We start from the raw sequence: 57162 nt of genomic DNA, 5'->3' as shown, positions 1-57162 counted from the left end.
TGGCCGCCCGCGCCCCCGAAGGGCGCGGAGAGGTCATAGCGCTCCACCGGGCGGACCCATTCCCCGCGCGGCACAGCCGCCGGGGCGACGGTCGCCGCGGCCGAGGACACCGCATGCGGCAGCCCGCCGCAGGAACCGCTCCGGGACGCGGTGGTCGCCAGGTTCCGCAGCTCGTCGCGGGCCGCTCCCAGCCCGCGCTTGGCCTGCTCACGCGCCGTCTTGAGACGGTCGCTGCGGTCGGTGAGTGCGGCCGCGCGGGCGGTCGCCGTCGCACTCTCACCCGCCAGCACCCGGCTCTCGCGGCCTGCGGAACGCGCCCGCGCGGCCAGCGCACGCTCCCGCCTGTCCGCCTGCTCGTGCGCTCTGACCAGCGACTTTCCCGCGCCTGAGCCGGTGATGCGCAGGGTGTACGCCACGATGCTGCCGGTGCGGTACTGCGCGCCGGCGATCGCGCCCACCGTACGGCGCAACGCGGCGGCCGTGCGGCGCTCGCGGCGCAGCGCCGTCTGCAGCCGGTCGCGCTCGACGCGCTGCGCCCAGGCCGCGCTCCGCTGCTGCGCGTACAACCGGCCCGTGCGACGCGCCGCCTCGCCGAGCCGCATCACCGCGAAGCTCACATCGGCCAGTCGCTGAGCGGCGCTGCGCCGCACGCGGCGGGCAGCGCCGGGGTGCGCGACGTACCCGGCGGGGTGGGCGGCGTACGCGCCGGGCCGCCCGCGCGTTCCCGCGGGGGGCGCATCGGTCCCGGCAGAAAACGGACTGTTCCCCCAGAACGCCCCGCAGACCACCGAAAAGATCAGGACAATCGCACTCACCACGGAAAGCACAGAGGTCCCAGCGGTCGCATAGGCCACGGAGCGTGTGTCCGCCCCCTCCGCACCGGCGCGCCGGACCAGCCCCCTTCCCCGCCCCCGTTCCCTCCGACACACAGACGGGCACATGGCCAGATAATCGCGCAAACGGGCCCGGGGTCGCGGGATCTCAGGCCCCCGCCGGCGCCCCAAGCCCCGAACGGCCCAGCCCCGCCGCCCTGGGCCGGGCCCCGGCTCCCTTCACAACGGCGCCTCCCACGTCACCATCGTTCCGGCGCCCTCGTCGCCCAGCCCGGGGCCGTAGGTGCTCGAACCCCCCAGGGATTCCGCCCGCTTCGCGAGGTTCCTCAGACCGCTGCGGCGGCCGCCCTCGGGGATGCCGGTACCGTCGTCCGCGACGGTCAGCCGTACGCCGTCGGTGCCGTCCGGCAGGGTGACCGTCGAGTCGACGACGACCTCGATCCGGGATGCCCGGGCGTGCCGGAAGGCGTTCGACAGCGCCTCGCGCAGCGCGGCGATCAGGTTCTTGCCGGTCAGCTCGCCGACACGGGAGTCGACCGGGCCGACGAACTGCGCCGACGGCTGGAAGCCGAGCGGTACGGCGGCGGTGCCGATCTCGCGCAGCACCCGGGTGCGCAGCCCGGACGGCGCCTCGGCCGGCCCCTGCTGGAGCGCGAAGATCGCGGTCCGGATCTCCTGGATGGTGATGTCCAGTTCGTCGACGGCTCTGCCGATCCCCTCGTTCACCTCCGGGACGACGGCCCTGCGTTGCGCGGTCTCCAGCATCATCCCGGTCGCGAACAGCCGCTGGATGACGAGATCGTGCAGGTCACGGGCGATCCGGTCGCGGTCCTCGTACACCGCGAGCCGCTCCCGGTCGCGCTGCGCGTCGGCCAGCACCAGGGCCAGCGCGGCCTGTGCCGCGAACTGGGTGGCCATCGTCCGCTCGGCGCCGGTGAACGGGCTGGCGCCCCGCACACGTGGCGTCGCGAGGGTGCCCAGCACCCGGCCGCCGCTCTTGAGCGGCAGCATCATGCTCGGGCCGAAGCGCGGTGCGATGGCCGTGACCATGCGGGGGTCGGTGGCCGAGTCGTCGACGAACACCGGCTCCCCGGCGAGGAGTTGCTCGGACACCGGGCTGTCGGGCGGAATCCGTGTGCCCATGATCCCGGTGGGGTCGTCCGCCGACACCGCGACGATCTCCAGACCGCCCTCGTCGTCGGGCAGCAGCACGATGCCGGCCGCCGAGTCCGCCAGCTTCCGCGCCTGTTCGGCGACGACCGCGAGCGCGTCGTCGACATCGCTGCCCGCGAGGAGTTCGGTGGTCACCGCCACCGAGCCGTCGATCCAGCGCTCGCGCTGCCGGGTCGCCGCGTACAGGCGGGCGTTGCCGATCGCGATGCCCGCCTCGGTGGCGAGGATCCGCACCATGTGCAGGTCCTCCTCGCTGAACTCCCCGCCGCCGCGCTTCTCCGTCAGATAGAGATTGCCGAAGATCTCGCCCTGGACCCGGATCGGCACTCCCAGGAACGTCCGCATCGGGGGATGCCCCGGCGGGAATCCGGCCGAGCGCGGATCCTGCGTGAGGTCGGCCAGGCGCAGCGGCTTCGGGTCGTGGATGAGCGCCCCGAGCAGGCCCTTGTGGCCGTCGGGCAGGGCGCCGATCCGCTCGTGGTCCCGCCCGGTGACGCCGTACGTCACAAAGTCGGCCAGCCCCTCGCGGGCGTCGTCGATGATCCCGATCGCGGCATAGCGGGCGTCGGCGAGCTCGGCCGCGGTCTGCACGATCCGGTCGAGGGTGATGTGCAGATCCAGTCCCGCGCCGACGGACCGCATCGCCTCCAGCAGTTGCGGCACCCGGGCGGTCAACTCGGCGGACAGGCCCTGAAGGCTGCGGGTGGCCTCGGTGGCGGCGGCCATGGGGTCGCGGCGGGTGCCGTCGCTTTCCACGTCGAGGACATCGGGCCCCACGCCGGTGCGTCCCTCATCGCCGGGGTCCGAGGCGTCGACGGGGTCCGAGGCGTCGACGGGGGCTGAGGATCCTTCCGTGGCTGCCATGGCCCGAGCCTAATAAGCGACCATTTCCGGTGAAAGTTCAGTTTTGCGAGCTCCGGTTCCGCCGTACGCCGCGTCCACCGCCCGCTCGCGCTCCAGCATCCGCCGGAACGGGCCGTCGGCCGCCGCCAGCTCCGCGTATCCGCCGTGCTGCACGGCCCGCCCGCGGTCCAGGACCAGCACCTGGTCGACCGTGTCGAGACCGGTGAGCCGGTGGGTGATCAGCACCGTCGTACGGCCCTCGGTCGCGGCCAGCAGATCGGCGGTCAGCGCGTCCGCGGTGGCCAGATCGAGGTGCTCGGCGGGCTCGTCCAGGACGAGCACCGGGAAGTCCGCGAGCAGCGCACGCGCCAGTGCCAGCCGTTGGCGCTGGCCACCGGACAGCCGCGCGCCGTGTTCACCGACCATGGTGTCCAGCCTGTCGGGCAGCCCGCGCACCCAGTCCGCCAGGCGCGCCCGGTCAAGCGCGGCCCACAACGCGTCGTCGGCGGCACCAGGACGGGCGAGCCGCAGGTTCTCCCGCAGCGAGCTGTCGAAGATATGCGCGTCCTGCGCGCACAGCCCCACCAGCCGCCGGACCGCGTCTCCGTCCACCGCCTGTGCATCCGTCCCGTCCAGCGTGTACGTCCCCGCCTCCCGGTCCAGGAACCGCAGCAGCACCTGCGCGAGCGTGGTCTTGCCGGAGCCGGACGAGCCGACGACGGCAAGCCGGTGACCGGGTGTCAGGGTGAAGCCGACACCGTCCAGCGCCGGCTCGGTCTGGCCGGGGTGGCGTGCCGTCAGATCGCTTACGACCAGCGGGAACGGTGCGTCGGGAGCGGCTTCCGGCGCGTCCGGTTCGCGGACCGGCGCCGGGGAGTCCAGCACCTCGAAGATTCGCTCGGCGGCGCGCCGGGTGCGGTGGCGGTACTGGACGGCCAGCGGCAGCCCGGTCACCGCCTCGAACGCGGCGAGCGGCGTGAGGACGACGACGGCCAGCGCCACGCCGTCCAGCCGCCCGTCGTGCACCGCCTGCACACCCGCCACCGCCGCCGCGGCGACGGTCAGCCCGCACAGCAGCGCCGAGAGCCCGGCACCGATCCCGGCCGCGGCGGCCGAGCGGGAAGCGATCCGGGTCAGTTCACGGTCCGCGCGCCGCGCCGCGTCCGTACGGGCCGCGAGGGCACCGGCGACCGTCAACTCGGCCGTGCCGGTGAGCAGATCGACGACCCGGGTGGAGAGCACTCCGCGGGCCGGTGCCAACTGCCCATCCGCGCGCCGGGCCAGCGCACCCGAGAGCGCCGGCACACCCGCGCCCGCCAGCATCAGTCCGGCCGCGAGAATCGCACCGGCCTCCGGCAGCAGCCATCCGGTGAAGCCGACGGCGCCCGCGCCGACCAGCAGCGCCGCCCCGACGGGCAGCAGCCAGCGCAGGAAGTGGTCCTGCACCGCGTCGACATCCGCCACCAGCCGCGACAGCAGATCGCCACGGCTGCGCTCCTTGAGGCCGGCCGGCGCGAGCCGCTCCAGCCGCCGGAAGACGGCGACGCGTACATCGGCGAGCATCCGGAACACCGCATCGTGGGCGACGAGCCGCTCGGCGTACCGGAAGACCGCGCGCCCGATGCCGAACGCCCTGGTCGCGGTCACCGCCACCATCAGATACAGCACCGGCGGCTGTTCCGAGGCCCGTGAGATCAGCCAGCCGGACGTCGCCATCAGGCCCACCGCGCTGCCCAGCGCGAGGCTCCCGAGCAGCAGCGCCAGTGCGAACCGGGCGCGTCGGGCGCGGGCCATCCGGCGCAGCCGGGCGAGCGCCGGGCCACGGGTGGGGACGCCTTCGCCCGCATCCGCGGGTACTTCGCCGGGCATGTCCTCGGCCGCGGCGACCGGCGCTTCGCCGTCGTCGCCCCGCACCGCCTCGGCGCCCACCGCGCCCGCTCCCGAGGCCGCTCGCTCCCCCGCCGGCCCGGCCAGCCGCACCGTGCGATCGGCCACCGCCAGCAGCGCCGGCCGGTGTACGACCAGCAGAACCGTACGGCCCACCGCGAGCCGCCGGACGGCCGCCACGATGGCCTCCTCGGTCTCGCCGTCCAGGTTCGCGGTCGGCTCGTCCAGGAGCAGGACCGGGCGGTCGGCGAGGAAGGCGCGGGCGAGCGCGATCCGCTGCCGCTGCCCCGCGGAGAGCCCGGCGCCGGATTCGCCGAGCCGGGTCGCGACGCCGTCGGGGAGCGCGTCGACGAAGTCCAGCGCCCCGGCGTCTTCCAGGGCCGTCCGCACGGCCGCGTCCTCCGCGTCGGGGCGCGCCAGCCGTACGTTCTCGGCGATGGTGCCCGCGAAAAGGTACGGGTGCTGCGGCACCCAGGCGATCCGCTGCCGCCAGCTTTCGGGGGAGAGGGACGCGAGGTCGTCGCCATCGACGAGGACGCGGCCCTCGGACGGCTCGGTGAAGCCGAGCAGCACACTCAGCAGGGTGGATTTGCCGGCGCCGGACGGGCCCACCAGGGCGACCGTCTCACCGGGCCTGACCTCGAAGGACGTCGCGGGGAGCGAGTCGGCGGCGCGTCCGGGATGGCGGACCACCAGCCCGTCGACGGCCAGCGCGGTGCCCTCGGGCGCGGGTGCCGTACCGGGCGTACGCAGCGGCGTTTCCAGCACCGCGAAGATCTCCTCCGCCGCCGCGAGCCCCTCGGCCGCGGCATGGTACTGCGCGCCCACCTGCCGCAGCGGCAGATACGCCTCGGGCGCCAGGACCAGCACCATCAGGCCGGTGGAGAGATCGAGTTCGCCGTGCACCAGGCGCATACCGATACCGACCGCGACCAGGGCGACGGAGATCGTGGCGAGGAGTTCCAGCGCGAACGAGGAGAGGAAGGCGATCCGCAGGGTGCGCAGGGTGGCACGGCGGTACTCACCGGTGATGGAACGGATGGCGGTGGCCTGGGCCTTGGCCCGGCCGAAGACCTTCAGCGTCGGCAGCCCGGACACCACATCCAGGAAGTGCCCCGACAGTCGTGCCAGCAGCTTCCACTGGCGGTCCATCCGTGCCTGGGTGGCCCAGCCGATGAGGACCATGAACAGGGGGATCAGCGGCAGGGTGACGACGATCGTCGCGGCCGAGATCCAGTCGCCGGTGACGATGCGGGCCAGGACGGCGAGGGGCACCACGACCGCCAGCCCGAGCTGCGGCAGATAGCGCGCGAAGTAGTCGTCCAGGGCGTCGATACCGCGGGTGGCGAGGGTGGTGAGATGACCGGTGCGCTGGGTGGCGAGCCAACTGGGCCCCAGCCTTGTGGCCCGCTCCAGCAGCCGCAGCCGCAGCTCGGACTTCGCCGCGGCGCTCGCCCGGTGCGCAGCCAGCTCCGTGAGCCAGGAGACCAGCCCGCGGCCGAGCGAGACCAGGGCGAGCAGGAGGAGTGCGGTGCTCAGTTCACCCGGACCGCGATCGTGCTGGAAGGCACCGACCACGATCTCGGCGATCAGCATGGCCTGGCCGACGACCAGCCCCGCCCCGGCAAGCCCGAGCACCACCACCGCGGCAAGGAAGACACGGGTGGCGCGGGCGTAGCGGAGCAGGCGCGGGTCGATCGGTTTCACGTGAAACATTCCGTCCTGCTGAACCCGACGGAGCGGGCTCAGCTAGTGGGCGTCGGCGATGTGCTGGGTGCCGATCCGCTTGCGGAACACCCAGTACGTCCATCCCTGGTAGAGCAGCACGATCGGTGTGGCGATACCGGCACACCAGGTCATGATCTTCAGGGTGTAGGGGCTGGAGGAGGCGTTGGTGACCGTGAGGTTCCAGCTCTCGTTCAGCGAGGAGGGCATGACGTTCGGGAAGAGCGTGAGGAACAGCATCGCGACCGAGGCGGCGACGGTGATCCCGGAGAAGGCGAACGCCCATCCCTCGCGCCCGAGTTGATTGGCCACCAGCGCCGCGAGCAGTGCGACCACCGCGACGATCATGGCGATCAGGCTGCTGCCGTCCCCCTTGTCGGCCTGGGTCCAGCCCAGGAAGCCGAGCGCGAGCACCGCCGTGATCAGCCCGAGGACGGTCGCCGTGCGGCGCGCCCGTTCCCGGATGTCGCCCAGGGTCTTGAGCGACGCGAACACCGCGCCGTGGAAGGTGAACAGCGTCAGCGTGACCAGACCGCCGAGGACCGCGTACGGGTTCAGCAGGTCGAGCACGCCCCCGACGTATTCCTTGTGCGCGTCGATCTTCACTCCGCGCACGATGTTGCCGAACGCGACGCCCCACAGCACCGCGGGGAGCAGCGAGGTCCAGAAGATCGCCGTCTCCCAGTTCCGCTGCCAGCGCTCCTCGTTCCGCTTGGCGCGGTATTCGAAGGCGACACCGCGCACGATCAGACAGACGAGGATCAGCAGCAGGGGCAGATAGAAGCCGGAGAAGAGAGTCGCGTACCACTCGGGGAAGGCGGCGAAGGTCGCACCGCCCGCGCTGAGCAGCCAGACCTCGTTGCCGTCCCAGACCGGGCCGATGGTGTTGATCAGTACCCGCTTCTCGCGCCGGTCGCGGGCGAGGAGCTTGGTGAGGACGCCGATGCCGAAGTCGAAGCCTTCGAGGAAGAAGTAGCCGACCCAGAGGACGGCGATAAGGACGAACCAGACGTCGTGGAGTTGCACGGTCGCCTCCTAGTACGAGAAGGCCATCGGCCGGTCGGCGTCCTTGGGGTCGCCGCCGATCTTGGTGGGCGGGTTGAGGTCGGACTCGGAGAGCTCCTGGGGTCCGGCCTTGATGTACTTCACCAGCAGCTTGATCTCGACCACGGCGAGCACCGCGTAGAGCGTGGTGAACACGATCATCGAGGTGAGCACCTCGCCCTGCGAGACGCCCGGCGACACCGCGTCGGAGGTGCGCAGCACGCCGTAGACGACCCAGGGCTGACGGCCCATCTCGGTGAAGATCCAGCCCCAGGAGTTCGCGATGAGCGGGAATCCGAGGGTGACGAAGGCCAGCGACCAGTACCACTTGGTGAGTCGGGCGCCGAGCTGCTTGTTCTTGGTGAGCGCGAGCGTGGGTGGTTCCTCGTCGCCCGTCCGCAGCGCCGGCGCCAGCCAGAACTTCTTACGGGTGAGCCAGAGGCCGGCCAGCCCGATGGCGAAGGACGTCATACCGAAGCCGATCATCCAGCGGAAGCCCCAGTAGGCGACGGGGATGTTGGGCCGGTAGTCGCCGGGCCCGAACTGCTGCTGCTCGGACTTGTTGACGTCGTTGATGCCGGGGACCGGCGAGCTGAAGTCGTTGTGGGCGAGGAAGGAGAGAAGTCCGGGGATCTCGATGGCGACCTTGTTGTGGCCCTTGTCGACATCGCCGTAGGCGAAGACGGAGAACGGCGCCGGCTGTTCGGTGTCCCACAGCGCCTCGGCCGCCGCCATCTTCATCGGCTGCTGCTTGAACATGACCTTGCCGAGCTCGTCACCGCTGATCGCGGTGAGCATGCCGGCGATGACCAGGGTGACCAGCCCGAGCCGCAGCGACGTCCGCATGACCGTGACGTGCTTCCTGCGCATCAGGTGGTACGCGGAGATGCCGACCATGAACGCGGCGCCGGTCAGGAAGGCGGCGGTCAGCGTGTGGAAGACGACGACCAGGGTGGTGTCCTGGGTCAGCACCTTCCAGAAGTCGGTCAGCTCGGCACGGCCGTTGGCGGCGTTGTACTTGTAGCCGACCGGGTGCTGCATCCAGGAGTTGGCCGCGAGGATGAAGTAGGCGGACAGGATGGTGCCGATCGAGACCATCCACATGCAGAAGCAGTGGATCTTCTTGGGCAGCTTGTCCCACCCGAAGATCCACAGGCCTATGAAGGTGGACTCGAAGAAGAACGCGATCAGCGCCTCGAAGGCGAGCGGGGCGCCGAAGACGTCACCGACGAACCGCGAGTAGTCGGACCAGTTCATGCCGAACTGGAACTCCTGGACGATGCCGGTGACGACACCCATCGCGATGTTGATCAGAAACAGCTTGCCCCAGAACTTGGTGGCCTTGAGGTACTTCTGCTTGCCCGTTCGCACCCATGCGGTCTCGAGTCCGGCCACCAGAGCGGCGAGGGAGATCGTCAGGGGGACGAACAGGAAGTGGTAGACGGTCGTGATGCCGAATTGCCATCGCGCCAGAGTCTCTGGCGCCAACGCCAGTTCCACGTCGTTCTCTCCTTACGTCGCCGTTGAACTACGGCAGTCGCCCCCTTTGCACCGCACAGAGCGGTACATAGCGGGCGCGCTTGTGAACGCGTTCACATTCACAAGCAATTATCTCCCATGGCCGATCGACCTCTCCCATGGGGGGTGCGTGACCGCGGTCACGCCGGAATCCATGGCCCGCGACCCCTTCCCCCGCGCTTCAACATATTGTTGAATTCGGCGCCATGAAGATACGGATCTCATGGCCCGCAGGGCACCTGACCGCCACCCTCGACGACACCCCGACCGCCGCCGCACTCACCGCCGCACTACCGCTCGGCAGCACCGCCCACACCTGGGGCGAGGAGGTCTACTTCGACACCGGGCTGACGCCCGCGCTGGAGGCCGACGCCCGCCAGGTCGTCGAACCCGGCACGGTCGCCTTCTGGACCGAGGGCAGCGCACTCGCGCTCCCGTACGGTCCGACCCCGATCTCCCGGGGCGACGAGTGCCGCCTCGCCTCCCCGTGCAATGTGCTGGGCCGCGTCGACGGCGATCCGCGGCAGCTCACCACCGTCCGCAGCGGCGACCCCATCCGCGTCGAAAAAGCCTGAGGCCGCAGGTCAGGGACCCACGGCCTCAAGAAGACACGCTCGTCACAGCGCCTTGCGGAACTCCTCCGCGGCCTCCAGGAACAGATCCATCGCCGCGCTCTCGCCGATCGTCACCCGCACGCCCTCACCGGCGAACGGCCGCACGACCACCCCGGCCCGCTCGCACGCCGCCGCGAAGTCCGTCGTACGGTCCCCCAGCCGCAGCCACACGAAGTTGGCCTGCGACTCGGGGACCGTCCAGCCCTGGCCGACCAGGCCCTCGTACACCCGGGCCCGCTCGGTGACCAGCGAGTCGACCCGCTCCAGCAGCGCCGCCTCACTGCGCAGCGAAGCCACCGCCGCGTCCTGCGCCAGCTGGCTCACCCCGAACGGCACCGCCGTCTTGCGCAGCGCGGCGGCCACCGGCTCGTGCGCCACCGCGAAGCCGACCCGCAGCCCCGCCAGGCCGTAGGCCTTGGAGAAGGTCCGCAGCACACACACATTGGGGCGGTCCCGGTAGATCTCGATGCCGTCCGGCACCTCGGGGTCGCGGATGAACTCGCGGTACGCCTCGTCCAGAACGACGAGCACATCGCTCGGCACCCGGTCCAGGAACGACTCCAGCTCGGCACGGCGTACGACGGTGCCGGTGGGGTTGTTGGGGTTGCAGACGAAGATCAGCCGCGTCCGGTCGGTGATCGCGGCGAGCATCGCGTCCAGGTCGTGCACCTCACCCGAGGTCAGCGGCACCTTGACGGATGAGGCCCCGGAGACCTGGGTGATGATCGGGTACGCCTCGAACGACCGCCAGGCGTAGATCACTTCATCGCCGGGCCCGGCCGTCGACTGGATCAGCTGCTGCGCCACACCCACCGACCCGGTACCCGTCGCCAGATGCTCGACCGGCACCGAGAAGTGCTCGGACAGCTCCGCCATCAGACCCGTGCAGGCCATGTCGGGGTAGCGGTTGAACGATCCGGCGGCGCTGACCGCGCTCTCCAGCACACCCGGCAGCGGCGGATAGGGGTTCTCGTTGGAAGACAGCTTGTACGCGGCGGGGCCGTCGGCCGCCGCCGGCCGGCCCGGCTTGTACGTGGGGATGCCGTCCAGCGCAGCACGCAGCTTCGGGGTCTTCTCGCTCACCGCAGGTCCTCCTCGACCGTCCCGCTCGACTCCAATACTGCACACCTTATGAGGATTGCCCCGCCGGGCGTCAGCCCCCTTTCGTAGCCGGACCACGACGCACCGCGACCCCGGCGCACTCTCTCCCACTCGCTCCCGAAACCCCGCGCGCAAGGCCGGAGGGGCGCCCCGGGACCCGGCGCGCGCCGGTGGCGGGCGCCGTGGCGCGCATCCCTCGTGAAGGTGACTTGAGACCTCTTCGAGACCTGGACGGATCGCCAGGTAAGGACAACCAATCTCCCGGTAAACGATCACATCAAACCGCAACTCCCTTCAGTTCAAAGGAGATTGACGGGAGATCACCATGCAGAAACGTACCTTTTAACAAGCGGCGGCGCGCCCCCGCGAATGGCCCTGCCGAGCCCTACTATCGGCTCGCCATGACAGCAGCAGGGAAGCACCAGGTGAGCCGGTCGACGGGTCGCCGGCTGGGGCGGGCGGGCATCCGGGACGTGGCCGCCGCAGCCGGTGTATCGATCACGACTGTCTCCGACGCGCTCAACGGCAAGGGGCGGCTTCCGGATGCCACCCGTAGCCATGTCCGCGAGGTGGCCGACCGGCTGGGCTACCGCCCGTCCGCAGCCGCCCGCACGCTCCGTACCGGCAAGTCAGGACTCATCGGTCTGACCGTGACCACGTACGGGGATGAACCTTTCACCTTCACCGAATTCGCGTACTTCGCAGAGATGGCCAGAGCCGCCACCTCCGCGGCGCTGGCCCGCGGCTATGCGCTGGTCATCCTCCCCGCGACATCCCGCCACGACGTGTGGTCGAACGTCGCCCTGGACGGCACCGTCGTCATCGACCCCGCCGACGGCGATCCTGTCGTCACCGAACTCGTCCGGCACGGCATCCCCGTCGTCTCCGACGGCCGTCCGGGCGGCACCCTCCCCGTCACCGGCTGGGTCGACAACGACCACGAAGCCGCCGTCCTCGGTCTGCTCGACCACCTCGCCGACGCCGGCGCCCGCCGTATCGGCCTGCTCACCGGCACCACCACCGACACCTACACCCGGCTGTCGACCACCGCTTATCTGCGGTGGTGCGACCGGGTCGGCCAGGATCCGGTGTACGAGTCCTACCCGGCGCACGATCCGTGCGCGGGCGCCATCGCCGCCGACCGGCTGCTGGCCCGCCCGGACCGGCCGGACGCCGTCTACGGACTCTTCGACCCCAACGGCACCGATCTGCTCGCCGCCGCCCGGCGCTACGGACTGCGCGTTCCCGAGGATCTGCTGCTGGTCTGCTGCAGCGAGTCCACCGGCTACGCCACCACCGAGCCGCCCATCACCACCCTGTCCCTCAAGCCGCGCCGCATCGGCACCGCCGTCGTCCAGATCCTCATCGACGCCATCGAGGGACTCGACAACGGCCGGCCCATCGAACAGGTGATACCGACCGATCTGATCGTGCGGACCTCGTCCCAGCGACGGTCCCCACGGACGACCATCAGCCCGCCACGGAGACCCGCGGGTGAGTGATCACGCCCCTGTGGGCAGAGGCCCGGCCGTGCCGGCGGCGGCCGGGCGTCTCCTTGCCGTCAGGAAAAAACTGGGTGATCCAGGGAGAAATCATCCGTGAACGACGGGCACAGTGTGATTGACCACCCCCGGGTGCGTCACAACCCGCGAGCAGCATTCCTATGATGGGCGCACGACACCGCGGACCGCCGTCGACCAGGCAAAGGTCCGAGAGGTGCACGGCGGCGCAACGGTGGAGGGGTCGATGACTCAGGGGGCCAGTCAGGGATCCATGGTGTGGACCATGGCGGGACCAACACCGGCGAGCCCTCCTCCGCCCGGATCGTCCTCCGGCGGGCCCGCCGGACCACCCGCCATGCCGCCGCTCGGTCCGCCGCTCCACCTGCCCGCGGGTCCGCCGACCGCGCCGCCCGGCGCACCTCCCGTGGTGCCGCCGCCCGCCCCGCCGGTCGAGCTCCCCGAGGAGTACACCCCGACCGCGCGCGACCTCCCGGTCATCACCCGTACCGACACCCTCATCGACCGCCCGGCCGCCGACTTCGTGCCGGCGCCCGAGGCCGACTCCGACGCGCCCGAGGGCATGGGCCCGCTGTACGTCGTCGGCGATGTGCACGGCTATTACGACGAGCTGCGCGAGGCGCTCGCCGCCGAAGGGCTGATCGACGCGGACGGCAACTGGGCGGCCGGCAACGCCCGACTGTGGTTCCTCGGCGACTTCACCGACCGCGGCCCGGACGGCATCGGCGTCATCGACCTCGTCATGCAGCTCTCCGCGCAGGCCGCTGCGGCCGGCGGCTACTGCAAGGCCCTGATGGGCAACCACGAACTGCTGCTGCTGGGTGCCAAGCGGTTCGGCGACACCCCCGTCCAGTCCGGCGCCGGCACCGCCTCCTTCCAGGCGGCCTGGCTCCTCAACGGCGGCCAGAAGACCGACATGGACCGCCTGGAGGACCACCACCTGCAGTGGATGGCCCGCCTGGACGCCGTGATGGAAGAGGACGGGCATCTGCTCGTGCACTCCGACACCACCGCCTACCTCGACTACGGCGACTCCATCGAGGCCGTCAACGACACCGTCCACGACGTGCTGACGCGCAGCGACGCCGACGAAGTCTGGGACCTCTTCCGCAAGTTCACCAAGCGCTTCGCCTTCCGCGACGAGTCCGGCTCCCAGGCCGTGCGCGAACTCCTGGACGTCTACGGCGGCCAGCGCGTCGTGCACGGCCACAGCCCGATCCCGTATCTGCTGGGCGAGGTCGGCACGGAGGACGGCGAGGGCGATGGCATCGCCGTCGACGGTCCGCATGTCTACGCCGACGGTCTCGCCATCGCGATGGACGGCGGGATCACGATGGCCGGAAAGCTGCTGGTCGCTCAACTTCCGCTGACTGGCTGAGCGTCCGCGGGGCAGGTGTACGCCAGCCCCGCGGGCGGGCGGCGGACCGTCGGCCGGGGCGGATTCCGGTCGTGGCAGGACTCAAATTCCGCAAACTCCCTGTCACCGCCGGCCGGAGGCGCTCTACCATCGGGCTATCCGTAGCAGGCTCTCCTCCGTTTCCGCCCACCGCCCGGCCACCGCCGGCCGTACGGCCCTACGGAGCATCGGGGGATGCACATGAACAGCGCTCCGCACCTGCTGAACGAGGACCGCGCCGAGTTCGCGCGGATCCTTGATGAGGCGCTGCGTACCGCCGCCCACTGTCCGGACGAGCTCGGCCCCGGCGCGGGAAAGCACCTCAACACCGAGCAGTTGCGCACGATGGCCCTCGGCGCCACCACCGCGATCGCCGCGTGCGCGACGGCCGAATACCAACGGTATGTACAGCTCCGTGCCGAACTGCGGGCGCCGGTGTCCGCCTCGTACGGCTCCGACGCGGGCGTCGAGGTGCAGGACGAGGCGGCCGACGGAAGCCCAGGACCGGCCACGGCCGAGAACGCGGAGGCGACCGGCGCCGGACTGGCCGCCATGGTCGCCGTCCTCGCCCCGGTCCTCGCCGGCATCGCCGCCGTGCTGTTCCTGCTCATCGGCTACGTGCTGCGCACCATCAGCCCCCAACAGGCCGTCGCCCAGCCGTTGATCAGCGTCGGCTGGATCTTCGCCGCGCTGACCGCCGTGGGTGCCTTCGTCGCCATGGTCTGCCTCGTCATCACCGCCGTGCGCAACGGCTCCTCCGCCCGGTCCGGCAGAGCGGACGAACTGGCGGAGGAGCTGGACCGTGCCCACGAGGCCTGGCGGGACGCCCTCCTGGAACGCGGGCTGCTGCCGTTCCTCAGCGAGGCCCTCACCGACCCGGCCGCCGCCCCGGACGACGACTACGTTCCCCGCCGCACCCCCGCGCCCGAAAACCGCATTCCCACCCTCGGCTACACCCGCCCCGAATTCACCAGCCCCGAGAGCGGCCCCGCGGCCCCCCGCCCCCGCTACTCCAGCCCGGACTTCACCAGCCCGGATTACGGGGGGCCCGATCACGGGGCGGAGTAGGGCGGCCGCGCGGCCCTCGGCGCGGCCGCGGTGCCCCGCTACAGCCCGGCCAGGTTGTCCGTCAGATCGTCGAGGCCGAAGGATCCCTGGGCGAGCGCCTTCATATGCCAGGACTTGAGGTCGAACGCGGCGCCGTGCCTGCGCCGGGCCGCTTCGCGGCCCTGCAGCCAGGCGCGTTCGCCGAGTTTGTAGCCGATGGCCTGGCCGGGCCAGCCGAGGTAGCGGTTGATCTCGCCGTTGCGTCGCTCGGTGGGGCTGCCGTGGTGAGCGGCCATGAACGCGGTGGCCAGCTCCGGCGTCCAGCGTTCGCCGGGGTGGAAGCCGGCGTCGGCCGGGATGGCGAGGCGCAGGTGCATACCGATGTCGATGATCACCCGGATGATCCGCAGCATCTGTTTGTCCAGGTAGCCGAGCCGGCGGCCGGGGTCGGTGTGGAAGCCCAGTTCGTCCATGAGGCGTTCGGCGTACAGCGCCCAGCCTTCGGTGTTGGCGGTGACCTTGCCCAGGGTGACCCGGTAGCGGCCGAGCCGGTCGGCGGCCGCGACCCACTGGGCGAGCTGCAGATGGTGCCCCGGGACGCCCTCGTGGTACCAGGTGCTGACGATCTGCCAGGTCGGGAACGTCTGCCGGCCGAGGGTCGGGAGGTAGGTGCGGCCGGGGCGGCTGAAGTCGAGGCTGGGGCCCGAGTAGTGCGGAGCCGTGGAGCTTCCCGGCGGTGCGATACAGGATTCGACGTTGCGGAGGGGGCCGGAGATGTCGAAGTGGCGGCCGTCGAGAGCGTCGATCGCCTCGTCCATGATCTGCTGCAACCAGTCGCGGATCGCCTCCTCACCCTTGATCACGTGCCCATGGGTGTCGAGGTGGTGCATGGCTTCGAGGACGGTCGACTCCGGCAGGACGCGTTCGGCCTCGGTCCGCATCTCGGCGGCCGTCCGGTGGAATTCGTCCCAGGCCCATGCGTAGGCGTCGTTCACGTCGAGGTCGGCGCCGGTGGCGTGGCGGGCGGCGCGCAGATAGCGCTCGCGGCCGACGGCGTCCGGGATCCCCGCCCCGGCGGGAACGTACGTGTCCCGCAGCCAGTTGCGGAACTCGGCGACGGCGGCGGTGGCCTTGCGGGCCGCGGCGTCCAGTTCGGGACGCAGCCGGTCGGGGCCGCCCGCGGCGAAGTCGGCGAACCAGCCGGGGCCGCCAGTGTTCCGCGCGGTCCAGGCGTCGAGCTGGCCGATCACCGCGAGGGCCTGTCGGGGAGCGGAGAGCAGGCCACGGGAGATCCCCTCGGCGAGCGTGGCCCGGTATCCGTCCAGCGCGCCCGGCAGGTTGCGCAGTCGTCCGGCCACCGCCTCCCAGTGCTCATCGGTGTCCGTGGGCATCAGGGTGAAGATCTGGCGGAGCCGGTGAATGGGCGCGCTGACATTGCGCAGTTGGCGGAAGTTGTCACCGGCGTCGTGCACGGCGAGCTCTGCGGTGAGCCGCTCCCGCAGCAGCCTGGCCCCGGCCTGTTCCTCCGGTGTCTCGGCGGCGGGGGCGGCGTCGAGAGCGGCGAGGGTACGGCGGCCGAGTTCGGCGAGGGCCTCGAAGCCCTCGGGCGACAGGTCCGGCATCCGGTCGTCCCCGGGGTGCAACCCCAGCCGCTCCGAGGTCATCGGATCCAGAGCGGCGACCTGTGCCACGTACTCATCGGCTATACGGCGAGGTGAGAGCGGTACGGGCGGTGAGATCAGGTGATCTGACATGCGGTCATGGTGGCCCACCGCCGGCCGGTGCGGCAGTACGCCTACCGGCCAGGCGCGGGCCCCGGCGTACGCGGCGGAGCGTCCCCCGGGCCCGTGCGCCGCTGCCCCGGAAACGCGTTCCGGGACAGCGCGGCGCGGTCGGCTCAGTCGGCCATCGGCAGGTACACCCGGTTCCCGCTCGCCGCGAACTCCTTGGACTTCTCCAGCATTCCGGCCTCGATCTCCTCGTCGCTGGCCGGGCCGGCCAGGTCCGGGGCGAACTGTTCGGTGATGCTGCGGCTGATCTTCATCGAGCAGAACTTCGGGCCGCACATCGAGCAGAAATGCGCCGTCTTCGCCGGTTCGGCCGGCAGCGTCTCGTCGTGGAAGGCGCGGGCGGTGTCCGGGTCGAGGGCCAGGTTGAACTGGTCCTCCCAGCGGAACTCGAAGCGGGCGTCGGAGAGCGCGTCGTCCCACTCCTGCGCGCCCGGGTGCCCCTTGGCCAGATCCGCCGCATGGGCCGCGATCTTGTACGTGATGACGCCGGTCTTGACGTCGTCGCGGTCCGGCAGGCCCAGGTGCTCCTTGGGCGTGACGTAGCAGAGCATCGCGGTGCCCCACCAAGCGATCATCGCGGCACCGATACCCGAGGTGATGTGGTCGTAGGCGGGCGCGATGTCGGTGGTGAGCGGGCCGAGCGTGTAGAACGGGGCCTCTTCGCAGATCTCCTGCTGGAGGTCGATGTTCTCCTTGATCTTGTGCATCGGGACATGTCCCGGGCCCTCGATCATCGTCTGGACGCCGTGCCGCTTGGCGATGGTGTTCAGCTCGCCGAGCGTCCGCAGCTCCGCGAACTGCGCCTCGTCGTTGGCGTCCGCGATGGAGCCGGGACGCAGTCCGTCGCCCAGGGAGTACGTCACGTCGTAGGAGGCGAGGATCTCGCAGAGCTCCTCGAAGTGCGTGTAGAGGAAGGACTCCTTGTGGTGCGCGAGGCACCACGCGGCCATGATCGAGCCACCGCGCGAGACGATGCCGGTCTTGCGGCGGGCCGTGAGGGGGACATAGCGGAGCAGCACACCGGCGTGCACCGTCATGTAGTCGACGCCCTGTTCGGCCTGCTCGATGACCGTGTCCTTGTAGATCTCCCAGGTCAGCTCCTCGGCCTTGCCGTCGACCTTCTCCAGCGCCTGGTAGAGGGGGACGGTGCCGATGGGGACGGGGGAGTTGCGCAGCACCCACTCGCGGGTGGTGTGGATGTTGCGGCCGGTCGAGAGGTCCATGACCGTGTCGGCGCCCCAGCGGGTCGCCCAGGTCATCTTCTCCACCTCCTCCTCGATGGAGGAGGTGACGGCGGAGTTGCCGATGTTGGCGTTCACCTTCACCAGGAAGTTCTTGCCGATGATCATCGGCTCGATCTCCGGGTGGTTGACGTTGGCGGGGAGCACCGCGCGCCCGGCGGCGATCTCGTCGCGGACGAACTCGGGCGAGACGTTCTCGCGGATGGCGACGTACTCCATCTCCGCGGTGATCTCGCCGCGCCGGGCGTAGGCGAGCTGGGTGACCGCGCCGCCGTCCCGGCCGCGGCGCGGCTGACGGGGGCGACCGGGGAAGACCGCATCGAGGTTCTTGAGGCCGCCGCGCGGCGAGGTGTGCTTGAGGCCGTCGTCCTCGGGGCGCATCGGGCGGCCCGCGTACTCCTCGGTGTCGCCGCGGGCGATGATCCAGTTCTCGCGCAGCGGGGCGAGACCGCGACGGACGTCGGTTTCGATATTGGGGTCGGTGTACGGCCCTGACGTGTCGTAGAGCGTCACGTCCTTGCCGTTGGTGAGGTGCACCTTCCGGACGGGGACCCGAAGGTCGGGGCGCGATCCGGAGACATAGCCCTTGTGCCAGCCGATCTTCGGCTCCGTGCCGTCGGTCGGCACACCCGCGGGCTCTGCCCGCTGATCAGGCACAGAAGGCGTGCGTGCATCCTGCAGAGTCATAAGACCCAACTCCCTACGCCGGCATTACCCGGTAACAGGTTCGGCGGTCGACGCAGCCGCTTCCATCCGTCGATGTTCCACGTGAAACATCGCTGGGATGAAGGTCAGCGCCCTCTCAGCCCGGTGCTCCGAGCTCCCGCGATTGCAAAGGTGGCACCACGGTAGCGGCCGGTGTGGCGCGGTGAACAGGGGGCCCCATGAGTTCTTGCGATGATCGGGCGGTGAGCAGCCCCGAGCACCAGACGCATCCGCATTCGCACGCGCACGCGCATGGCCATGGGCCCGCTGCGCCCGTCTCCCGCCATCTGCGCAAGGTCATCGCAGCGGTACTGATCCCCTTCGCCGCCGCGGTGGTGGTCGGCCTGGTCGTGCTGTGGCCGGGCGGCGCGCCCGCGCACAAGCCGTCCGGCGTCGGCTTCGACCAGCCCACGGAACGCGCGACCGTGGTCAAGGTGGAGCAGGTGAACTGCGCCGACGTCCATGCCGAACAGCAGCCTCAGCCGACGCCGCCGCCGGGCCAACCACCGGGCGGGGGAGCGGCGAAGGGCAACGACTGCCAGCAGGCGACGATCAAGGTCACGACCGGGAAGGACACCGGGCGGACCTTCCAGACCGTGGTGACGCCCGACGCCACGCGGCACTACACGGCCGGGCAGGACGTGGTGGTCACATACTCCCCCAAGGCCCCGAAGGATCTTCAGTATTCGGTCAGCGATGTGGACCGGACCTTCCCGATGTGGGTGCTGGCCGCGATCTTCGCGTTCGCGGTCGTGGTCGTCGGCCGGCTGCGCGGGGTGCTCGCGCTGGTGGCGCTCGCGGCGAGCTTCGGGGTCCTGACGCTGTTCATCCTCCCGGCGATCCTGCAGGGGTCCAATCCGCTGCTGGTGGCGGTGGTCGGCGGCAGCGCGATCATGCTGATCGCGCTCTATCTGTGCCACGGTCTGACGGCTCGGACGTCGGTGGCGGTGCTCGGCACGCTCGCGTCACTGCTGTTGATCGGCCTGCTCGGGTCGGTGTTCATCGGCTGGGCGCTGCTGACCGGCAATATCGACGACACGACGGGGCTGGTGCACGGCCTGTACCCGAACATCGAGATCCGCGGCCTGCTGCTGGCGAGCATCATCATCGGTTCGCTGGGTGTGCTCGACGATGTGACGGTGACCCAGACCGCCGCGGTGTGGGAGCTGAAGGAGGCGGATCCGTCGGCGAGTTGGCGCAGGCTGTACGGCGCGGCGATGCGGATCGGACGGGATCACATCGCGTCGGTGGTGAACACGCTCGTACTGGCCTACGCGGGCGCGGCGTTGCCTTTGCTTTTGCTGTTCTCGATCGCACAGAGCAGCGTCGGCACGGTCGCCTCGAGCGAGGTGGTCGCGACGGAGATCGTGCGCACGCTGGTGGGCAGCATCGGGCTGGTCGCCTCGGTGCCGCTGACGACGCTGCTCGCGGCGCTGGTCGTCTCGGCGGACCGCAGGGGCCAGGGGGCGCCTGCCGGGGCCCGGCCGGCCGACGGGTCGGCGCCGGGGCCCGGCGCCGGGTCCGGTGCGCCATGGGGCGGCGAGGAGGCCACGGCAGGACGGTCCGGGCGGCGCGGGTCTCGCGGCAGACGTCGTAAGCGCTGAGTAGCCGTATGCGCTGAGTAACCGAAAGTGTTGCGGTCAGCCGGCCGGGGCCTCCGTGAGGATCCGGTCCAGCACGGCCTCCAGGGTGTCGCAGACCTCTTCCTCGCCCAGCGGCACCAGTCGGTCGGTGCGGTCCAGGAAGGCGACCAGAGGCGGCGCGCTGACCCGGAACACGGCCCGTTCGGCGCCTACTTGGAGGCTGATGAAGACATCGCTGAGGTGCTCGGGGAAGGACGGCGCGATGCGCACATCGCCCTCACCCGAGGGCCGACTCAGCCCGTCGAGTAGCAATTCACGGCTGAATGCCCAGGTCACAGGCGTATCGCCGGGGAGATTGAAGGTAAGGCGAACGGCGTACGGATCGGCGCTGTCGAAGTCCAGCTGCACCGGGATCCGGAACGCGAGTTCCTCCGAGACGAGGAAGCTCATGATCACTTCTGCCTGAACTGTGTCGGTCATCAACCACTACCCCGCGCTTGATCGGAGATGGCCGGGAATCATCCCCCGCAGCCCTATTGCGCCATCGTCTGTCATGTGCAAGCAGATCACAAGGAGTGAGTTTTCAGATACTGATAGAGAAGGCGAGTGTCGTTAACGTCGTCTCCGCCATTGTGCGTAGTCGATCCGTAACGGCATGCAATCGGTGCACCTCCTCGGCGGGCAGCGAAACGGCCAGCGTCGCCGCCGCCGAGCTGACATGCACGGGGAACGCGGAGCAGACCGTGCCCAAGGCATATTCCTCTTGCTCGTAGGCGACTTGGGCGCGACGCACCGTGTCCAGACGCCGCAGCAGATCCCCCTCCGACCGCACGGAGAACGGGGTGATCGACCGCACGGGATGGCGGGCCAGATGCTCTTTCCGTGACGCCTCGTCCAGCTGCGCCAGCAGACACTGCCCGATCGCGTGAGCGTGCGCGCTGGTGCGGAAGTCCACCCACTCCTCGACCGGCGGTCGGTCCGGATCGTCCGTCACCGCGACCACATCAACCTCACCCTCACGGTAGACGGCGAAGTAGACGGCGGCCCCCAACTCCCGTCCCGCCAGGGCCAGCGCCTCGGAGACATGGGCGCGCTGCCGGCTCCTGGCGCCGGCCCGTCCGAGGCACTCGGCGGCCTCCCCGAAGACGAACACCCCGTTCTCCCGGCGCAGATAGCCCTCGTGCGTCAGGGTCCGCAGCAGGTGGTAGGTCGTCGCGAGCGGCAGCCCGGTTTCTCTGGCGAGTTGCTTGGCGGGCGCGCCACCGGCGTGCGCCGCCACCGCCTCCAACAGCCGGAGGGCGCGCCGCACCGATCCGATCAGAGTGGGACGAGAATCGGATTCGCCGTTCGCCATTGCCAACGCCTTCCCCATGGCCCCTATCGGCGACGTCCGCCCTGGCGCCGCCGGACGCGATCCGGAACGTCAGCATCCGGAAGACGCCTGCGGTGCGCACTCTAGCCCCGTCGGCAGCGCCGGCAGGCCGAATGACTTGAGTTAACTCACTCGGCACGCTCCTTGACCGGTCATGACCGTACGGAGTGCCTCGTACGCACCTGGTGAAATCCAACACCCCTGCGGGGAACGCCGAACGCCCCGCTCCAGGCGTACGGAACGGGGCGTCTGCGAACGGTGCCGGTAAAGCCTGCGGCCTACGCGGCCTACCACTCGCCCTTCGACGAGGACGACGATGTTCCGGTGAACCTGCGCACGAGATAGATGACCCCGGCGATCAGCGCTGCCGCGATCAGGACCTTGAACAGCAGGCCGATCAGGAAGCCGACCGCGCTGGTGATCAGTCCGCCGAAGACAACGATCAGGATGACGGGCACCACGACCCAGGTGACCCACCACGGAAGGCCTGCGAATATCCCCTTACCAGCCACTGCTCTGCCCTGCTTTCTCTCGTCTCGCTTCGCGTCGATGGCACCGTCCGCGTGCTGCGCGTCTGCCGCGTCGCGTCTCCGGTTCCCCCTTCACCGTCGATGCTAGGGCGCGAAAGGCCGCCGCGGAGGCCTCACACCCCCGACCTGTCCCTGAGTCTTCCCCTAGGGGATCCGGGGTCCGGCCCTCCGCTCCGAGGTGGACCCGGGGCGCCGGGCCTCAGCTTTCGGGCGGAGAGAAGACCACCATCACCCGCAGGTCCTCGCTGATGTGATGGAACTTGTGGGGCACCCCGGCGGGCACATAGACGACGCTGCCGCGCGCCACCGACTGCGTCTCCGTCCCGACCGTGATCGCCGCCCGGCCGCTGACCACGAAGTACACCTCGTCCTGGCCGTGCGGCTGCTGCGGATCGAGGCTGCCCGCATCCAGCGCGTACAGCCCGACCGACATGTTGCGTTCCCGGAGGAACTGCAGATACGCGCCGTCGTTCGCGACCCGTTCCGCTTCCAGTTCTTCCAGCCTGAAAGCTTTCACGCCGTCCGCACCTCTCGCTGTTTCAGACTCTTCTGCGACGATCTCACCATGAAGCATTTTCTGGTCAAGACGATCGCCAACGCCGCGGCGCTTGCCGTGGCCATCTGGCTGCTCAAGGACATAACACTCACCGGCGACAACACCGGCCGCCAGATCCTGACACTGGTACTGGTCGCGCTGATCTTCGGGCTGGTCAACTTCCTGGTCAAGCCCGTCGTGAAGCTGCTCTCGTTCCCCCTGTTCGTGCTCACGCTCGGACTGATCACCCTGGTCGTCAACGCTCTGATGCTGCTGCTGACGTCCTTCGTCGCCGGCAAACTCGACCTGGCCTTCTCCGTCAACGGCTTCTGGACGGCGGTGCTCGGCGGCGTGATCATTTCGATCGTCTCCTGGGCAATGCACATGCTCCTCCCCGACAAGGACTGACCGACCTGAGGACCAATCCGAGGACCACCCCCTTGAGCCCCCCGTTCCGCATCTGCTTCGTCTGCACCGGCAACATCTGCCGCTCGCCGATGGCCGCGTCCGTCTTCCGCGCCCGCATCGCGGAAGCGGGGCTCGGCGGACTGGTCGACGTCAGCAGTGCGGGCCTCGGCGGCTGGTTCGAGGGCGAGGAAGCCGACCCGCGCACGGTCGCCGTACTGCGCGCGGGCGGCTACGACCACACGCACACCGCCCGGCGGTTCCAACCGTCCTGGTTCGACCGTCTCGACCTGGTCATCGCGCTCGACTCCGGTCATCTGCGGGAGCTGCACCGGCTGGCGCCCACCGCGCGGGACGCCGCCAAGGTCCGCGCGCTGCGCTCGTACGGGGCGGATGCCGCGGCCGACGGGAGCGCCGGTGGCGATGCCGACCACGGCCTCCTGTCCGCCGCCGGCCCTGGCGTGGAGATCGGGCCCACCGCCGGCCTCGACGTCCCTGATCCGTACTACGGCGGGTCCGCCCGCTTCGAGGAGTGCCTGGAGATGATCGAGGCGGCGGCCGACGGCCTCGTCGAGGCGGTACGCGCCGCGGTCACGCCGGGCCCGCCCGGACACCACCACCCCGAGGAGAAGGACAGCGCATGACGGGCGACGGAACCCGCGTCGTACGAGCCGGACTCCCGGAGCCCGAACCCTTCCAGCCCGCCCTCCCCGGGCCCGAGTTCGCGGCCCACTTCCACCTTCCCGGCGATGCCGTCGGCCCGTATACCTACGGCCGTGACGGCAACCCCACCTGGGCCCGCCTGGAAAGGGCCATCGGCGAGCTCGAATCGCCTGACGAGAGCGCACACACCGTCGCCTTCGCCTCCGGCATGGCGGCGATCAGCGCCGTCCTCTTCTCCCAACTGCGCGCCGGCGACGCGGTGGTGCTCCCCGACGACGGCTACCAGCTGCTGCCCGCCGTCCGCACCCGCCTGGAGAGCTACGGCATCGAGGTCCGTACCGCACCGACCGCACGCGATGCCCAGCTCGGCGTGCTGGAGGGCGCCCGGCTGCTGTGGATCGAGACCCCTTCCAACCCCGGCCTCGACGTCTGCGACATCCGGCGACTGGCCGACGCCGCGCACAGCCAGGGCGCCCTGGTGGCCGTCGACAACACCCTTGCCACCCCGCTCGGCCAGCGGCCGCTGGACCTCGGCGCCGACTTCTCGGTCGCCAGCGGCACCAAGGCACTGACCGGCCACGGAGATGTCCTGCTGGGGTACGCCACCACCCGCGACGCCGCGCTGGCCGATTCCGTACGGCTGTGGCGCAAGACGGTCGGCGCGATTCCCGGCCCCATGGAGAGCTGGCTGGCGCACCGGTCGCTCGCCACCCTCGCGCTGCGCGTCCGCCAGCAGGCGGCCGGTGCCCTGGCGCTGGCCGAGGCGCTGCGCGACCGCCCTGAGATCACCGTCCTGCGTCACCCCGGCCTGCCGTCCGACCCGTCCCACAAGCTCGCCGTACGGCAGATGCGCCCCGGCCGCTTCGGCTGCGTGGTGTCCTTCACGCTGCCCGACAAGGCGCACGCGGAGCGGTTCCTGGCCGCACTGACCTTGGTGGACGAGGCGACGAGCTTCGGCGGCGTACGTTCCACCGCCGAGCGGCGCGCCCGCTGGGGCGGCGATGCCGTACCGGACGGTTTCATCCGCTTCTCGGTCGGCGTGGAGGAGCCGGAGGACCTGGTCGCGGATGTGCTGCGCGCGCTGGACACGGCAGCGCAGGACGCCTGATCCCACGAGCCGTTGGCCCGTCGCCGAACTCTCGCAAAACTGGCCGGCAGGGTATCCCCCCTCGTCACCCTGCCGGCCACGGTTCGACATGTTTCACGTGAAACGAACCGTTAAAACAAGGCTAGTTGACTCAGCGTCAGTGTCCAATCACGCTAGCGACACAACCCTATCGACAAATTTATAGTTGGGCCGCGACCAGGCTTCCGAGGGGCGCAGGAGGTACGCGATGGATCTGGCCCTGCTGCGCACCTTCGTCACGGTTCACCGGGCCGGCTCCTTCACCCGCGCCGCGGCGCTGCTCGGCCTCTCCCAGCCCGCGGTGACCAGCCAGATCCGGGTGCTGGAGCGCCAGTTGGGCCGCCCGCTGTTCCTGCGCAACGCGCGTGGCGTCACCCCCACGACCACCGGCGACGAGCTGGCCCACAAAGTGGCGCCACATCTGGACGCCCTCACCGAGATCACCGAGACCGGCCTGGACCAGGAGTCCGTCACCCGCACCCTCCATCTCGCGGGTCCTCCGGAGTTCACCGCCGAGCGCGCGCTGCCCGCGCTCACCCCGCTCATCGCGCAGGGCCTGTCCATCCGTACCGCCTTCGGCCCGGCGGAGGAGCTGCTGACCGGCCTGGCCGCCGGCCACCACGATCTGACCGTCACCACCGCCCGGCCACGCGGCGGCCTGCTCACCGCCACCCCGCTCTGCGACGAGGAGCATGTGCTGATCGCGGGCCCGCGCTGGGCGGCCAGGCTGGGCGGGCCCGCGGTCCTGCAGGCCCGGGGCGTGCGCGCACTGGACCCCGTACCGCTGGTCGAGGTCCACGAGAGCCTGCCGCTGATCACCCGCTACTGGGCCGCGGTCTTCGACGCCAAACCCGCGGCTTCCGCCGCCGTCATCGCCGCCGACCTCCGGGCGGTGCTGGCCTGTGTCGCGGCAGGCGCGGGGCTCGCCGTACTGCCCCGCTATCTGTGCGCCGCCGCGCTGGACAGCGGCGAGGTCGTCGCCCTGCTCGACCCTCTGGTGCCCCCGCTGCGCACCTACTTCCTGGCCGCACGCACCGGGACGCTCGGCTTACCGCATATCGCCAGGGCCCATGAGTGGCTGCTGCGGGCAGCCGCGGACTGGTGAGCGGGGGACCGGAGCCTACGGGGAAGCGGGGCGGAACGGGGCGGAGGCGAGGCCAGTGACGCCTGTGGCGCGTCGGGGCCCGCGACGTACGAGGTAAGTGCGCGGTGTCGTGTCGTGTGGCGTGGGTTTCACCAGGCCGTCACTGCGGCATCTGTCCCACATGACCGTACGGCCAGTCGTCAAACGCACCGCCCGCGCGATTCTGCTCGACGGTGCGGATCTCCTTCTGATCAAGCGAACCAAGCCGGGCCGGGCCCCGTACTGGATCACTCCGGGCGGCGGCGTGGAGCCCGAGGACGCCACCGTCGTCGACGCCCTCCACCGTGAGGTGGACGAAGAACTGGGCGCCAAGATCAAGGATGTGGTGCCGGTCTTCGTCGACACCGTCGAGCACTTCAGCGACGGCGGCGTGGACGGGGTGAAGGTCCAGCACTTCTTCGTCTGCCGACTGGAATCGATGGATCTCTCGCGCCGGCACGGCCCCGAGGTCGAGGAGCCCTGCGGGGAGTACGAGGTCGTGCGGGTGCCGTTCACCCGGGTCGGCATCGCATCCGTCGAGGTCGTACCGCTCTCGTTGCGGCACTACCTGGACGGCAACATCGAGGGCATCCGGGCCATGCACGCCCCCGACCTGGGCTGAGCCGGAGCATCCGCCTCAGGTGAACCAGCCACGGAATTCGGGATCGTCGTCCGCGGGCTGCCGCGGCTCGGCGCGGGCGAGCACCCGCTCGACCCTGTCGAGGAACTCCTCGTTCAGATTCCCCGTGGCGGCCTCCGCCGGCGAGTCCCGCCCTGCCTGGCCGCTCCCCGCAGTATCGATTCCGTCGGCGTCCTGAGCGTTCACAGTCACGTCAGCGCTCATGGTCACGTCCTCGCTCTTGCGCTCCTCGCGCCGGAAAGGCGGGCGGGCGTCCGCCTCGGCCGCCGCGCCGAAGAAGTCGCCGCCCTTGCGCTTGAAATCGTCGGTGCCCCAGGCGCGCGCGCCGCGCTGCATGGCGGGGACCTTCTGCAGATGCGGGATGTGCTTGGCGCAGTGGATGTACGCCTCTTCGACCTGGAGCATCACCCACAACTGGGCACGCCGCCCGGGCACGGGGTCGACGGGCAGGCTGGGATGGCCGGCCCGCATCTCCTCGTCCAGCACCGCCCGCGCCCGCCCGTTGATGTGCAGCCCGATGCGTTCACGGGTGAAGTCGATCATCAGGAGACCCAGTCGCGGGTTCTCCGCGATATTGCCGACGGACGCCATGACACCGTTGCCACGGTATTCCGGGTACGCCAGCGTCCGCTCGTCCAGCACCTGGACGAAGCCGGGCGGCCCGGCGCGGAAGCTGGAATCGCATTCGCCGTACCGGTCGGCCGTGGCCAGGAAGAACATCTCCTGACGGCCCACGAACTCCCGCATGCGGACGTTGAGATGGTCCAGGACCTGGTCCTCGTAAAAACGGTCGGCACGCTCGGTCGTGCCGAGTCTCTGCTGCACCAAGTGCTCACCGTCGCTCCCGGGGCGCGCGGCTCGCCGCGTCCCCCGATCGTCCCCACTCCGACCGTTCCCACCCTGTGCAGCCAAGACCTCAATCTCCTGTCGAGACCAGCTCTTCTATGGAGTCGTGCCGTATGCGTTCGGACGGTATTCCGACACCCACCAATGCGTCCACGCCGCTGCGGATAAGTCCGGGCGGCCCGGAGAGATATGCGTCGTACTCCCGCCAAGGTCCGTATTGGCGCACGGCGTCCGGAAGTTGACCACTTACGCAGTTCATCCCGCTCGGGGGCGGTCCCGTGGCGACGACCGGACGGACCGACAGCCACGGGTGGCTCTGCTCCATGCGCAGCATGGTGTCGAGGTCGTAGAGGTCGTGGTCGCTGCGCGCGCCGTAGAAGACCTCGACAGGACGCCGGGCGCCGCGCTCCGCGACATCCTCGACGAGGGCCTTGATCGGGGCGATGCCGGTGCCGCCGCCCACGCACAGCAGTCCGTTGCTGGTGGTGTGGTCGACGGTCATGGAGCCGCCCGGGGCTCCCAGCCGGATGACGTCGCCGGGGCGGGCGCGGTGGACCATGGCGTTGGACACCCAGCCGGCCGGTACCGCCTTGATGTGGAACGAGAGCAGGCCGTCGGAGCGCGGCGCCGAGGCGAAGGAATAGTGCCGCCAGACCCGCGGCCACCAGGGCGTTTCCAGGCTGGTGTACTGCCCGGCGAGGAACGGGTACGGCTGGTCGGGCCGCACCGTCACCACGGCTATGTCCGGCGTCCGCAGCTCGTGCGAGACGACCTCGGCCTGCCACCAGGCGGGCGCGACCGCCTCGTTCTCGGCGGCCGCGTCGATCATGATCTGCGAGACCGCGGTGTACGCGCGCACCCACGCGGCCTCGGTCTCCGGGTCCCAGCTGGACGTCGCATACCGCGAGAGCGCGCCGAGCAGGCATTCGCCGACCGCGGGGTAATGGTCGGGCAGCGTGCCGTATTTGCGGTGACCTCGGCCGAGGTGCGAGAGGTACTCGGTGAGCACATCGGCGTCGTCCACGTGCTTGGCGGCGGTGAGCAGCGCCTTGAACAGCCGGTCGCGCTGGGTGTCCATCGAGGCGGGGAACAGCGCCCGCAGATCGGGGTGCTGGACGAAGAGCAGCGCGTAGAAGTACGAGGTCACCTTGTCGGCGATGGGCTCGATTTCGGCCATGGTGCGGCGGATGAGAATCGCGTCGGGCGAGGCGGGAGTCGCGGAGGAGGCCGATGCTTCGACCGCTTCCAGCGTGGGCTCTGCGGTGGAAGCGCGCTCTGCGGCAGCCGGTCGCTCCGCGGGTGTGAAGACGGAGGGGGCTGAGGGCGCGGAGGAGGCGGTGGCGGCGGCCGATCCTGTGCCGGGCGAGGTGCCGGTGGCTGCGGCGCCGGTGGGAGCTCCTGCGGCACGCGCCGACTGGTGTACGGGTTCGGGCTCGCGGATCGGCTCGGACACCGGTATGGGGTCGAACGGGGAAGCCAGCTCCGGCGCGGGCTCCGGGTTGCCGCCGAAGTCGCGTTCCCGTACGGCCTCACGCTCCCAGGGGCGCTCGGGATCCCGACGCGGCGCGGCATGACCGGAGGGGGCCGACTGCTCGGCGTACGAGGGGCCGCCGGGCGGCGGTCCGGCGTAGATGCGGGCGGCGGCTCCACCGCCCGTCCCAGGCCACGCTGCCGAGTCCTGCCGCGGGTCCTGTTGTGGGGGCTGCTGCGGCTGCTGCCCCTGCCGCGGTTCCGGGACGCGCTCACGCTCGGCTGCGGTGCCTACCGGACGAATCGGATTGACCGGCCGGCTGGGTATCCGTTCCCGGTCGTCCTGGCCATTCCACGAGTTCCCGGCGTTCCGTTGGTTCCCGTCGTTCGGATCGCCCCGGCCGTCCTGATCTTGTTGGCCGCCCTGGCCATCCTGGCCGTTTTGTCGCTCCTGCTGTTCCGCGGAGGACTTCTTCGACGGAGGAGTGAACCAACCCCAAGCGCCACTGTTGCCGTCAGAAGAGCCGCTATCGGCCGACGTGGTGGTCGGAGCGTCCATGGTCTGCCTCGCCTCGAACGTCTTTCGGTCGTCTTCACAGTTCCGCAGATCGGAACTGCCCGGAATTCCCCCGTCCGCCCCGGAATTCTTAATCGACTTAAGCTACTCCGGCAACACCGCGTAAAGCGGACAAAATCTCACGCCTCTTCAGTAATGGGTGCAGATGCCGTCCCAACACCCTGCCACCCCCCGCGCATCGCAACGGACAAATAGTCGGAAGTCCGGGTGTCGCGGGCCGCTTCGCCGCTAGGCTGGCAGGCTTTGATGCCTTTCGCGGACCCGCGGAAGCCCTCGCTCCCGCCGAACCGGACTCGACCATACCGGCAGTACTTGAATCCACAAGCCCTGATCTTGGAACACTTCACGCGGTCCCCCTGATATCCGTGATCCTCCCCACAGAGCGCGTTTTCCGTACATACAGCGGACGAATCCGCCGTAGAAAGCTATTAATTACTCGCCAGTACGCACCAGTTCGTAGGCCTCGCGTAGATCACGCCCCGCGTACGCATAGGAGGCCAGATCACTGACATGGTGATCCGCATTCACGGCGACCGACGCCGGAACGGCCGCGAACAGCTCGGTGTCTGACATGGAGTCGCCGTATGCCACGCAATCGTCGCGAGTCAGCCCGTACTGCGCACAGAGTTCGTCGGCAATACGCACCTTCGCCGACGGCGAGAGGATGCCGGCCGGCTCCACCGGTTCCCTGAACGGCACGGCCGGCCAGCGCGAACCGCGCGCGGCATCGGCACCCCACGTCAGCAGGCGTTCCACAAAGAAGCCCGGTGAAAGGGAAATCACCGCACACCGTTCGCCACGCGCCCGGATGTCCGCCCAGACCTCCTGGATCCCGGCCAGCCACGGCGCCCCCTCGAACGCCGCCGCCACCAGAGCGTCGGTCAGCTCGGCCGCCCAGAGATCGCAGGCCAGCTGCGCGAACCGCGGCGGCGTCAGCTCACCCGCCGCGAAGGCGCGCTCCAACTCGGCGATCTCCCGGTCCAGGCCGAGCTGGCGGGAGATCTCGATGGCGGCGGCGGATCCGTAGAGCAGGGTCCCGTCCATATCGAACAAATGCAGCTTCCCCATAGGCCGGAGCCTAGGGGGTGGCCGGTGGATGCCGCCGGAGTACCGTCGTACGGCGCTCGTACTCGCCGCCGCGTACGCGGGGATACTCCCGCCGTCAGATGTACCGCCCGGCCCCACCGGCCACCGTGGAACACATGCCACAGCTCAGCCGCCCCGCACGCCGGGCCACCCTCGTCCTCCATGTCGCCGTATCCGTCGGCTGGCTCGGGCTCACGCTCGGGCTGCTCACGCTCGGCATCACCGGCTACACCACAGGCTCCCCCGAGATGGCGGCGGTCGCCTACCGCGCGATGAAGATCTTCGGCGACTGGCTGGTCATCCCCGTGGCCCTGGTCTCGCTGCTCAGCGGGCTGGTGTTGTCCCTGGGCACCTCATGGGGACTGGCCAGGCACCGCTGGGTCTACACCAAGTTCTGGCTGACCCTTGTCACGGTGCTGCTGTCGGTCTTCTCGCTCCGGCCGGGCATCGACCACCTCGCCGACGAAGCCGCCGCCGGCACCCCGACCCCCGACATCAGCCTCGTCGTCGCTCCCTCGGTGGCCACGGCCACCTACCTCTTCATCACCGCGATCTCCGTCCTCAAGCCCTGGGGCCTGACCAAACGCGGCAGCCGACTGCGCGAGACACAGTCGGCCCGAGCCCGCGAGATCCGGGGGCGGAGCAGGAGCGAGCGTGTTGGCCAGGGATGAGGTGGCGGGCTCGCCGTCAGACGAGTTCGGCCTCCGCTATCGCCGTGGCGGCGATCCGGTGGTCCTGCTCCGGGGCACCGCCCCCGAAGCCGATCGCGCCGACCAGCCGGCCGTCCCGGTGGAGCGGCACCCCGCCCGCGATGAAGAGCAGCGGGCGGTCCAGCGCGGTGGGCAGCGAGTGAAACAGCCCGTCGGGCCGGACGAGATCGACGAGGTCGGCGGTCGGCGCGTCCAGCTGCAGAGCGGTGTACGCCTTGCGGGTGCTGGTCTCACCTGAGATCAGCACGGCCTCGTCGTCCCGCCGGAACCCGAGCAGATGCCCGCCGGCGTCCAGAACGGTGACGCTGCCACGCACTCCGAGGCCTTCGGCGGCCCCACGCGCGGCCTCGATGAGGCCATCGGCATCACGGCTGGTGAGGGGACGGACAGCGGCGGCGGTGGAGGTAGCCGTGGTGGTGGGGGCGGTGGTGCTCATGGGGGGCTCCTTGCGGGGTGGCTGGTGCGGTGGTTCCGGTGAGTGCGGTGGTGAAGGCCGGTTCGGTCAGGGCGGGGCTCAGCTCTGCGCCGCCGGTATGGGCACGTCGGCGCTCTCGACCGGGCCGCCTGCGGCCACCACCTGGCCACGCCCCGCGGAGCGCCGCTCCAGAACGGAGGCGAAGATCGCCACACCGAGCGCAGCCACCGTCATCAGCGCACCGACCCAGTTGGGCGCGGTGAAGCCGAGGCCGGCCGAGATCACGATCCCGCCGAGCCAAGAGGCCAGCGCGTTGCCGAAGTTGAAGGCAGCGATATTGCCCGCCGAGGCGAGGGTGGGCGCCGAGGCGGCCTGGTCCATCACCCGCTTCTGCAGCGGCGGCACCGTCGCGAAGCCGAAGAAGCCGATCAGCGCGACGGTGACGGTCGCGGCGGCCTTGTTGTGCGCGGTGAAGGTGAACGCGGCCAGCACCAGCGCCAGACCGGTCAGCGATATGTACAGCATCGGCATCATGGCGCGGTCGGTGAAGCGGCCGGAGATCAGGTTGCCGCCGACCATGCCGAGTCCGAAGACGGCCGTCAGCCAGATGACGGAGGACGGTGCGAAGCCGGTGACCTCGGTCATCATCGAGGCGAGGTAGGTGACGGCCGCGAAGACACCGCCGAAGCCGAGGATCGTCATCAGCATCGCCAGGCCGACCTGCGGGTTGCGGAAGACCGCGAGCTCGCTGCCGATGGGGGCGGCGGCCTTCGCGCGCTGTGCGGGGACGAGCTTCACGATGCCCAGCAGGCCGATCACCCCGAGCGCGGTGATGGCGTAGAACGTCGTACGCCAGTCGAACTCCTGGCTGAGCATGGTGCCGGCCGGTACGCCCACCACGTTGGCGACGGTCAGACCGCTGAACATCAGAGAGATGGCGGTGGCCCGCTTCTGGGGCGCGACGAGGTCGGCGGCCACCAGGGCGCCGATGCCGAAGAACGCGCCGTGCGTGAACGCGGCGACGATCCGCCCGGCCAGCATGATCCCGAAGTTGGGCGCCAGCCCCGTGAGCAGATTGCCCGCGATGAACAGACCCATCAGCAGCATCAGCATCTGCTTGCGGGTGAAGCGCGTGCCGAGTGCGGTCATCAGGGGGGCTCCGACCACCACGCCCAGGGCGTAGACGGTGGTGGCGTAACCGGCGAGCGGGATGGACACACCGAAGCCGGCCGCCATGTCGGGCAGCAGGCCCATGACCGCGAACTCGGTCGTTCCGATCCCGAAGGCACCTATGGCGAGCGCCAGGAGCGCGAGAGGCATGACGGATCCCTTTCAGATGTTTGCGTCCGTCTCTTACGAGCGTCCACAATAATTGCAGACGCATTTAATTGCAAGCGCGGGCTATTTCGCCTGTGGCCTATCCTGGTTCGTACGCCCCATGAGGAGGTCTTCCATGACGCCGCAGACGCACCAGACGCCACAGGTGGCAGGCGCACCGGCCGCGCAGGCAGGGCCTGACATCAAGGCGGACCCCGGCTTCATGGCGGACGGCGTCTGCCCGCCGGCGCAGTCGACGCAGTCGGCGCCCGCCCGGGGACTCGCCCAGGGCTGGTGCGCACTCTCCGCCCTGCACGGCCGGATCGAGTCGCACATCGAGCGCGCCCTACAGGCAGGGCACGACCTCAGCGTCCGGGAGTTCTCCGTCCTCAACGTGCTCAGCGAGCAGCACGACGGCCCTGGCGGACATCTACGGATGCACCAGGTCGCGGACTCGGTCGTCCTCAGCCAGAGCGCCACGACCCGCCTGGTCACCCGCCTTGAGGAACGCGGTCTGCTCTCGCGCTACCTGTGCCCCGACGACCGTCGCGGCATCTACACCAACGTCACCCCCGATGGACTGGCCCTCCTCGAAGAGGCGCGGCCCACCCACGACACCGCGCTCCGCGAAGCGCTTGCGGAGGCCGCGAAGCGCCCCGAACTGGCACCGCTGGTAACCGCCGTCGAGACGCTCGCGCCGTCGGCATAACCCGGCTGCCCAGGAGCGGCGTACGAGCGTGTGGGCTACCGGTGCACGGCATGCGGATCTCCTGGAGCATGGCCAACGCCCCCTCGTTGGCACGGCATAGGGTCTCGCCCATGAGCGATATCGAGATACGCCGCGCGACCGAGGACGACCTGCCCGCCATCGTCGCGATGCTGGCCGACGACCCGCTCGGCGCCGCCCGTGAGTCGCCGGACGACCTGACCCCGTACCGCGCCGCGTACGAGGTCCTGGCCACCGACCCGCACCAGCATCTGATCGTCGCGGTCCGTGACGGGCGTACGGTCGGCACCCTTCAGCTCACGGTCATCCCGGGGCTCTCCCGGCGCGGCGCCACCCGCTCGATCATCGAGGGCGTCCGGGTCCACGCCGACGAGCGGGGCGGCGGCCTGGGCACCCAGCTGATCGAGTGGGCCGTCGCCGAATCCCGCACGCTCGGCTGCCAGTTGGTGCAGCTCACGTCCGACGCGACCCGTATAGACGCGCACCGCTTCTACGAGCGACTCGGCTTCGAGGCCTCCCACCTGGGCTTCAAGCTCCAGCTCTGACGGTCCCGGCTCAGCGGCGGGGCCCCGGAATGCCGCCGCGAGCCCGTCCACGTGCCCGGTGCGCCTTCTGCCGACAGGCCCCACCGCAGTACCGCGCGGGCCGGCCGGTGGCCGCCGCCACGACCGGCGCGCCGCACTCCCCACACCGCGTTTCGTTACGAGCCGCCGCTTGGACCGGAAGTTTCGTTACGGTGCGGCCGGCCCGAAGCCCGTCGCACATCAACGCCGTCATCCTGCCCGGCGCCCCCGCCGCGCCCCCCGCGTCCGTCCGCCGCCGCTCCATCGACATGCACCCGACCAGCAGCGCACGGACATCGTCCAACCCGACGTCCTTCCTCACCGCGCCTGCCTCTTGAGCCCGGACGAGCAGCACGCCCAGCGCCTCCCCGAAGTCCCGCTCGGGTACCCGCTGCGTCTCGCCGTCCGATACGCCGGCCGCCTCCAGGGCGTCGCACAGCCCCTTGTCGCGAGCGGCCAGCCGTACCACCGACGCCAGGAAGCGGAAGAACACCCCACCGGCGTCCTCTGCATCGGCCAAATCCCTTGCGGTATCGGTGAACAGCCGGATCCGGTCCACGATGGATGCCCTGAACAGAGCTTCCTTGGAAGGGAAATGGCGATAAACGGTGCCCGCGCCGACTCCCGCACGACGCGCGATCTCCCCGAGCGGGACCCCCAACCCCTGTTCCTCAAAGGCAGATCGAGCCGCCTGGAGCACCAGGGCGCGATTGCGCCGTGCGTCCGCACGCGAGGGAGCCGCCCTGCCGTCCGACACCCTCAAGCCTCCTGAAAACGACCGCCTCCGCGCACCCGGAAGGTAAACGGGCCACTCATTCCGATTCTACGGGAGGCCTGAAACACGAGTGCGGAGCAGCACGCGGGGTCGACGTGGCCGCCTGAGGGAACTTGGCAACCGCGGCGTGGCCCTCCACCCGTACTCGCGGCCTCATCGTGAAGCCCGTCCCCCAGGACCCGGCGTCGCTCCGTTTCACGTGAAACACCGCTTCGTCGTTTCACGTGAAACATTGCTCGGCCCGCACCGCCAGGCCCGTGGTGCCCACACAAGGGCGCCAACACAAAGGGGTGGGGCGGTGTTTCACGTGAAACACCGCCCCACCCCGGGGCTTCGTCGGCAACGCCACTCAACGCGCGGCAACTACCTCATCCCACGCCGCGCCCGCCGCTACGGCCGCCGCGCCCTCATCGGTCTCCGCACCCAGCGCCCGCAGACCGGCGGCCAACGCCGCCAGCGAGGCCAGCACCACACCGCGGTCCGCGGCACGACCGTAGTGATTCACCCGGATCATTTCCTTGGCCAGCGCGCCCGCAGCGGCCTGGAGGGGCACCGAGGCATCAGCGACGAGCGCGGCGGTCACCACCTCGCGGGCGTCCAGGTCCGTCGGAGCACGAAGCGTCGTCGCCGCCGGCGCCGCGTCCTCGTCCCTGATCACGTAGGGCGTCGGCCCGCCGAGCGCCCTGACGCCGGCACGGACCGCTGCGGCGGCCGCTCGGTGCCGCCTGATGACCACGTCCAGCCCCTCGGCCTCGATACGGTCCACGGCCTGCTCCAAGGCGAGCATCTCCAGCTGCGCCGGAGCATGCGGCAGAGCGGTGCGCCCGCCGTCGATCCAGCGTTCCTTCCAGTCCAGCAGCGAGAGATACGAGCGACGCGGGGCCTGCTCATTGGCCGCGATGCGTTCCCACGCACGGGCGCTGACCGACACCGCGGAGACACCGGCCGGCCCGGCCAGCGCCTTCTGTCCGCCGATCACACACAGATCCACGCCCCACTCATCGGTGAGCAACGGCTCGGCGCCCACCGATGCGACCGCGTCCAGCATCAGCAGGGCGCCATGCGCACGGACCACCGCACCGATCTCGGCGACCGGGTTGGTGTTGCCGGTCGCCGCCTCCGCGTGCACCAGACTCACAAAGTCGATCTCGGGGTACTCGCGCAGCGCATCCGCCACCTGCTGCGGGCTCACCGCCCCGGTGAAGGGCGCGGAAATCGTGACGACCTTCGCGCCGCAGGAGCGCAGCCAGCCGCCGAACGTCTCGCCGTACGGGCCGGTGATGATGTTGAGTGCGGTGCTGCCGGGCCGTACGGCCGAGCGGATACATGCCTCCAGCGGCAGCAGCGCCTCGCCCTGCATCGCCACGACATCGCAGCGGGTACGCAGCAGCGCGGCGACCTTGTCCTCGATCCGCGCGAAGCGGGCCGCATCGAGCGGCGGCAGGTCAAGCAGAACCGGGGTGTCGGCGTTCGCGGTCACGACAGTCACAGTGGCCTTCCAGCGGTGGCGAGCCGCCCGCCGGGGCGGCTCCTGACAACTCGTTCGACTGTACGTCCGCCCAGAACCCTTACGGCACGATCCGGCATCCGCTGCGCGACCGCCACCTGCGTCTTCGGGCCGGGCGGCTCCGTCCGGGCACCGCCCTGCCCTTACGTGCCCTCAGACCCGCCAGCCCTCCGCGTCCACCCCGCCCGGCACGGGTCCCGAGGGCTCGTACGGTCCGCGGGTGAAGACAAAGGTCCCCAGATCCAGATGGCTCACCGATCCATCCTCGGCGCGCACCACCCGCAGTGTCTCCCCCGCGTAGTAACCGTCGAGCCCGGTCCAGGTGCCGTCCGGCTCCGCGCGGAACCGCGAGGCCCGCCCCGCCCCCGACAGCGGCTCCAGCTCCAGCCCGCGCCCGGCCTTCAACCGCAGCAGGAACGGGTTCGCGCCCCAGTACCAGGGCCCGGTCAGCCCCAGCAGTTCCTGGTCCACGGGGCCGGGCAGAAGACGCCAAGGCTCCGGGATCCGCGGCTCGCGGTCGGCCACGATCTCCAGCAGGTCGGCCGCCACGGCACTGACGGCGGGCCCCGAGGTGCAGTTGGCCAGGGCGATTCCGGCGACGTCCTCCTCGACGTCGATCCACAGCGCCGCCAGGAATCCCGGCATCGAGCCGGTATGCCCCGCGAGCCGCCGCCTGTTCCGGCGTACGAGCTGAAGCCCCAGGCCGTATCCCGCCTCCCAGCCGTCGCCCTCCGGTGGCACCGCCGGTGTCCGCATCTCGGCGACGCTCGACTCACCCAGCACCCGCTCATCGCCCCGCAGCAGGAACGCCGCCCAGCGGCAGAGGTCGTCCAGCGTGGACCACAACTGACCGGCCGGGCCCATCAGTCCGGTGTCCTGCGCCGGTTCGGGCAGCAGCGCGTCGGCCCACGGGTGTACCGCCCAGCCGCCCGCGTGCGGCATCTGCGGCCGCAGCGTCGTACGGTCCATGCCCAGCGGCTCCAGCACCTCGCGCCGCAGTACCTCTCCCCATGGCGCGCCGCCCCGCAGCCGCTCAACAAGCCCGCCCAGCAGCGCATAGCCCGGATTGGAGTAGTGATGCCGCCGTCCGGCCGGGAGGACAACCGGCCGCTCGCCGAACAGATCGCCCTGCTCGGGCCGCAGCTCGCCCGGCGTCCGCTCCCACCACGGTCCTCGCGTCTCGGCCGCCAACCCCGAACTGTGCGCGAGCAGTTGAGCGATCGTGGCGTCCGGCACCGGAGTGCCCTCCAGATGCCTGCCGATCGGATCCTCCAGCCGCAGCAACCCCTCGTCGCGCAGCCTCAGCACCATCACCGCCACGAACGTCTTGGTGAGCGAGCCGATCCGGTACTGCACATCGCCGTGCGGCACCTCCCCGTCCACCGCGCTCCGGGCGCCCGTCCACACCGCTCGACCACCGCGGACGACCGCGCCCATCATCGAGGGCGCCCGACCCTGGGTCTGCCCGACCGCCAGCCGGCGCAGCAGCTCCCGGCGCGTCTGCGGCAGCAGCTCCACCAACGCATCAGGCGCTTCGACAGCCCCGCCGCCGGCGGGCCTCCGCGCCGGCTCCCCGGCATCGCCTTCCGCAGCCGCCCGAACGTCGGGCACCCTGGCGTTCCGGGCATCAGGCGCCCCCGCTTCCCGCGGTTCGGGCTCGTGGGACTCCGCGGACGGTGCAATGGTCATGGCGCTCCTCGACGGCCGGTCCAGGTCATGGGCGGGCGGCGGCCCACCGTCGATCACCCTCTCCCGACCACCGCCCCCGATGCCAGCGCCACCGCCCGCCTGCCCTCGGCCGCGCCGCTCTCCCTCCCCCCGTCACCGCTGCGCGAGCGCTGCTATCGCCTCACCCAGGCCCTGCTGCTCGTCCTTCGGCAGCCAGCCGGCCGCATGCACCGAGTGCAGCGCGGTCCGCAGCCGCAGCCGGTCCTCGTCGGTGCCCAGGTACCCGAGGTAGGCAGGCAGTGTCAGACCGAGGGCCTTGAGATCGGCCCGCGCGCACCACCGCGCCAACAGCTCCCGCACACCCCTGTCGATGTCCTCCTCGACGGTCCGTCGCGCGCCGGCCTCGCCCGCTTCCTCGGAATCCGCCGCCGCCGATGCCGTGTCCCGCAGGCCCTCGGCGATCGCGAACCGGTTCCAGTCGCCGTACTGCCCCGCCGGCGCCTCGCCCGCGCACTCCGCCGCCCGCTCGAAGAACCCATATGCCAGGGCCGGTTGGCCGAGCGCCCGGTAGGCCTGCCCCATGTTCACGTACAACGACGGATAGAAGCTCCGCACCCGCTCGTCGCCCACCGCATCCGCCCTGTCCAGGCACTCCTGGTTCCAGCGCAGTGTGTCCTCGGGCGTGCTCTGGTGCCGCGCGAGATAGTGCGCGGCGATGCATGCCTCGTAATCGTCGGCCGCGATGTCCCAGGCCCGTTGAAAGAGCCCTCGGGCCGCTTCGGGCCGCCCCGCCGCCTCGGCCTGCATGCCCTCAACGCACAGTCGTACAACGGGCAGTTCCGGATCCATTCGTTTCCCCTCATCAGCCTTCGGTCGTCGTCCGCGCCCCCTCATGACGCTCAACCGGCCCCGGCGCCGTCCCTCACCGGCATCACCAACGTCGTGAAACTCCCCTGGTCAGCGGACCGGACCACGACGGGCCGGTCCGTCGCGGCGATCTCCAGCAGCACATCGGGCCCCACACCGGCCTCCAGTACGGGCACGAGTACGGCGGGGTCGAAGGCGATCCGCAGCGCCGGCCCCAGGCGAACCGCCCGCAGCCGGACGGCGTCCCGCTCCCCGCCCGCCACCTCAAGCTCGTGATCTGCTTCGTGATCTACGTCGTGACCTGCCGCATCACCGACGCCCACAGCCAGCGTGACCACACCGGCGCGCCCGGAAACCGCGTCCAGCAGTCCGCCGCGATCGACGACGATGCGGTGCGGCCCGGTCTCCAGCCCCTCCAGCACCAACCGGTAATCCGGGAACGCCCCGGTCGCCCCGCCACCGTCGCCGCAGCCCTCCGGCACCTCGCGGCAGCCCTCGCCGCCCCGCACCCGAAGCCCGCGAGCGTCCCCCGCGCACTCCAAATCGACCGACACCTGCCGTACCGCCCACTCCGCCAGGTCCCTCGCCGCCGGCACGCCGATCAGCACCCGCTGCGGCCCACCCTCGAAATCCGCGGCCGCCAGCACCCGTACGGCCAGTCGAAAGCGGTCCGTGGCGACCAACCGCACCTCACCGTCGACGAGTTCGAGCAGCACACCGCCCAGCACCGGAAACTCCTCCCGCGCCGCGCCGACCGCCGCCGCGGGTGCCACCTGCCGTACCGCGCTGGCGAGTTCAGCACCGCCGACCCGAGCACGCCCCGGGACCCCGCGGCCTCCCCCGTCCGCCGCCACCTCGCGCAGGAACCCATCGACCACTGCCCGCGCCTCGTCCGCCGTCCGCCGTGTGCGCTCCAGATGCGCCCGGAGCACGTCACGCGCCGCCTCCTCCGCCCCGTCCAGAACGACCGCCACATCCACCAACGGCAGCCCGGCCGCCCGCAACCGCCGCAGCCGCACAGCACGGGCCGCCTGGCCCGCCGCGTAGTACCGGTACCCCGTCGCGGCATCCACCCGAGCCGGCCGCAACACCCCGCAGTCGTCGTAGAACCGCAGGGCACTCGGCGTCAGACCGGCCCGCCGGGCAAACGCGCCGATGCTCAACAGCTCTTCGGTGTCGTCCATGAACGGGATTGTGGAGCTTCAACCAGCCTGAAGGTCAAAGCGACCCCCTCGGAGGCCGCGCGCGGGGCGCATCGACTCCCGGCGCGCCCGGCCTCCTGACATCACTCCCAGGGCTGCGGGCCCGCGATCTGCCTGGTGGTGACGTTGAGGCGGTTGAAGAGGTTGGTGATGCCGATGGCCAGGGTGAGGCCCGCCAGTTCCTGCTCGCTGAAGTGCTTGGCGGCCTCGTCCCAGATCGCGTCCGGTACGGGCTCCGGCCTGTCGGCGAGCCGGGTCGCGACCTCGGCGAGGGCGAGCGCGGCACGTTCGGCATCGGTGAAGTAGGGCGTGTCCCGCCAGGCCGCGACCGCGAAACGCTGCTCGTCGCTGACGCCGGCCTTCCCGGCACTGCGCGCGTCCCCGTCCACGCAGACGCTGCACCCGTTGATCTGACTCACGCGCAGCTGGACCAGCTCGATCGTCGTCTGGGGAACGCCGGCCTTCCTGACCGTCTTGCTCAGGTCCAGGAGGGACTTCATGGCCTCGGGGATGATCACGGCCGGGTTCTTCATACGTGCCTGCATGGTTGTTCACCTCGTATGTCGTCACGGTGCCGCCGTCTGATGCGGCGGCATCAACAAGTCCGTCACCGCACTGACGGATCGCGACGGGGGAGTGTGACCGGGCGAGGCACACCAAATTCTCTGAACGCTATCGTCCGCCGTCTCAAATCAGCGCCATTTGCCACACGAGAGACAATTCACCCCACCGGAGAGCGGCAGCAACCGGCAGAAACAAGGGCCGATCCCCCTTCCACTTTTCTCAGCCCCCGAGATACCCCTGGTTCCACGAGTCACCGGCACACAGGCCGCATAAGGAGTCAGCCACCCGTGAGCAACGCGCCCACCGACCACCCCACACCCGCCGCTGGGACCGCACGCAGAACGACGACCGATCCCCAAGGAGCCGGCTGGTACGTCGACGATCGCTGCACAAACTGCGACGTCGCCAGGCAACTCGCGCCGGAGTTAGTCGGCGAGGTCGGCGGACGCTCCGAAATCCTGCGCCAGCCGCGTAGCGAGGCCGAAGAGCGCCGGCTGCACGCCGCCGCGTTCGCCTGCCCCTCCCGCTCCATCCGGCATTCCTCCCATCGGCTGGCCCCGGCGCTGGACCCCTTCCCCCTGCGCCTCGACGACACCGTGTTCCTCTGCGGGCACAACTCTCCACACACCGCAGGGGCCAACTCCTACCTCCTGCGGCGACCTTCGGGGAGCCTGATGATGGTGGACACGCCTCGCTGGAGTGATCCGCTGGCCACCCGGTACGCGAGCCTCGGTTCCATCACCGACGTACTCCTCACACACCGGGACCACGCGGCACACGGCCGCCGCTATGCCGACCGCTTCGGAGCCCGGCTGTGGATCCACGAAGGCGACCTTGACGCCGCGCCACAAGCGGATCGCATCCTGCGCGGCACCGACACCGTCGAAATCGCCGACGGCGTACTCGCCCATCCGCTCCCGGGCCACACCAGGGGAAGCGTGCTCTACGTCGCCAACGAGCGGTACTGCTTCAGCGGCGACAGCTTCTACTGGTCACGCACCACAGACGACATCGAGGTGACCGAGAGCGTCACCTGGTACTCCATCGAAGAACTGGCGGCCTCACTGGTCCGTACCGCCGACCGGCTCCGCTTCGAGTGGCTGCTCCCCGGACACGGCGACCGAAAACGCCTGCCTGCCACCGAAATGGCGCGGCGCATCCGGGCGTTGACCGCTCGCACCCGAGCGCTGAAGCCTCGCCCCGTCGACTTCACGGCCGTGCGCTGGTGATCAACAGCGGCAACGGCAGCAGCAGTCCCGATCGGCCGTCGACGCCCCGAATCAGCTCAGCTCACGTCTGCGCCATATCCACAAACCGCGAGTAGTGACCCTGGAACGCCACGGTGATCGTCGCTGTGGGGCCGTTACGGTGCTTCGCCACGATCAGGTCGGCCTCGCCCGCACGCGGGGACTCCTTCTCATAGGCGTCCTCGCGGTGCAGCAGGATGACCATGTCGGCGTCCTGCTCGATCGAACCGGATTCACGAAGGTCGGAGACCATCGGCTTCTTGTCCGTGCGCTGCTCGGGGCCACGGTTCAGCTGGGAGAGCGCGATCACCGGGAGCTCCAGCTCCTTGGCCAGCAGCTTGAGGTTTCGGGACATATCGGAAACTTCCTGCTGGCGGCTCTCGGCGCGCTTCGAGCCACCGGACTGCATCAGCTGCAGATAGTCGATGACCACAAGCTTCAGTTCGTTGCGCTGCTTGAGACGGCGGCACTTCGCGCGGATCTCCATCATCGACAGGTTCGGCGAATCGTCGATGTAGAGCGGCGCGGCGGAGACATCCGGCATCCGGCGCGCCAGCCGCGTCCAGTCCTCGTCCGTCATGCTGCCGGAGCGCATGTGATGCAGCGCCACCCGGGCCTCGGCGGACAGCAGGCGCATCGCGATCTCGTTGCGCCCCATTTCGAGGGAGAAGATCACGCTCGGCAGATTGCTCTTGATCGAGCAGGCGCGCGCGAAGTCCAGCGCCAGGGTGGACTTACCCATGGCGGGACGGGCCGCGATAACGATCATCTGGCCCGGGTGCAGACCGTTCGTCAGCGAATCCAGGTCCGTGAAGCCGGTCGGCACACCCGTCATCTGACCCTGGCGAGAGCCGATCGCCTCGATCTCGTCGAGGGCGCCCTCCATGATGTCGCCGAGCGGCAGATAGTCCTCGCTGGTCCGCTGCTCGGTGACGGCGTAGATCTCCGCCTGGGCGCTGTTGACGATCTCGTCGACGTCGCCGTCCGCCGCGTATCCCATCTGCGTGATCCGGGTGCCCGCTTCGACCAGGCGGCGCAGCACGGCCCGTTCATGGACGATCTCGGCGTAGTACTCGGCGTTCGCGGCCGTCGGCACGGACTGGACGAGGGTGTGCAGATACGAGGCGCCGCCGACCCGCGCGATCTCCCCGCGCTTGGTCAGCTCCGCGGCGATGGTGATCGGGTCGGCCGGCTCGCCCTTGGCATACAGGTCGAGAATCGCCTGGAAGACCAGCTCATGCGCCGGGCGGTAGAAGTCCTCGCCCTTGAGCACCTCGACGACGTCCGCGATGGCGTCCTTGGACAGCAGCATGCCGCCGAGCACGGACTGCTCGGCGTCCAGGTCCTGCGGGGGCACCCGCTCGAAGCCGCCGGCCCAGGAGCCGCCATCTTCGTCGCGGTCCGGTCGGTCACCGCGGCCGCGGCCCTTGCCGTCGCCTCGGCGGGAGCGGGGGGCCGGCAGCCGGTCGCTCGGACCGGAGTCCGCCCAGGGGTCCTCCATGGGCTCGGGCATGCTCACCCCGGCACCTCCTCCCGTCCGCGACGCGGACCTTGCTGTGCTCTTCTTTCTTACGGCACAGCTCTGACAATCGAGACGCCCGACTCCGGTTACGGCGCGTCGAGTTCGGACGAGTTCTCAGGCCGGAACAGGCGGCGGGTGCCGGACCACGGTAGGCCCGCCGGCACCGTCCGCCAATCTGGTTATCCACAGGCCATGTGGATGACCGGCCCATAGCTGTGGAGAAGTCCCCTGATCCTGTGCACGGCACGGGGGAAACTTCTGTGGACAAGCACACAATCAGCCCGTCCACACCCCTCTGACCTGCGGTTTTCTCATCCATAGGCTGTGGGGGAGAAAAACTTTCGCAACCGGTTCAAGATCGTGGCAAACGACCCGCGGAAGCCAACTCCGCACAGCGGAAAGTAAGGACTGCATCACGGTTGCATCTCTTACCTGTGGAAGATTAGATTGCCCGCATGACACTGGCTCCCGCGACCCGGCGGCGCACCGCCCGCCGCCACGACCGCGAGATCATCGCACTCGCCCTGCCGGCTTTCGGTTCCCTCGTCGCGGAACCCCTCTTCGTCATGGTCGACAGCGCCGTCATCGGCCACCTCGGCACCCCCCAGCTCGCCGGCCTCGGCGTCGCCGCCGCCCTGCTGACCACCGCTGTCTCCGTCTTCGTCTTCCTCGCCTACGCCACCACCGCGGCGGTCGCCCGCAGAGTCGGCGCCGGCGACCTCCCCGCCGCCATCCGCCAGGGCATGGACGGCATCTGGCTCGCCCTCCTCCTCGGCGCCGCCGTCATCGCGACCGTGCTGCCCACCGCCCCGTGGCTCGTCGAAGCCTTCGGCGCATCCGGCACCGCCGCCCCGTACGCCACGACCTATCTGCGCATCAGCGCCCTCGGCATCCCCGCGATGCTCGTCGTCCTCGCCGCCACCGGCGTACTCCGCGGCCTCCAGGACACCAGGACCCCGCTGTACGTGGCCATCGGAGGATTCTCCGGAAACGCCGTACTGAACATCGGGCTGGTCTACGGCGCCGGCCTCGGCATCGCGGGCTCCGCCTGGGGCACCGTCATCGCCCAGTGCGCCATGGCCGCCGCCTACCTCGTCGTGGTGGTCCGCGGCGCCCGGCGGCACGGGGCCTCGCTGCGCCCCGACGCGGCGGGTATCCGCGCCTCCGCGCAGGCCGGCCTCCCCTTGCTGGTCCGCACCCTCTCACTGCGCGCCGTGCTGATGATCGCCACCGCCGTGGCCGCCAGGCTCGGCGACGCCGAGATCGCCGCCCACCAGATCGTACTCACCCTCTGGCAGCTGCTGGCCTTCGCTCTGGACGCCATAGCCATAGCCGGGCAGGCGATCATAGGGCGCTATCTCGGAGCTGCGGACCGGGAGGGCGCCACGGCCGCTTGCCGCCGCATGGTGCAGTGGGGCATCGCCTCCGGCGTGGTCCTGGGCATCCTGGTCGCGCTCGCCCGGCCACTGTTCATCCCGCTGTTCACCGCCGACCCCGCCGTGCAGGGCCCCCTGCTGACCACGCTCCTGGTCGTCGCGGTCAGCCAGCCGATCTCCGGAGTCGTCTTCATACTCGACGGCGTCCTGATGGGGGCCGGGGACGGGCCGTACCTCGCCTGGGCAATGGTCGTGACGCTCGCCCTGTTCGCACCCGTGGCGCTGGCCGTACCGGCCTTCGGCGGCGGACTCGTCGCCCTCTGGTGGGCCATGACGCTGATGATGACCGTGCGCATGCTGACACTGTGGCTGCGCACCCGGTCGGGCCGGTGGATTGTGACCGGGGCCTCCCGCTGAACCGCCCCGTAACAACGAACTGCCTGTCGATAATGACCGTGTGCGCCCGCTAGCCAGGAAATCCGTGCTGCCCCTGACGTTCATCGTCATCGGGGCAGCTGTCATGGTGGGCTCCGCCGCGGAGGTCGCTCCTACGGTCGGCGGCGGCCGCAGCAGCTTCGGTAAGTCCGGCGAGGCCGGCCAGGACCCCGAGGACCAGGATCCGGCCGCGACGGCCCCGGCCGACGACGGCAACGCGTACACCCCGCGCCGGACCGAGCAGAACGCCCGGGTCGGCGTGGTCTTCGAGAAGGACGACACCGGCGAGCACTTCTGCACCGCAAGCGTCGTGCAGAGCCCCGGCCGGAACATGCTCATCACCGCGGCGCACTGCGCGTACGACAGCGACGCCAAGGCCCCCGTGAACGATCTCGTCTTCGCTCCCGACTATCGCGACGGCGAAGAACCCACCGGCCTGTGGAAGGTCAACAAGGTCATAGTCGACGACCGCTGGGCCAAGTCGAACGACGAGGATCTCGACGTCGCGTTCCTCCTGCTCGACAAGAAGAAGGGCGAGCAGATCCAGGACGTCCTGGGTGCCAACACGCTCGGCATAGACCGCGGCTTCGACAACGAAGTCAAGATCACCGGCTATCCGACCAGCCGCAACACCCCGATCTCCTGCCAGAACCGCACCACGAAGTTCAGCAACACCCAACTGCGCGTCAAATGCACCGACTTCGAGGGCGGTACGAGCGGCAGCCCTTGGCTGGCCGACTACGACCCCAAGAGCCACACCGGCACGGTCATCGGTGTCCTGGGCGGCCATGAGGGCGGCGGCGACGAGGACGATGTCTCCTACGCCGCGTACTTCGACGACGACATCGCGGCGCTGTACAAGCACGCCCAGGACGAGGACTGAGAACGGGCCTCCGGACACCTGAACACGGCGAAGGGCCGCACCCCATAGCGGGGTACGGCCCTTCGGCGTTGTGCTGCGATTACGCGGCGACGACCTCGACGCCGAGCTTCGCGATGACCTCGGCGTGCAGACGCACGGAGACCTGGTGCGCGCCCAGGGTCTTGATCGGCGTACCGAGCTCGACACGGCGCTTGTCGACGTCCGGACCACCGGCGGCCTTGATCGCCGAGGCGACGTCGGCCGGGGTGACGGAGCCGAACAGGCGGCCGGCGTCGCCGGCACGGACGGCCAGCTTCACCTTGACGCCCTCGAGCTGGCCCTTGATCTCGTTGGCCTGCTCGATCGTGGCGATCTCGCGGATCTTGCGACCGCGACGGATCTGCTCGACGTCCTTCTCGCCACCCTTGGTCCAGCGGATCGCGAAACCACGCGGGACCAGGTAGTTACGGGCGTAACCGTCCTTGACGTCGACGACGTCGCCGGCGGTGCCGAGGCCAGAGACCTCGTGGGTGAGGATGATCTTCATGTGTCGGTCACCCTTCCCTTATCGCGCGGTGGACGTGTAGGGCAGCAGCGCCATCTCACGGCTGTTCTTCACGGCCGTGGCGACGTCACGCTGGTGCTGAGTGCAGTTGCCGGTGACTCGGCGGGCACGGATCTTGCCGCGGTCGGAAATGAACTTCCGCAGCAGGTTCGTGTCCTTGTAGTCAACGTAGGAGATCTTCTCCTTGCAGAACACGCAAACCTTCTTCTTAGGCTTGCGAGCAGGCGGCTTCGCCATTGTCTCTCTCCAGTGAGTTCAAGAAGTTTGTGCTGACGCCCTCGAGGTCCCGGCCGTTTCACGGCGTTGTTTCACGTGAAACAACGCGGAGACGAGCCGGCTGTGCGGACCTAGAAGGGCGGCTCGTCCGAGTAGCCGCCGCCGGAGCTGCCGCCCCAGCCACCGCCGCCGCCACCCTGCTGGCCACCGCCGGCAGGAGCATTGGTCGCCCACGGGTCGTCGGCGGGAGCACCGCCGCCGCCCTGCTGGCCGCCACCGGGGCCGCCGCCCCAGCCACCGCCACCCTGGCCACCGCCCTGCTGACCGCCGCCGAAGCCGCCGCCCTGGCCACCGCGACCGCTGGTCTTGGTGATCTTGGCCGTGGCGTTCTTGAGGCTCGCGCCCACTTCCTCGACGTCGAGCTCGTAGACCGTGCGCTTCACGCCCTCGCGGTCCTCGTACGACCGCTGCTTGAGGCGGCCCTGCACGACCACGCGGGTACCCCGCGTGAGGGACTCGGCGACGTTCTCCGCCGCCTGACGCCACACCGAGCAGGTCAGGAACAGGCTCTCGCCGTCCTTCCACTCATTGGTCTGGCGGTCGAAAGTGCGGGGAGTGGACGCGACGCGGAACTTCGCGACCGCCGCACCGGACGGGGTGAAGCGCAGCTCGGGGTCGTCGACAAGATTGCCGACAACCGTGATGACGGTCTCGCCTGCCATTAGGGGAACCTCTCGGCGGGTGTGCTGCTGGCTGCTGGTGTTGCTGCTACTCGAACCCGGTTACCGCTGAACGCTGACGCGGTCAGTGGGTCTCGGGACGGAGGACCTTGGTCCGGAGGACCGACTCATTCAGGTTCATCTGACGGTCGAGCTCCTTGACGACCGCAGGCTCGGCCTGCAGGTCGATGACCGAGTAGATGCCCTCAGGCTTCTTGTTGATCTCGTACGAGAGACGACGACGGCCCCAGGTGTCGACCTTCTCGACCTTTCCGTTGCCCTCACGGACGACGGAGAGGAAGTTCTCGATCAGCGGGGAGACAGCGCGCTCCTCGAGATCGGGGTCGAGGATGACCATCACCTCGTAGTGACGCATGTAGAACCCACCTCCTTTGGACTCAGCGGCCACGGTCGTTCCGTGGCAGGAGGGTCATGATGCGTTCCGCACCGAGCCCGCCCGGGTCATCCGGACAGACATAGGCGCAGACCGTACAGAGTACCTGCCTCAGGCCTTCCGGTTGAAATCCGAGTGCTGCACCCCTCAATCTGGAACGCAACGGGTGTGAGCGGCGTTACAGTGCGCCGCCCTGTCATCGGAGGTGCCGCATGGCACAGGCAGCAAGGACCCAGCGCAGTCTGCTCTCGCTTCTCAACAGCGACGGCAAGGCGCACCCCGTCGAGAACACCATCGCCATCGTGACCCTGGTGCTCGGCGCGGTCGCCGTCTTCACCACGCTCTCTCCCAGCCTGCACCTGATCAGCTCCTGGGCCGGGCTCGTCGGAATCGGGACGGGCCTCTGGGGCCAGTTCATCTCATCGACGACAGGCGAACGCTTCCTGTTGATCATCGGTCTCGGGGCTTCGGGCGTCGGCTTCTACATCGGCCTGGCGCACGGCGGCCTCTTCGGCGGCGTCCTCGGCTAGCGCGAGGCCGGGGCGATTCGAACCCAAGACCGTACGGCTCAGACGGGGCGCTCCCCGCTCACAGTAGGCTTCGGCGCGAGAGCCGGAGCCCCGACCATGGGGACACACCTGCCGAGGAGCGCCCCGCATGAGCCTGACCCTGAGGACCATTAGCCGAGAGCAGCATCTGGCATACATCCAGAGCCTGCCCGCGGCGAGCCACATGCAGGTCCCGGCCTGGGCCGACGTCAAGGCCGAGTGGCGCTCGGAGAGCCTGGGCTGGTTCGACGCCGACGGCGAGCTGGTCGGCGCCGGTCTGGTCCTCTACCGCCAGGTCCCCAAGGTCAAGCTGTATCTCGCCTACCTCCCCGAGGGACCGGTCATCAACTGGTACTCCCCGAATCTGGAGGACTGGCTGCAGCCGATGCTCAAGCATCTCAAGCAGCAGGGCGCCTTCACGGTGAAGATGGGCCCGCCGGTCATCATCCGCCGCTGGGACGCCGCGGCGATCAAGGCCGGCATCCAGAACCCGGACGTCAAGCGCCTGCGGGACGTCGAGGCGACCCACATCGAGCCGCGCGCCTTCGAGGTGGCCGACAAGCTTCGCCGCATGGGCTGGCAGCAGGGCGAGGACGGCGGCGCCGGCTTCGCCGATGTGCAGCCCCGCTACGTCTTCCAGGTGCCGCTGGCCAACCGTTCCCTGGAGGACGTCCACAAGGGCTTCAACCAGCTGTGGCGCCGCAACATCAAGAAGGCCGAGAAGGCCGGCGTCGAGGTCGTGCAGGGCAGCTACGACGAGCTGGACGAGTGGCAGCGGCTCTACGAGATCACCGCGGAGCGCGACCACTTCCGGCCGCGCCCGATCGGCTACTTCCAGCGCATGTGGAAGGCCCTCAACGCCGAGGACCCCAACCGCATGCGGCTGTACTTCGCCCGCCACGAGGGCGAGAACGTCGCGGCCGCCACGATGCTGATCGTCGGTGGCCATGTCTGGTACTCGTACGGCGCCTCCGCCAACCACAAGCGCGAGGTCAGGCCCTCCAACGCGATGCAGTGGCGGATGCTGCGCGACGCCTATGCGCTCGGCGCCACGGTCTACGACCTCCGCGGCATCAGCGACTCCCTGGACGAGAACGACCACCTTTTCGGCCTGATCCAGTTCAAGGTCGGCACAGGTGGGCAGGCAGCGGAGTATCTCGGTGAGTGGGACTTCCCGCTCAACAAGCTGCTGCACAAGGCGTTCGATATGTATATGGCGCGGCGCTGACCCGCCCGCTCCACCGCTCCAGTTCGTACCCCTGACACACCCCAGCCACGAGAAAGGTCCCGGGCCCGGCCATGGCGCTCACCCTCTACGTCGACACCGCGCGCTGGCGGGCGCATCAGCAGAGCGTTCTCCAGCAGTTCCCCGGGCTGGTCCCGGTGTGCAAAGGCAACGGCTACGGCTTCGGCCATGAGCGCCTCGCCGATGAGGCCACCCGCCTCGGTGCCGACATCCTCGCGGTCGGTACGACCTACGAAGCGGCCCGCATCAAGGACTTCTTCAGCGGTGACCTGCTCGTTCTGACGCCGTTCCGGCACGGCGAGGAGCCGGTGCCGCTGCCCGACCGGGCCATCCGCTCGGTCTCCTCGGTCGAGGGCGTGGGCGGCCTGGTGGGCGCCAGGGTCGTCATCGAGGTCATGAGCAGCATGAAGCGGCACGGTGTCGCGCCGGAGGACCTGCCGAAGCTGGCCGCGGCCATCGAGGACGTCCGGCTCGAAGGGTTCGCGATCCATCTGCCGCTGGACCGCACCGACGGGTCCGACGCGGTCGAAGAGGTCATCGGTTGGATGGACCGGCTCCGCGCCGCCCGCCTGCCGCTGCACACCATGTTCGTCAGCCACCTCAAGGCCAATGAACTCGCCCGTCTCCAGCAGCAGTTCCCGCAGACCCGGTTCCGCGCGCGGATCGGCACCCGGCTGTGGCTCGGCGACCACGAGGCCACCGAGTACCGCGGCTCGGTGCTCGACGTCACGCGCGTCGCGAAGGGGGACCGCTTCGGCTACCGCCAGCAAAAGGCGGCCTCCGACGGCTACTTGGTCGTGGTCGCCGGCGGCACGTCGCATGGCGTCGGCCTGGAGGCTCCCAAGGCTCTGCACGGTGTGATGCCGCGCGCCAAGGGCGTGGCCCGCGCAGGTCTGGCAACCGTCAACCGCAATCTCGCGCCGTATGTGTGGGCCGGGAAGCAGCGCTGGTTCGCGGAGCCCCCGCACATGCAGGTGTCGATTCTGTTCGTACCGGCGGACGCACCCGCGCCGCAGGTGGGCGAGGAACTGGTGGCCCATCTCCGGCACACCACGACGCAGTACGACCGCCTTGTGGACCGCTGAGCCGCCCGAGCCCAGCTCTCCGGAACGCCGAGGGCCCGGTGCCGCAGACACACTCTGCGGCACCGGGCCCTTCCCGTTCGGTTCAGGGGCGGTCAGTCCTGTACGACGCCCCAGCGCACCCGTGGCTGCCCCTCGAAGTGCAGCGCGTGCCGCGGCTCGTGATAGGTCCGGCCGAGGACGAACACGTCCGGTGCCCGGTCCAGGACACCCCCCGACGGATCGTCATCGCCGTCTCTACGCACGACGTCCCGCTCCGGCATCAGGATGTCCCGTACCACCACGGCGCACAGGTAGAGGGTGCCCAACAGGTGGAGGGCGATGGCCAGTTGGTAGCCCTCCGTCGGCAGCCCCTGATGTTTGTCGCCGTTGCTGGTGTAGGCGAGGTACATCCAGATACCCAGGAAGTACATGACCTCGCAGGCCTGCCAGATCAGGAAGTCCCGCCAGCGGGGCCGGGCCAGCGCGGCGAGCGGGGTCAGCCAGAGAACGTACTGCGGCGAGTAGACCTTGTTGGTGAGGATGAAGAGCGCGACGACGAGGAACGCGAGCTGGGCGAAGCGCGGCCGGCGCGGTGCGTAGAGCGTCAGCAGTCCGATGGCGCCACAGCCCAGGATCATCAGCAGGGTGGCGTAGGTGTTGGCGTTCTCCAGGGGATTACCGGTGCGCTGCGAGATCAGGAGCCAGATCGATCCGAAGTCGATGGGGCGCTCCTGGCTGAAGGTGTAGAACTTCGCCCAGCCCTCCCTGATGTGGAAGCCGGTCACATCGTGCGTGATCATCACCGGCAGATTGACCAGGAGCCAGGATGCCGCCGTGCCCGCCACGACCCTTCCGTACGCGCGCCAGGCTCCCGCGCGCCAGCAGAGCACCAGCAGCGGCCCGAGCAGCAGCACCGGGTACAGCTTCGCGGCGGTCGCCAGCCCGATCATGATGCCCGCCGCCAGAGGCCGGCTCCGTGACCACTTCAGCATTCCCAGGGCGGTCAGGGCGATCGCCAGCAGGTCCCAGTTGATGGTGGCGGTGAGCGCGAAGGCCGGCGCCAGGGCGACGAGGAGACCGTCCCAGGGCCGGCGCCGGTGCGTCCGGGCCACGCACACGGCGATAACGACGGCGCAGATCATCAGCATGCCGGCGTTGACCAGCCAGTAGATCTGTTCTTGCTGCTGGATCGATCCCCCGTGCGGAGTCATCCAGGAGGCGAGCTGCATAAAGGCACCGGTCAGCACGGGGTACTCGAGGTACTCCATATCGCCGGGCAGCTTGTCGAAATACGGGGCCAGTCCGTCGGCGAAGCCACGCCCCGCATAGAGATGGGGAATGTCGGAGTAGCAGGCATGGGTGTACTGGGTCGTGGTCCCGAAGAACCACCCGCCGTTGTAACAGGGCAGCTTCTGCACCATGCCGAGCGCGAACATTCCGATGGCGACGAGCGCAACGAACCGCACCGGCGTCAGCCAGCTGGTGCCGAACAGCGCGCGCCGTCCGATCGGTCCTCCGATCAGCTCGCTGCCGGCCGCCGCCACCTCGTCCCGGTTCGTCGGCCGTACGGGCTCATCCTGTCGCACGCTCGTCATGGCCCCATCCTGCCGTACGCCCCTTGCCCGAACGCGGCGAAGCCCCCGCCCGGTCGAGCCGGGTCGGGGGCTTCGCCGCTTCATGTTTCACGTGAAACAGTCGCTTGGTTTCACGTGAAACAGTCGGCGATCATCAAGAGCCGGAGGGGCCGCCGAACAAGCCTCCGCCGTTGCCGTTGCCGTTACCGCCGCCGGGGCCTCCGGGATCAGGGGTCGGACTCGTCTCCCCTCCGGTGGTCCCACCGGTATCCCCACCGGTTGTCGTCCCACCGGTTTCCTGGCACTTGACGTCCCAGGTGGAGCAGGTCTCCGTGGGGCCAGGGCTCGGAGAGCCGCTCGGGGGAGCGGACTCGCTCGGCGTCTCGGACGGCGTCTCCGACGGCTCCTGCGACGGCGTGGGGGTCGGCGTCGGGGTCGGCATACCTTCCTCGTCGAGGCGCTGCCCGATGTCAGTGGCCGCGGGGAACTGTGCGGAGCCGATGTTCGCCTGGAGCATGTACTCGGTCCATACCTCGGTGGGCAGTGCACCACCGTGGATCGAGTCGAATCCGCCCACTCCGTTCATGGACAGCTGGCGCGGGTTCTTCGGGTCCTCACGGAACATCGTGACGGAAGTCGAGAGCTTCGGGGTGTAGCCGACGAACCAGGCCGACTTGTTCTCGTCGGTGGTACCGGTCTTGCCCGCCGCCGGAATGCCCACCCTCCTCGCGTCCTTGGCCGTGCCGTTCTTGATGACGTTCTGCAGCACCTTGGTCACGTTGTTGGCGATTTCGGCATCCATCGCCGTTTCCTCATGGGGCTTCTCGAAACCCGGCTCATCCACGCCTTCACGCGTCACCTTGGTCACCGAATACGGCTCGTACTTCTTCCCCGAGGCAGCGAACGTCGCATAGGCATCGGCCATCCGAATCGCGCTCGGCGTCGAGGTACCCAGCGCGAACGACGGGTTCAGATTCTTGTCGAAGCTCTCGTCCGAGATTCCCGCGGCGTGCGCCATGTCCCGCACCTTGGTCATCCCGACATCCATGCCGAGCTGAACGAACGGGGTGTTGACGGACTGCTCCATGGCCTTGACCAAGGAGATGTAGCCCCAGCGGTGAGCGCTCTCGTTCTCCTGGAAGAAGGGCGAGTTATCTCGCTTCAGGACGTAGTCGCCGTTCGCGTCCTTCACCTTGAGATGGTCGTTGCCGTTGTACCGGCTCTCCGGGGAGACCGCGACCCCGGGGTTGTCGGCCTTCCCGTACTTCATGGCCGCCGCAAGGACGAACGGCTTCCAGGTCGAGCCGACCGGCACACCGAAGGTGTCGGCGTTGTTGCTGAAGTGGCCCTTGTCGTAACCCTCACCGCCGTACAAGGCGACGATCTTGCCGTCTCCCGGCACCACGGAGGCCGCACCGAACTGGACATATTTGTCCTTCGCGCGCTCCTTCGGGTTGATGTATCGCTTGTCGACCTTCCTGACCGCATCGGCGAGCTTGTTGACCTTGCGCCTGTCGAAGGTCGTCTGGATCGTGTAGCCGCCCTTGTCGAACAGCGCTTCGCCGATGGTGGAGTGCTTCAGGACGTACTTCTTCGCGGTGTCCATCAGGTAGCCGATCTGGCCGGTCTTGCTGGCCACGGCCTTCGGCTGGTCGGGCGTGGGGAACTTCCGGTACTTGTCACGAACGGACTTGTCCATGAACCCCACCTCGACCTCCCGGTCGAGGATCCAGCTCCAGCGCGCCTGAGCACGCTTGGTGTTCTCCGCCTTGGACGAGTGCGGGCCCGAGCCGCCGGCCGGGTCGTACAGGTCGGCGCCCTTGAGCACGGTCGCCAGCATGGCGCTCTCGGCCGGATTCAGTTCGAAGGCGTTCTTCCCGTAGTACGCCTGGGCCGCTGCCTGGATGCCGTAGGCCCCGCGACCGTAGTAGCTGGTGTTCAGGTAGCCCTGGAGGATCTCGTCCTTGCTCATCTTCGAGTCGACCTTTATCGAGATGAACAGCTCCTTGACCTTACGGTCGAGCGTCTGCTCCTGGGTCAGCATCGCGTTCTTGACGTACTGCTGGGTGATGGTCGATCCGCCCTGGGTGTCACCTCCCCTGGCCATGTTGAACAGTGCTCGCGCGATGCCCATGGGGTCCACACCCGAGTCCGTCTTGAAGGACGCGTTCTCCGCGGCCATCGCCGCCCACTGCATCGCTTTCGGAATCTCGGCGATCTTGACGTTCTGCCGGTTCGTCTGACCGTCCCGGGCCATCACCGAGCCGTCGGCCCACAGGTAGACGTTGTTCTGCTGCTTGGCGGCATCGCTCTCGCTGGGGACGTGCACCAGGGCCAGCGCGACGCCGGCCGCTCCGACGATCAGGCCCATGAAGGTGACGGTCAGGCCGGTGACCTGCTTCCAGGAGGGCACGAAGCGGCGCCAGCCGGTGCGGTTGAACCGGGGGTAGTCGATGAAGCGCTTCTTGGGAGGCCTCCCGCTACCGCGACCGGGCCCTCCCTCGGGGCCATGGCCGCCACCGCCGCCGCGGCCTCCGCCACGTCGACCACCACGGCCGCCACCAGCGGCCATCGCAGCGTCGTCGGGGGTCCGTCGGCGGGAACCACGCTGGGCGGCACGGCGAGCCTCGGCCCGCCCTCCGTAGGGCCGCTCCTGGCCATACGGTTCGGAGCCGGGCGCAGGACCGGCAGCGGAACCTCGCACGGCACGGCGCCCTGTGGGCTGCTGCGCGGCGCGACGGGCCGCGGCACGTCCGCCACCTTGCGGCTGTGGCGGTTTGCGACGGTGCTCGCTCATGGAACGGATACTCCTCGGGCAGGCGCGCTATCTCGTCGCCTGAAGGCGGCAGTTGTCTTCAGGTCCCCCCGATGTACGACCCGCTCCTGACGCGCGAGTCGCACTACACCGAGGACAGGGACGCCACATATCGGCCCACGGTTCCCGGCATTCTGCATGCCGCACAGACTACGCACGGCCAAAACCTGCCCAGTGTTGAAATTCACTCCAAAACAGTCAGGTCACGTAGCACGAATTAGTGATGTGACGCCGTTCACCATCCCCCCGCTTGTTCCACCCAGGACGCCGTTCTATCGTCTGGATGTATCGAGTCGATACATCAGCACGAGATAAAGAACGCACGAGGCCAGGGAGGCGGAGGATGAGCAGACGTTCCGGCATCCTTGAGTTCGCCGTCCTCGGCCTGCTCCGCGAGTCCCCGATGCACGGTTATGAGCTGCGAAAACGGCTCAACACCTCGCTCGGGGTCTTCCGTGCGTTCAGCTATGGCACCCTCTACCCCTGCCTCAAGGCGCTGGTCGCGAACGGCTGGCTCATAGAGGAGACGGGTGACGCCCCGGAGGGCGCACCCGCCGCGGCACTGACGGGACGCCGAGCGAAGATCGTCTACCGATTGACCGCATCGGGCAAAGAGCACTTCGAGGAGCTGCTCGCCCACTCCGGACCGGATGCGTGGGAGGACGAGCACTTCGGCGTCCGCTTTGCCTTCTTCGGTCAGACGTCGCGGGACGTCCGGATGCGCGTGCTGGAAGGCCGCCGCAGCCGGCTGGAGGAGCGCCTCGAGAGGATGCGCACCTCTTTGGCCCGGACCCGCGAGCGGCTGGACGACTACACGCTCGAGCTGCAGCGCCATGGCATGGAATCCGTGGAGCGCGAAGTGCGTTGGTTGAACGAGCTCATCGAGAGTGAGCGCGCCGGGCGCGATCAGCGCGCACCGGGTTCCGCAGAGCAGGGCAAGAAGGACCAGTCAGGAGATACGGGCGGCCTGCCCCGGCACCGGGGTGGTTCCCGGCCGGATCCGTCCGATGACACCACCACATGAGGGCCTGTTGCACAGGGCCTCATCGAGAACACAGGGAGCAACCGGAATGGGTTCGGTTCGCGTAGCCATCGTCGGCGTGGGCAACTGCGCCGCCTCGCTGGTACAGGGCGTCGAGTACTACAAGGACGCCGACCCGAACAGCCGCGTGCCCGGCCTCATGCACGTGCAGTTCGGCGACTACCACGTCCGCGACATCGAGTTCGTGGCCGCCTTCGACGTCGACGCCAAGAAGGTCGGCCTCGACCTCGCGGATGCCATCGGCGCCAGCGAGAACAACACCATCAAGATCTGCGACGTGCCGAACGCCGGCGTGACGGTCCAGCGCGGCCACACCCTCGACGGCCTGGGCAAGTACTACCGGATGACGATCGAGGAGTCCGAGGAGACTCCGGTCGACATCGTCCAGGTCCTCAAGGACAAGCAGGTCGACGTCCTGGTCTGCTACCTCCCTGTCGGCTCCGAGGACGCCGCGAAGTACTACGCGCAGTGCGCCATCGACGCCAAGGTCGCGTTCGTCAACGCCCTCCCGGTCTTCATCGCCGGCACCAAGGAGTGGGCGGACAAGTTCACCGAGGCCGGTGTCCCGATCGTCGGTGACGACATCAAGTCCCAGGTCGGCGCCACGATCACGCACCGCGTGATGGCCAAGCTCTTCGAGGACCGGGGCGTCGTCCTGGACCGCACGATGCAGCTGAACGTCGGCGGCAACATGGACTTCAAGAACATGCTCGAGCGCGAGCGCCTGGAGTCCAAGAAGATCTCCAAGACGCAGGCCGTCACCTCCCAGATCAGGGACCGTGAGCTGGGCGAGGACAACGTCCACATCGGCCCGTCGGACTTCGTGGCC

Annotated in this window: 51 protein-coding genes (2 of these 51 running past the window's edge); 21 read left to right on the top strand and 30 right to left on the bottom strand. The window is 69.6% G+C overall.

All coding sequences use genetic code 11. From position 1 onward, the window contains the following. The 5 genes from FCH28_RS23375 to FCH28_RS23355 form a co-directional block, all read right to left on the bottom strand. Positions 1–815: the 5' portion of a M23 family metallopeptidase gene (locus FCH28_RS23375; RefSeq protein WP_136742065.1), read on the bottom strand. The gene continues 340 nt to the left of window position 1, outside the view; the window shows 815 of its 1155 coding nt (coding positions 1–815); its start codon is at positions 813–815; its stop codon lies beyond the left edge, outside the window. 237 nt (positions 816–1052) lie between these two features. Next, positions 1053–2732, bottom strand: a complete 1680-nt coding sequence (locus tag FCH28_RS23370) for a sensor histidine kinase (RefSeq protein ID WP_136742217.1) — start codon at positions 2730–2732, stop codon at positions 1053–1055. A gap of 147 nt (positions 2733–2879) precedes the next feature. Beyond that, the gene (gene cydD / locus FCH28_RS23365; protein ID WP_136742064.1) at positions 2880–6443 is read right to left on the bottom strand and encodes a thiol reductant ABC exporter subunit CydD; all 3564 of its coding nucleotides are present in this window, start codon (positions 6441–6443) and stop codon (positions 2880–2882) included. Positions 6444–6485: 42 nt separating this feature from the next. Then, complete coding sequence (gene cydB, locus FCH28_RS23360) at positions 6486–7487, bottom strand: cytochrome d ubiquinol oxidase subunit II (RefSeq protein WP_136742063.1); 1002 nt, start codon at positions 7485–7487, stop codon at positions 6486–6488. A gap of 9 nt (positions 7488–7496) precedes the next feature. Continuing rightward, positions 7497–9005: a cytochrome ubiquinol oxidase subunit I gene (locus FCH28_RS23355; RefSeq protein ID WP_136742062.1), complete on the bottom strand. Its 1509-nt coding sequence runs from the start codon at positions 9003–9005 to the stop codon at positions 7497–7499. 224 nt (positions 9006–9229) lie between these two features. On the opposite strand from FCH28_RS23355, the gene FCH28_RS23350 reads away from it, so the two are divergent. After that, complete coding sequence (locus FCH28_RS23350; RefSeq protein ID WP_136742061.1) at positions 9230–9598, top strand: cyclophilin-like fold protein; 369 nt, start codon at positions 9230–9232, stop codon at positions 9596–9598. A 42-nt stretch (positions 9599–9640) separates the two neighbouring features. On the opposite strand, the gene hisC is transcribed toward FCH28_RS23350, so the two are convergent. Then, positions 9641–10720 (bottom strand): histidinol-phosphate transaminase, encoded by a 1080-nt coding sequence (gene hisC, locus FCH28_RS23345; protein ID WP_136742060.1) that lies wholly within the window; start codon positions 10718–10720, stop codon positions 9641–9643. A 419-nt stretch (positions 10721–11139) separates the two neighbouring features. Between hisC and FCH28_RS23340 the strand changes: the two genes are divergently transcribed. The 3 genes from FCH28_RS23340 (at position 11140) to FCH28_RS23330 (ending at position 14722) form a co-directional block, all read left to right on the top strand. Beyond that, positions 11140–12240 carry a LacI family DNA-binding transcriptional regulator gene (locus tag FCH28_RS23340; RefSeq protein ID WP_136742059.1) on the top strand — a complete coding sequence of 367 codons (1101 nt, stop codon included), beginning with the start codon at positions 11140–11142 and terminating at the stop codon, positions 12238–12240. 271 nt (positions 12241–12511) lie between these two features. After that, complete coding sequence (locus FCH28_RS23335) at positions 12512–13636, top strand: metallophosphoesterase (RefSeq protein WP_169314233.1); 1125 nt, start codon at positions 12512–12514, stop codon at positions 13634–13636. Between the two features lie 213 nt (positions 13637–13849). Next, positions 13850–14722: a G protein-coupled receptor family protein gene (locus FCH28_RS23330; protein WP_136742057.1), complete on the top strand. Its 873-nt coding sequence runs from the start codon at positions 13850–13852 to the stop codon at positions 14720–14722. A gap of 38 nt (positions 14723–14760) precedes the next feature. Here FCH28_RS23330 and FCH28_RS23325 read toward each other — a convergent pair whose 3' ends face one another. After that, positions 14761–16455 (bottom strand): DUF885 domain-containing protein, encoded by a 1695-nt coding sequence (locus FCH28_RS23325; RefSeq protein ID WP_136742056.1) that lies wholly within the window; start codon positions 16453–16455, stop codon positions 14761–14763. A 143-nt stretch (positions 16456–16598) separates the two neighbouring features. Beyond that, positions 16599–18419 (bottom strand): phosphomethylpyrimidine synthase ThiC, encoded by a 1821-nt coding sequence (gene thiC / locus FCH28_RS23320; RefSeq protein WP_246103095.1) that lies wholly within the window; start codon positions 18417–18419, stop codon positions 16599–16601. Between the two features lie 197 nt (positions 18420–18616). Between thiC and FCH28_RS23315 the strand changes: the two genes are divergently transcribed. After that, positions 18617–20041 (top strand): YibE/F family protein, encoded by a 1425-nt coding sequence (locus FCH28_RS23315; protein ID WP_136742055.1) that lies wholly within the window; start codon positions 18617–18619, stop codon positions 20039–20041. A 36-nt stretch (positions 20042–20077) separates the two neighbouring features. On the opposite strand, the gene FCH28_RS23310 is transcribed toward FCH28_RS23315, so the two are convergent. The 4 genes from FCH28_RS23310 to FCH28_RS23295 form a co-directional block, all read right to left on the bottom strand. After that, positions 20078–20500 (bottom strand): SsgA family sporulation/cell division regulator, encoded by a 423-nt coding sequence (locus tag FCH28_RS23310; protein ID WP_187363902.1) that lies wholly within the window; start codon positions 20498–20500, stop codon positions 20078–20080. Between the two features lie 103 nt (positions 20501–20603). Beyond that, complete coding sequence (locus FCH28_RS23305) at positions 20604–21374, bottom strand: IclR family transcriptional regulator (RefSeq protein WP_136742054.1); 771 nt, start codon at positions 21372–21374, stop codon at positions 20604–20606. Between the two features lie 305 nt (positions 21375–21679). Continuing rightward, on the bottom strand, positions 21680–21904 hold the full coding sequence (locus tag FCH28_RS23300) for a DUF5326 family protein (protein WP_136742053.1): 225 nt from the start codon (positions 21902–21904) through the stop codon (positions 21680–21682). A gap of 217 nt (positions 21905–22121) precedes the next feature. Continuing rightward, a complete protein-coding gene (locus tag FCH28_RS23295) occupies positions 22122–22439 on the bottom strand; it encodes a cupin domain-containing protein (protein ID WP_136742052.1) in 318 nt (105 codons plus the stop codon). Between the two features lie 48 nt (positions 22440–22487). On the opposite strand from FCH28_RS23295, the gene FCH28_RS23290 reads away from it, so the two are divergent. The 5 genes from FCH28_RS23290 (at position 22488) to FCH28_RS23270 (ending at position 26396) form a co-directional block, all read left to right on the top strand. Next, positions 22488–22865: a phage holin family protein gene (locus FCH28_RS23290; protein WP_136742051.1), complete on the top strand. Its 378-nt coding sequence runs from the start codon at positions 22488–22490 to the stop codon at positions 22863–22865. Positions 22866–22954: 89 nt separating this feature from the next. Further along, the gene (locus FCH28_RS23285; RefSeq protein ID WP_246103139.1) at positions 22955–23506 is read left to right on the top strand and encodes a low molecular weight protein-tyrosine-phosphatase; all 552 of its coding nucleotides are present in this window, start codon (positions 22955–22957) and stop codon (positions 23504–23506) included. Then, positions 23503–24633 (top strand): cystathionine gamma-lyase, encoded by a 1131-nt coding sequence (locus FCH28_RS23280; protein WP_136742049.1) that lies wholly within the window; start codon positions 23503–23505, stop codon positions 24631–24633. The genes FCH28_RS23285 and FCH28_RS23280 overlap by 4 nt, the downstream gene beginning before the upstream one ends. Before the next feature lie 226 nt (positions 24634–24859). Beyond that, a complete protein-coding gene (locus FCH28_RS23275; protein ID WP_136742048.1) occupies positions 24860–25756 on the top strand; it encodes a LysR family transcriptional regulator in 897 nt (298 codons plus the stop codon). Between the two features lie 160 nt (positions 25757–25916). Next, positions 25917–26396: an NUDIX domain-containing protein gene (locus tag FCH28_RS23270; protein ID WP_136742047.1), complete on the top strand. Its 480-nt coding sequence runs from the start codon at positions 25917–25919 to the stop codon at positions 26394–26396. Between the two features lie 15 nt (positions 26397–26411). Here the strand turns inward: FCH28_RS23270 and FCH28_RS23265 are convergent, their stop codons facing one another. From FCH28_RS23265 to FCH28_RS23255, 3 genes are all read right to left on the bottom strand, one after another. After that, positions 26412–27239 (bottom strand): pyridoxamine 5'-phosphate oxidase family protein, encoded by an 828-nt coding sequence (locus FCH28_RS23265; RefSeq protein WP_136742214.1) that lies wholly within the window; start codon positions 27237–27239, stop codon positions 26412–26414. A 91-nt stretch (positions 27240–27330) separates the two neighbouring features. Next, positions 27331–29289, bottom strand: coding sequence for a globin domain-containing protein (locus FCH28_RS39355; RefSeq protein WP_136742046.1), 1959 nt, complete (start codon positions 29287–29289; stop codon positions 27331–27333). Between the two features lie 450 nt (positions 29290–29739). Beyond that, on the bottom strand, positions 29740–30375 hold the full coding sequence (locus tag FCH28_RS23255; RefSeq protein WP_136742045.1) for an HAD family hydrolase: 636 nt from the start codon (positions 30373–30375) through the stop codon (positions 29740–29742). 134 nt (positions 30376–30509) lie between these two features. Here FCH28_RS23255 and FCH28_RS23250 point away from each other — a divergent pair, with 134 nt between their 5' ends. Further along, a complete protein-coding gene (locus tag FCH28_RS23250) occupies positions 30510–31064 on the top strand; it encodes a DUF2269 domain-containing protein (protein WP_136742044.1) in 555 nt (184 codons plus the stop codon). 16 nt (positions 31065–31080) lie between these two features. Here the strand turns inward: FCH28_RS23250 and FCH28_RS23245 are convergent, their stop codons facing one another. Both FCH28_RS23245 and FCH28_RS23240 read right to left on the bottom strand, forming a co-directional pair. Then, positions 31081–31539: a GlcG/HbpS family heme-binding protein gene (locus tag FCH28_RS23245; protein ID WP_136742043.1), complete on the bottom strand. Its 459-nt coding sequence runs from the start codon at positions 31537–31539 to the stop codon at positions 31081–31083. A 78-nt stretch (positions 31540–31617) separates the two neighbouring features. Further along, positions 31618–32838 carry an MFS transporter gene (locus FCH28_RS23240; protein WP_136742042.1) on the bottom strand — a complete coding sequence of 407 codons (1221 nt, stop codon included), beginning with the start codon at positions 32836–32838 and terminating at the stop codon, positions 31618–31620. A 220-nt stretch (positions 32839–33058) separates the two neighbouring features. Here FCH28_RS23240 and FCH28_RS23235 point away from each other — a divergent pair, with 220 nt between their 5' ends. Together FCH28_RS23235 and FCH28_RS23230 are read left to right on the top strand one after the other, a co-directional pair. Next, entirely contained in the window at positions 33059–33544 is a 486-nt protein-coding gene (locus FCH28_RS23235; RefSeq protein WP_136742213.1) for a MarR family winged helix-turn-helix transcriptional regulator, read from the top strand. A gap of 110 nt (positions 33545–33654) precedes the next feature. Then, positions 33655–34107, top strand: coding sequence for a GNAT family N-acetyltransferase (locus tag FCH28_RS23230; RefSeq protein ID WP_136742041.1), 453 nt, complete (start codon positions 33655–33657; stop codon positions 34105–34107). 10 nt (positions 34108–34117) lie between these two features. On the opposite strand, the gene FCH28_RS23225 is transcribed toward FCH28_RS23230, so the two are convergent. From FCH28_RS23225 to FCH28_RS23200, 6 genes are all read right to left on the bottom strand, one after another. Then, a complete protein-coding gene (locus tag FCH28_RS23225) occupies positions 34118–34882 on the bottom strand; it encodes a TetR/AcrR family transcriptional regulator (RefSeq protein ID WP_136742040.1) in 765 nt (254 codons plus the stop codon). Positions 34883–35249: 367 nt separating this feature from the next. Beyond that, positions 35250–36380, bottom strand: a complete 1131-nt coding sequence (locus FCH28_RS23220) for a pyridoxal-phosphate-dependent aminotransferase family protein (protein ID WP_169314226.1) — start codon at positions 36378–36380, stop codon at positions 35250–35252. Between the two features lie 180 nt (positions 36381–36560). Further along, positions 36561–38096 carry a serine hydrolase domain-containing protein gene (locus tag FCH28_RS23215; RefSeq protein WP_136742038.1) on the bottom strand — a complete coding sequence of 512 codons (1536 nt, stop codon included), beginning with the start codon at positions 38094–38096 and terminating at the stop codon, positions 36561–36563. 132 nt (positions 38097–38228) lie between these two features. Then, positions 38229–38924: a hypothetical protein gene (locus FCH28_RS23210; protein WP_136742037.1), complete on the bottom strand. Its 696-nt coding sequence runs from the start codon at positions 38922–38924 to the stop codon at positions 38229–38231. Positions 38925–38974: 50 nt separating this feature from the next. Beyond that, the gene (locus FCH28_RS23205) at positions 38975–40126 is read right to left on the bottom strand and encodes a DNA polymerase III subunit beta family protein (RefSeq protein WP_136742036.1); all 1152 of its coding nucleotides are present in this window, start codon (positions 40124–40126) and stop codon (positions 38975–38977) included. Between the two features lie 101 nt (positions 40127–40227). Beyond that, on the bottom strand, positions 40228–40689 hold the full coding sequence (locus tag FCH28_RS23200; RefSeq protein ID WP_136742035.1) for a carboxymuconolactone decarboxylase family protein: 462 nt from the start codon (positions 40687–40689) through the stop codon (positions 40228–40230). A 306-nt stretch (positions 40690–40995) separates the two neighbouring features. Here FCH28_RS23200 and FCH28_RS23195 point away from each other — a divergent pair, with 306 nt between their 5' ends. Beyond that, positions 40996–41937 carry an MBL fold metallo-hydrolase gene (locus FCH28_RS23195; protein WP_136742034.1) on the top strand — a complete coding sequence of 314 codons (942 nt, stop codon included), beginning with the start codon at positions 40996–40998 and terminating at the stop codon, positions 41935–41937. A 61-nt stretch (positions 41938–41998) separates the two neighbouring features. On the opposite strand, the gene dnaB is transcribed toward FCH28_RS23195, so the two are convergent. Beyond that, entirely contained in the window at positions 41999–43468 is a 1470-nt protein-coding gene (dnaB, locus tag FCH28_RS23190) for a replicative DNA helicase (protein ID WP_136742033.1), read from the bottom strand. A 464-nt stretch (positions 43469–43932) separates the two neighbouring features. Here dnaB and FCH28_RS23185 point away from each other — a divergent pair, with 464 nt between their 5' ends. Together FCH28_RS23185 and FCH28_RS23180 are read left to right on the top strand one after the other, a co-directional pair. After that, a complete protein-coding gene (locus tag FCH28_RS23185; protein ID WP_136742032.1) occupies positions 43933–45270 on the top strand; it encodes an MATE family efflux transporter in 1338 nt (445 codons plus the stop codon). A 40-nt stretch (positions 45271–45310) separates the two neighbouring features. Next, the gene (locus FCH28_RS23180) at positions 45311–46171 is read left to right on the top strand and encodes a trypsin-like serine peptidase (protein ID WP_136742031.1); all 861 of its coding nucleotides are present in this window, start codon (positions 45311–45313) and stop codon (positions 46169–46171) included. 79 nt (positions 46172–46250) lie between these two features. Here FCH28_RS23180 and rplI read toward each other — a convergent pair whose 3' ends face one another. From rplI to rpsF, 4 genes are all read right to left on the bottom strand, one after another. Continuing rightward, on the bottom strand, positions 46251–46697 hold the full coding sequence (rplI, locus tag FCH28_RS23175) for a 50S ribosomal protein L9 (RefSeq protein WP_136742030.1): 447 nt from the start codon (positions 46695–46697) through the stop codon (positions 46251–46253). An 18-nt stretch (positions 46698–46715) separates the two neighbouring features. Continuing rightward, positions 46716–46952: a 30S ribosomal protein S18 gene (gene rpsR / locus FCH28_RS23170; protein ID WP_003978893.1), complete on the bottom strand. Its 237-nt coding sequence runs from the start codon at positions 46950–46952 to the stop codon at positions 46716–46718. 110 nt (positions 46953–47062) lie between these two features. Next, the gene (locus tag FCH28_RS23165) at positions 47063–47653 is read right to left on the bottom strand and encodes a single-stranded DNA-binding protein (protein WP_136742029.1); all 591 of its coding nucleotides are present in this window, start codon (positions 47651–47653) and stop codon (positions 47063–47065) included. A gap of 82 nt (positions 47654–47735) precedes the next feature. Then, a complete protein-coding gene (gene rpsF, locus FCH28_RS23160) occupies positions 47736–48026 on the bottom strand; it encodes a 30S ribosomal protein S6 (protein WP_003978891.1) in 291 nt (96 codons plus the stop codon). Between the two features lie 230 nt (positions 48027–48256). Between rpsF and FCH28_RS23155 the strand changes: the two genes are divergently transcribed. The 3 genes from FCH28_RS23155 to FCH28_RS23145 all read left to right on the top strand — a co-directional run bounded on the left by FCH28_RS23155 (position 48257) and on the right by FCH28_RS23145 (position 50923). Further along, positions 48257–48574, top strand: coding sequence for a hypothetical protein (locus FCH28_RS23155; RefSeq protein WP_136742028.1), 318 nt, complete (start codon positions 48257–48259; stop codon positions 48572–48574). Positions 48575–48701: 127 nt separating this feature from the next. Then, positions 48702–49820 carry a lipid II:glycine glycyltransferase FemX gene (locus FCH28_RS23150; protein WP_136742027.1) on the top strand — a complete coding sequence of 373 codons (1119 nt, stop codon included), beginning with the start codon at positions 48702–48704 and terminating at the stop codon, positions 49818–49820. 71 nt (positions 49821–49891) lie between these two features. After that, the gene (locus FCH28_RS23145) at positions 49892–50923 is read left to right on the top strand and encodes an alanine racemase (RefSeq protein WP_136742026.1); all 1032 of its coding nucleotides are present in this window, start codon (positions 49892–49894) and stop codon (positions 50921–50923) included. A gap of 92 nt (positions 50924–51015) precedes the next feature. Here FCH28_RS23145 and FCH28_RS23140 read toward each other — a convergent pair whose 3' ends face one another. Together FCH28_RS23140 and FCH28_RS23135 are read right to left on the bottom strand one after the other, a co-directional pair. Continuing rightward, on the bottom strand, positions 51016–52497 hold the full coding sequence (locus FCH28_RS23140) for a glycosyltransferase family 87 protein (protein ID WP_136742025.1): 1482 nt from the start codon (positions 52495–52497) through the stop codon (positions 51016–51018). A 133-nt stretch (positions 52498–52630) separates the two neighbouring features. After that, positions 52631–55273, bottom strand: a complete 2643-nt coding sequence (locus FCH28_RS23135) for a transglycosylase domain-containing protein (protein ID WP_136742024.1) — start codon at positions 55271–55273, stop codon at positions 52631–52633. Positions 55274–55634: 361 nt separating this feature from the next. Between FCH28_RS23135 and FCH28_RS23130 the strand changes: the two genes are divergently transcribed. Further along, the gene (locus FCH28_RS23130) at positions 55635–56315 is read left to right on the top strand and encodes a PadR family transcriptional regulator (RefSeq protein ID WP_136742023.1); all 681 of its coding nucleotides are present in this window, start codon (positions 55635–55637) and stop codon (positions 56313–56315) included. 46 nt (positions 56316–56361) lie between these two features. Then, positions 56362–57162: the 5' portion of an inositol-3-phosphate synthase gene (locus FCH28_RS23125; protein WP_136742022.1), read on the top strand. 282 nt of this gene lie beyond the right edge of the window; the window shows 801 of its 1083 coding nt (coding positions 1–801); its start codon is at positions 56362–56364; its stop codon lies off the right edge, out of view.

This window comes from Streptomyces piniterrae, assembly GCF_005048155.1.
Taxonomy (GTDB): Bacteria; Actinomycetota; Actinomycetes; order Streptomycetales; family Streptomycetaceae; genus Streptomyces; species Streptomyces piniterrae.
This window is presented reverse-complemented; position numbering and strand designations above follow the sequence as displayed.

Excerpts from the sequence above, each read along its gene's own strand:
- FCH28_RS23370 (WP_136742217.1), bottom strand. The coding sequence starts at position 2,732 with ATGGCCGCCGCCACCGAGGCCACCCGCAGCCTTCAGGGCCTGTCCGCC.
- FCH28_RS23350 (WP_136742061.1), top strand. The coding sequence starts at position 9,230 with ATGAAGATACGGATCTCATGGCCCGCAGGGCACCTGACCGCCACCCTC.
- FCH28_RS23340 (WP_136742059.1), top strand. The coding sequence starts at position 11,140 with ATGACAGCAGCAGGGAAGCACCAGGTGAGCCGGTCGACGGGTCGCCGG.
- FCH28_RS23335 (WP_169314233.1), top strand. The coding sequence starts at position 12,512 with ATGGTGTGGACCATGGCGGGACCAACACCGGCGAGCCCTCCTCCGCCC.
- FCH28_RS23330 (WP_136742057.1), top strand. The coding sequence starts at position 13,850 with ATGCACATGAACAGCGCTCCGCACCTGCTGAACGAGGACCGCGCCGAG.
- FCH28_RS23325 (WP_136742056.1), bottom strand. The coding sequence starts at position 16,455 with ATGTCAGATCACCTGATCTCACCGCCCGTACCGCTCTCACCTCGCCGT.
- thiC (WP_246103095.1), bottom strand. The coding sequence starts at position 18,419 with ATGACTCTGCAGGATGCACGCACGCCTTCTGTGCCTGATCAGCGGGCA.
- FCH28_RS23315 (WP_136742055.1), top strand. The coding sequence starts at position 18,617 with ATGAGTTCTTGCGATGATCGGGCGGTGAGCAGCCCCGAGCACCAGACG.
- FCH28_RS23310 (WP_187363902.1), bottom strand. The coding sequence starts at position 20,500 with ATGACCGACACAGTTCAGGCAGAAGTGATCATGAGCTTCCTCGTCTCG.
- FCH28_RS23305 (WP_136742054.1), bottom strand. The coding sequence starts at position 21,374 with ATGGCGAACGGCGAATCCGATTCTCGTCCCACTCTGATCGGATCGGTG.
- FCH28_RS23290 (WP_136742051.1), top strand. The coding sequence starts at position 22,488 with ATGAAGCATTTTCTGGTCAAGACGATCGCCAACGCCGCGGCGCTTGCC.
- FCH28_RS23285 (WP_246103139.1), top strand. The coding sequence starts at position 22,955 with ATGGCCGCGTCCGTCTTCCGCGCCCGCATCGCGGAAGCGGGGCTCGGC.
- FCH28_RS23280 (WP_136742049.1), top strand. The coding sequence starts at position 23,503 with ATGACGGGCGACGGAACCCGCGTCGTACGAGCCGGACTCCCGGAGCCC.
- FCH28_RS23275 (WP_136742048.1), top strand. The coding sequence starts at position 24,860 with ATGGATCTGGCCCTGCTGCGCACCTTCGTCACGGTTCACCGGGCCGGC.
- FCH28_RS23270 (WP_136742047.1), top strand. The coding sequence starts at position 25,917 with ATGACCGTACGGCCAGTCGTCAAACGCACCGCCCGCGCGATTCTGCTC.
- FCH28_RS39355 (WP_136742046.1), bottom strand. The coding sequence starts at position 29,289 with ATGGACGCTCCGACCACCACGTCGGCCGATAGCGGCTCTTCTGACGGC.
- FCH28_RS23255 (WP_136742045.1), bottom strand. The coding sequence starts at position 30,375 with ATGGGGAAGCTGCATTTGTTCGATATGGACGGGACCCTGCTCTACGGA.
- FCH28_RS23250 (WP_136742044.1), top strand. The coding sequence starts at position 30,510 with ATGCCACAGCTCAGCCGCCCCGCACGCCGGGCCACCCTCGTCCTCCAT.
- FCH28_RS23245 (WP_136742043.1), bottom strand. The coding sequence starts at position 31,539 with ATGAGCACCACCGCCCCCACCACCACGGCTACCTCCACCGCCGCCGCT.
- FCH28_RS23240 (WP_136742042.1), bottom strand. The coding sequence starts at position 32,838 with ATGCCTCTCGCGCTCCTGGCGCTCGCCATAGGTGCCTTCGGGATCGGA.
- FCH28_RS23235 (WP_136742213.1), top strand. The coding sequence starts at position 33,059 with ATGGCGGACGGCGTCTGCCCGCCGGCGCAGTCGACGCAGTCGGCGCCC.
- FCH28_RS23230 (WP_136742041.1), top strand. The coding sequence starts at position 33,655 with ATGAGCGATATCGAGATACGCCGCGCGACCGAGGACGACCTGCCCGCC.
- FCH28_RS23215 (WP_136742038.1), bottom strand. The coding sequence starts at position 38,096 with ATGACCATTGCACCGTCCGCGGAGTCCCACGAGCCCGAACCGCGGGAA.
- FCH28_RS23210 (WP_136742037.1), bottom strand. The coding sequence starts at position 38,924 with ATGGATCCGGAACTGCCCGTTGTACGACTGTGCGTTGAGGGCATGCAG.
- FCH28_RS23205 (WP_136742036.1), bottom strand. The coding sequence starts at position 40,126 with ATGGACGACACCGAAGAGCTGTTGAGCATCGGCGCGTTTGCCCGGCGG.
- FCH28_RS23200 (WP_136742035.1), bottom strand. The coding sequence starts at position 40,689 with ATGCAGGCACGTATGAAGAACCCGGCCGTGATCATCCCCGAGGCCATG.
- dnaB (WP_136742033.1), bottom strand. The coding sequence starts at position 43,468 with ATGCCCGAGCCCATGGAGGACCCCTGGGCGGACTCCGGTCCGAGCGAC.
- FCH28_RS23185 (WP_136742032.1), top strand. The coding sequence starts at position 43,933 with ATGACACTGGCTCCCGCGACCCGGCGGCGCACCGCCCGCCGCCACGAC.
- rplI (WP_136742030.1), bottom strand. The coding sequence starts at position 46,697 with ATGAAGATCATCCTCACCCACGAGGTCTCTGGCCTCGGCACCGCCGGC.
- rpsR (WP_003978893.1), bottom strand. The coding sequence starts at position 46,952 with ATGGCGAAGCCGCCTGCTCGCAAGCCTAAGAAGAAGGTTTGCGTGTTC.
- FCH28_RS23165 (WP_136742029.1), bottom strand. The coding sequence starts at position 47,653 with ATGGCAGGCGAGACCGTCATCACGGTTGTCGGCAATCTTGTCGACGAC.
- rpsF (WP_003978891.1), bottom strand. The coding sequence starts at position 48,026 with ATGCGTCACTACGAGGTGATGGTCATCCTCGACCCCGATCTCGAGGAG.
- FCH28_RS23155 (WP_136742028.1), top strand. The coding sequence starts at position 48,257 with ATGGCACAGGCAGCAAGGACCCAGCGCAGTCTGCTCTCGCTTCTCAAC.
- FCH28_RS23150 (WP_136742027.1), top strand. The coding sequence starts at position 48,702 with ATGAGCCTGACCCTGAGGACCATTAGCCGAGAGCAGCATCTGGCATAC.
- FCH28_RS23145 (WP_136742026.1), top strand. The coding sequence starts at position 49,892 with ATGGCGCTCACCCTCTACGTCGACACCGCGCGCTGGCGGGCGCATCAG.
- FCH28_RS23140 (WP_136742025.1), bottom strand. The coding sequence starts at position 52,497 with ATGACGAGCGTGCGACAGGATGAGCCCGTACGGCCGACGAACCGGGAC.
- FCH28_RS23135 (WP_136742024.1), bottom strand. The coding sequence starts at position 55,273 with ATGAGCGAGCACCGTCGCAAACCGCCACAGCCGCAAGGTGGCGGACGT.
- FCH28_RS23130 (WP_136742023.1), top strand. The coding sequence starts at position 55,635 with ATGAGCAGACGTTCCGGCATCCTTGAGTTCGCCGTCCTCGGCCTGCTC.